The sequence below is a fragment of the Georgenia sp. SYP-B2076 genome (assembly GCF_003991205.1).
In the GTDB taxonomy this organism is placed as follows: Bacteria; Actinomycetota; Actinomycetes; order Actinomycetales; family Actinomycetaceae; genus Georgenia.
Genome location: NZ_RXOZ01000032.1, coordinates 222271 through 277212, shown reverse-complemented (window position 1 = coordinate 277212; position 54942 = coordinate 222271). Strand labels below are relative to the sequence as shown.

Here is a 54942-nt window from a genome sequence, read left to right as displayed (position 1 = left end):
ACTGATACAACTGTCTCCTCTGTGAAGCAGGGCACACAACGACGCGTCCACGCTTCCGCCGGTCCCACCCGCCCGACCGGCCCGCCCGCCTCCCGTCCCCTTCCGTCCCCCCTGCCAGTTCGGTCCCAATGGAGGTCCCGTGCGTTACCAGTCCTTCCGAGCACCGGGGCGCGCCGTCCGTGGCCGGCGTCCTGCCCTGGCGCCTCCGGGCGGTGCCCGATGACCACGCCCCGCCTCGAGGTGCGCGACCTGTCCAAGACGTTCGCGGGTGTGACGGTGCTGGACCGGGCGCACATGAGCATCCAGCCCGGCGAGATCCACGCGCTGGTCGGCCAGAACGGATCGGGCAAGTCCACGCTGATCAAGCTCATCAGCGGCGTGTACCGGGCCGACGCCGGCGGCGAGATCCTCGTGGACGGCACCCGGGTGGGACCGCCGGTCCACCCCGGTCGGCTCCACCAGGAGGGTCTCGCCTTCGTCCACCAGGACCTCGGCCTCGTGGCGGACCTCAGCGTCCGCGAGAACGTCCGGGTCGGCCGGCACGCGACGCGCCGGTTCATCCGGTGGATCGACAAGGCCCGGGACCGCGACGCCGTCCGGAAGACCTTCGAGTTCCTCGGCGTGCCGATCGACCCCGACGCCCGCGTCTCCTCGCTCACGCCGAGCGAACGCGTCGCGGTCGCCGTCGCGCGGGCGCTGCAGGACCGTGAGGCCGGCAGCGGCGTCGTCGTCTTCGACGAGTCCTCCCGGGCGATCCCGCGGGAGGCCCTGCCGGCCTTCTACGAGATGATCCGGTTCCTCGCGGACCAGGGCACCTCCGTCCTCCTCGTGAGCCACAACCTCAAGGAGGTTCTCGCCGTCACCGACCGCGTCACCGCGCTGCGCAACGGCACGGTGGTGGACACGGGTGTCCCGACCGACGCGCTCGACGAGGCCGGCCTCACCCGGCTCGTGCTCGGGCGCGACGGCGCGCTGGACAACCTCGTCGAGGTCTTCCCCGCCACGCTCGTGCCCGGCGAGATCGAGATCCGGGGTGTCGCGGGCGGCCGCGTCACGGACTTCACCGCCAGCATCTCCCGCGGCGAGGTCGTCGGCGTCACGGGCGCGGTGGACTCCGGCCTACTCGACCTCTCCGCGCTCCTCGGCGGGGCCCGGGCGGGCGCGGGCCACATCGCCGTCGACGGCGCCACGGTCGACCTCGCCCGGGCGCGCGTGGCGGACGTCCTGGACGCCGGCGTCGCCCTCATCCCCCAGGACCGGCCCGGCCAGGGCCTGGCCCTGTCGCTGACCGTGGAGGAGAACGTCACCGCCCCCCACCTCACCACCCGGGGGTCGGCCTGGTGGACGGGCCGCGGGTGGCGCCACGCGGAGACCGACCACGTCCTCGACACGTTCGAGGTCTCGCCGCGCAAGCGGGACGCCGTCGTCGCCACGCTCAGCGGCGGCAACCAGCAGAAGGTCCTCATGGGCAAGTGGCTCCTCGGCAAGCCGAAGCTCCTGATCCTGGACGACCCCACCCAGGCCGTGGACGTGGGCGCGCGCGCCGCGATCCTCCAGGCCACCCGGCAGGCCGCCCAGCAAGGCACGGCGATCCTGCTGTGCTCCGCCGAGGTGGAGGACCTGGCCGCCGTGTGCGACCGGGTGCTCGTCCTCGAGGACGGCGTCGTCGCACGCGAGCTGACCGGCCCGCTCACCCCCGAGGCAGTCCTCAACGCCATCTTCACCCCCGTCGCAGGAGGCGCGGCATGACCACGACATCGACTTCCCCCAGCAAGACGAAGGCCCGCGTCCCCCAGTCCGGCTCCCGTGCGGGCGGCGCGCCGGGGCTGCTGCGGCGGTCGGGGCGCCTGGTGCTCCAGCGCTACGGACTCGTCCTCATCTGGCTGCTCATGATCGGCCTCTTCACCGTGCTGCTGCCCGGCGACGTCAGCGGCCCGGACGCGCTCCGCGCCGTGTTCGGCTCGCAGACGCCCCTGGTGTTCCTCTCGCTCGCCCTGGTGTGCACGATGGCGGTCGGCGAGTTCGACCTGTCCTTCGCGTCGATCTTCGGGCTCGCGGCGACGGCGGTCCCGTCCCTCGTCGTGCTGTACGGCTGGTCCTTCCCCGCCGCCGCGGTGGCGGCGATCGTGCTCGCCGGGCTGATCGGGGCGATCAACGCGCTCCTCGTGGTGGTCGTGGGCATCAACTCCGTCATCGTCACGCTCGGCGTCGGCAGCGTGGCGGGCGGTGCCGCCTACTGGATCTCCCGCGAGACCTCCGTCAGCGGCATGGACTCCGCGCTCTCGGCCATCGCGCTGCACCGGTTCATCGGCCTGCCGATGATCTTCTGGTACGGGGCGATCCTCGTCGCGGCATTCGCCTACATGATGGGCGCGACCCCGCTCGGCCGGCACATCCTCTTCGTCGGCTCCAACCGTGAGGTCGCCCGCCTCGCCGGCATCCCGGTCACCAAGGTCCGCTTCGGCGCCTACATGACGTCGGCGCTGATCTGCGGCCTCGGTGGGGTCGTCATCGCGGCCGGGCTCGGCGGCTTCGACCCGGCGACGGCGGAGACCAACCTCATGCCGACGTTCGCCAGCGTGTTCCTCGGGACGGTCGCCGTCGTGCCCGGCCGGTTCAACCCGGTGGGCATGTTCATCGCCGTCTACTTCCTCCTGACGGGGGTCTTCGGTCTCCAGCTCCTCGGGCTGGCCGGCTGGGTCACCAACGTCTTCTACGGCATCGCCCTCGTCCTTGCCGTCACCGTGTCCTTCCTCCTCCAGCGCCGGGTACGTGGCTGACCGCCACGCGCGCGGCCCGTCAACACACTCCAACGAGATCGGAACCAGCATGAAGAGATCCGTCAACGTCGTCCTGAGCGGCATGGTGGCCGCCGCCGCGCTGGTCCTCGCCGGGTGCAGCAGCGGCGAGACCAGCGACGCCACGACCCCGAGCGCGGCCGAGACCAGCAGCGCCGCCGCCGACCCGGCCGCCGTGGCCGCCCAGGAGAAGGTCGACCAGGCCGCCAAGGCGGTGGAGGCGTTCACGCCCCCCGGCCCCGAGCTGGGTGACCTCTCCGGGCTCAAGGGCAAGACGGTCTACTACGTCCCGGCCAACTACAAGATCCCGCTGTTCCACGTCGTGGGCGACGCCATGACCGAGGCGCTCGCCACGGCCGGCGTCGACGTCCAGGTGTGCGACGGCCAGGCCAGCCCGTCCTCCATGGCGGGCTGCCTCACCCAGGCGATCGACGCCAAGGCCGATGCCGTGGTCTCCGGCTCGATCCCCGACGACCTCGCCTCCGTCGCCTTCCAGCAGGTCCGCGACGCGGGCATCCCGCTGCTCTACATGCAGGTCGCACCGGCCGGCCCGGGCGAGCCGACCAAGGTCGGCTACCTGACGCCGGACAACATCGCGATCCAGGCGGTCAACGCGGACTGGGTCATCGCCGACTCGAACGGCAAGGCCAACGTCCTCGTCGTCAAGGTCACCGACACCCCGGCCACGACCCTGTGGATGGACCAGGGCCCGATCGCCGAGTACGAGAAGAACTGCCCGGACTGCAAGGTCACCGTGATCGAGACCAACACGGGCCAGCTGCAGAAGCTCCCGAGCCTCGTCAGCTCCGCGATGGTCCGCGACCCGGACATCTCCTACGTCCAGACCGAGTTCGACGTCACCGTCCAGCCCACGCTCCAGGGCCTGCAGTCCGCCGGGAAGGCGGACAAGGTCAAGCTCATCAGCCAGGACGGCACCCTCGCCGTGCTGCAGATGCTCGCCGAGGGCCGCGTGGCCGGCAACTCCGGCATCAACCAGAACGCGGTCGGCTGGTACGGCGCGGACCAGGTGCTCCGGATGATGTCCGGGGCCCCGAGCAACCAGAACGTCGCCTTCCCCTACCAGCGGCTCTTCACGCCGGAGAACGTCAAGGACCTCGACCTCACCCCCGAGGGCGAGGCGTCCGGGTCCTGGTACGGCGCCACCGACTACCAGGACGGCTTCAAGAAGCTGTGGGGCGTCAGCTGAGCGGCCCGCTGGGCAGAGTCCGGTGAGTCACCGGACGCGCTGAACGCCCGGTGTCCGGGAGCGGCCTGACCGGCGGCTCCCGGACATCGTGCGTGTGGGTGGCGTCACACCGGGCGGGCGCGCGCCGTCGCACGCCCGCCCGGTGTGACGACATGTCACCGCGTGACGCGGATCACACCGAGGACATGTGTCGGCCGAATGGGACAATGGAGGGGCCGGCTCGCGGGGGTGGGCGCACCCATCCGAATGGGTGCGTATGCCTCCGCGCTCCCACCAGGGTGCCGCTGGGCGGTCTTCTTGCGAGAGGTCCGCCCGGGGTGGTGGGACGAGCGCCCGCGGCAGGCCGATCGGCCTGTCCGGGCGTCCGAGTGCGGCGAACGCGCACGCCGGAGGTTCACATCATGGAGTTCGTCAAGGGGCAGACCGTCGTCCACCCGCACCACGGTCCCGCGACCATCACGGATGTCACGACCCGATCGATCAGGAATGTCCCCAAGCGATACCTGACGCTCGACGTCCACCGCACCACGCTCACGATCAGTGTCCCGGTCGCCGGCGCCGAGGAGATCGGGCTGCGGCCGGTCCTCGACACCGCCGGGCTCAGGGAGCTCTTCGACGTCCTGCGCGCCCCCACCACCCACGAGGAGCAGGGCTGGTCACGCCGGCTCAAGGACAACCAGGAGCGGCTGCGGACCGGCGACCTGCTCGTCACCTCCGGCGTCGTCCGGGACATGACGCGCAGGCTCGACGAGCGGGGGCTCTCGTTCGGTGAGAAGGACCTGCTGAAGGAGGCCCGCCGGCACCTCGTCGCGGAGCTCGCGGTGTCCCTGGGTGTCACCGACGAGCGCGCCGGGGACATGGTGGACGCGGCGGTGCTGCGCGGCGAGGAGCCCGCGCTCGGCGTCGAGCTGGCCAGGGCCGGCTGACGCGGGCCGGCGCACGTCCGTGGGCGCGGAGGTCAGCCGAGAGTGGCCTTGAGCACGAGCTCGAAGACCGGGCGCGGGTCGGTGTCGTCGTGCCTGGCGATGCGGTGGAGGAGCAAGCCCTCGAAGCAGGCGCTGATCGCGGAGGCGGTCGTCACCGGGTCGCGCACGCCCAGCCTCGCAAGGGTGAGGACGACCGCCGCGATCATGGTGTCGTGGGCGCGCGAGAGCGTGTCCCGGAGCGCGGCGTCGTGGCTGGCCTCCATGAAGAGGACCAGGCGGGCGGTCGTCTGGGTCCGGTTGGCCTGCGTGAGGTGGTCGAGGAGCCCGCAGAGGCCGTCGAGGAGCTCCGCCGCCGACGCGGGCGGTGTGAACGTGGACCCCAGCTCGGGCCGCTCTAGCTCCGCCACGCGCTCGACGACGCCGGAGACCAGGGCCTGTCGGGTTCGGAAGTAGTTCGAGGCCGATCCCTTCGGCAGCCCGGCCCGCTCATCGACGCGGGCGTGAGTGAGCGCGCGGAGTCCCTTCGTCCCGAGGAGCTCGATGGCGGCGTCCAGGACACGCGCTTTCGTCGGCGTCATGTCCCCAACTATAACTGTAGTGACTCGTCACAATGAACGTAGTAGCGTGAGGGGATGGAGCGTAGCGAGCGCCCGACGGGCGCACATCCAGTCCCGGACGCAGACCCGGAGACGCAGGCCCTTCCCGACGTCGACGGGGTGACGCACCGCTTCGTCGCCCTGCCAGGGTTGCGGATGCACGTGGCGGAGGCGGGCAGCGGCGAGCCGGTCCTGCTGCTCCACGGCTCGCCGCAGCACTGGTGGGCGTGGCACGGGGTCATCCCACACCTGGTCGGGCACTACCGCGTGATCTGCCCGGACCTGCGCGGATCGGGCTGGACCGACGCCCCACCGGGGGGCTACACCCGGGACCAGATGCTCGCCGACGTCGTCGCCCTGCTGGATACACTCGGGCTCGGCCGCGTGCGGCTGGCCAGCCATGACATGGGGGCGATCACCGGGTACGTGCTGTGCCGCGACCATCCCGAACGCGTCGAGCGTCACGTCGTCATGGGCGTCCCGCCGCCGTTTGTCAAGGTCCGCGCACGCCTCCTCCCACGGTTCCGGCACCTGTGGCACCAGGAGGTGCTCGCGATCCCCGGCGTCGGTGCCGCGCTGGTCGGGCGAGGCCGGCAACGCGTCCCGCGCCACATGCTCGACGACTTCGTCGCCGACCCGGCCGCGTTGTCGCCGGCGGACATGGACATCTTCCTCGCCCGCCTCCGCGAACCCGACCGGGCTCGCGCCCAGTCCGCGATGTATCGCCACCTGGTCCTGCCCGAGGCGGTGTGCATCCTCCGCGGGCGCTACGGGGGCACCAGGCTCCGGACGCCCACCATGGTGATGGTCGGTACCGAGGACCAGGTCTTCCCGCCCGCGGTGGTGCGGGCACTCCTGCGGGGCGGCGGGGCGCATGCCGACCACGTGGAGCTCGCGGCAGTCAAGGGCGCCGCGCACTACCTCGCCACCGAGGCGCCCGAGCAGGTGGCCGACCTGATGCTGAGGTTCTTCGCCGAGGTGGCCTGAACAGCGACGGGGTACAGCTTCGCCGTCGGGCGGGCCGCGTTCCTGGGGATGTCAGACGGCGGCCGCTGTTCGACGGACGTCGGCCGAGAATCCGCAAGAACGGAACGGAACGGGCTACGCCGAGGGCGCCCGCGAGATCCGCACTGTGTTGCCGGACGGGTCACGGAACGCGCAGTCGCGGGGTCCCCAGGGCTGGTCCATGGGCTCCTGCAGCACCTCGGCGCCCGAGGCCCGCAGCGTCTCGAAGAGCGCGTCGAGGTCGTCGGTGCGGAACACGAGGATCGGCAACGATCCCTTGACCAGCAGCTCCTGGAGGGCGTCGCCGTCGTCCTGGGACCGGCCGGCGTGCGGCTCCGACAGGACGATCTCGAGGCCCGGCTGCGTGGCGCTGCCCAGGGTGACCCAGCGGAACCCGCCCGAGGCGACGTCGTTGCGCACCTCGAGGCCGAGGCCGTCGCGATAGAACGCGAGCGACTCGTCCAGGTCGTTGACGGTCACGTTGCAGTACTGCAGTGCGATGCTCATGCCGCCCACTCTAGGAAGCGGCCGCGCCGACGGCTTCTCCGTTCCTGCTCGATGAGAGGCGTCCCGGCCGTGTGCGCGCCTTCGCCACGCACGCCGGCATCGCCGCGACCGCGCCGTGCTCGCGGCGGCGGTAGGAGCTGGGTGTCTCTCCCACGAGCTCGGTGAAGCGGGAGCTGAACGAGCCCAGCGAGGTGCAGCCCACCGCCATGCACGCGTCGGTCACGCTCATGCCCCCACGCAGCAAGGCCATCGCCCGCTCGACCCGGCGGGTCATGAGATAGCCGTACGGGGTCTCGCCGTAGGCCGCGCGGAACTGACGCGAGAAGTGCGCCGGCGACATGAGCGCGCGGCGCGCCATCGTCGGCACGTCGAGCGGGCGCGCGTACTCCCGGTCGACCAGGTCCCGCGCCCGGCGCAGGTGCGCGAGGTTGGCGAGGCCCTCCGGGGTCATGGACCAAAGCGTAGCAATCAGGCGTCGCCCTCGTCCGTGGGCCCCGCCACCGGCGCTTGTGCGGTGACGGCGGGCATGGCGAGGGCCGCGACGGCGGTCAGTCCGGCCGCGACGAAGGCCGCGGTGAACACCGCGGTGGAGGCGGAGCCGATCGCCGCGGCGTCGTGGGCGCCGGCCGAGGAGTAGACGCCGTTCGCCACCGCGCCGAAGACGGCGACGCCGATCGCGCTGCCGATCGAGCGGGCGAACATGGTGGTGCCCGTGACGACGCCGCGCTCGTGCCACGGCACGCTGGACTGGGCGGCGATCAGGCTCGGCGCCGCGACCAGGCCGAGGCCGAGCCCGACGACGAAGCAGCTGGCGGCCACCAGGAGCACGGCCGGCCTGGGGGCCACCATGAAGGCGAGGAGCGCGGCCCCGGCGAGCACCAACAGCATGCCGATGAGGACGGTGCGGCGGAAGCCGATGCGGAGGTAGAGGCGCCCGGACTGCGAGGCGGAGATGGGCCACCCGAGCGTGAGCGCGGCGAGGGCGAGGCCGGCGAAGATCGGCGGGGTGCCGAGCACGCCCTCCAGGAAGGTGGGTACGTAGGAGGTGAGGCCGAGCATGACGGCGCCGACGCCGAAGGCGATCAGCGAGGTGGTCAGGACGAGCCGACGGGAGAAGAGCCAGCCCGGGAGGACGGGTTCGGCGGCACGGCGCTCGACCACGACGAAGATGAGCAGCAGCGCGGCCCCGGTCGCGAAGGCGCCGACGCTCACGGGGGAGTCCCACGCCCAGGCCTGGCCGCCCTCGAGGATGGCGAGCATGAGCAGGCTCAGTGCGCCGGTGAGCAGGCCCGCGCCGAGGTAGTCGACCTTGTGCGCGGTGCGTGCGACGTTCTCGTGGAAGGACCGCCCGAGCATCCACACGGCGAGCAGGCACAGCGGCACGTTGATGAAGAAGATGCCGCGCCAGAGACCGAGCGAGGAGAACACCCCGCCCAGCGTCGGCCCGACGACCGAGGAGACGGCCCACACGCTCGCCAGGTAGCCCTGGGCCTTCGCGCGTTCGCGGACGGTGTAGATGTCCCCCGCGATGGTCATCGCCATCGGCTGCACCGCGCCGGCGCCGAGGCCCTGCAGCAGCCGGAACGCGATGAGCGCGGGCATGCTCCACGCCAGGCCGCACAGCACCGAGCCCAGCAGGAACAGCCCGATGCCGATGAGGATGATGGGCTTGCGGCCCACCATGTCCGAGACCTTCGCGTAGACGGGGACCGAGACGGCCTGCGCGAGCAGATAGCTCGAGAACAGCCACGGGAAGGCGGAGAAGCCGCCGATGTCCCGCACGATCGAGGGGACCGCGGTCGCGACGATGGTCGCGTCGATCGCGATCAGGCCGGTGGTCAGCATGAGCGCGATGAGGATGGGGCCGCGTTCGGACCGGAAGCCGACCCCGGCCTGGGTTGCTGCAGTCATCGGTCGTCCAGCTCTCATGATGTCTCGGGTGCGCGAGGGGCGCGGGGCCCGGCGCCGCCCGGTGAACCGGGTCGCAGGACGGGTCGCGTCGTTCCACGGGCCGCGCGAAACGGTCCGGACCGATGGAAGAGTAGTCGGCGCCGGCGCCCCTCGCCCGCCGATCGCCGGGCGGCGCCGACGGGTGAGACGGGCCGTGCGCCGGTAGCCGGGATCTGAGAAGCCTCCGGCCGTGTCGGTGGGAGGTGAGAGTGTCCCCTCATGACGACGACGAACCCGACACGGGCGCCCCGCGTGCGTGCCTCCGAGCTCGCCGGCCGCGGCTGGCTCAACACCGGCGGCAAGGACCTCGGGCTGGCCGACCTGCGCGGCAAGATCGTGATCCTCGACTTCTGGACGTTCTGCTGCATCAACTGCCTGCACGTCCTGGACGAGCTGCGCGAGCTGGAGGAGCGTTACCGCGACGTCCTGGTCATCGTGGGCGTGCACTCGCCCAAGTTCGTGCATGAGGCCGACCCGGCGGCCCTCGCCGCGGCGGTCCAGCGCTACGGCGTCGCCCACCCGGTGCTCGACGACCCCGAGCTGGTCACCTGGTCCGCCTACACCGCGCGCGCCTGGCCGACCCTCGTCGTCCTCGACCCGCAGGGCTACATCGTCGCGACGATGGCCGGCGAGGGGCACGCCACCAACCTGGAGATCCTCGTCCGCGAGCTCGTCGCCGAGCACGAGGCGGCCGGCACGCTCCACCGCGGCGACGGCCCCTACGTGGCTCCCGAGCCGCCCGCCACGACGCTCCGGTTCCCCGCGAAGGCCACCCTCCTGCCAGGCGGCAACCTCCTCGTCGCCGACGCCGGCCACCACCGCCTCACCGAGCTCGCTCCCGACGGCGAGACGCTCGTGCGGACCATCGGTGACGGCGAGCGTGGCCGGGCCGACGGCGGGCCCGACGTCGCCCGGTTCAACGAGCCCAACGGCCTGTGCCTCGTGCCCGAGGACCTCCGCGGGACGCTCGGCTACGACGTCGTCGTCGCCGACACCGTCAACCACCTCCTGCGCGGGGTCCGCCTGGCCGACGGGCACGTCACCACCCTGGCGGGCACGGGCGCGCAGTACATGGTCGGCGGCGCCGAGAACGGCGCGGGGACCGACGCGCTCGGCCTGCGGCTGAGCTCGCCGTGGGACGTCCTCTGGTCGCCGGCCGCCGGCGCGTTCGTCGTGGCGATGGCCGGCAACCACACGCTCTGGGTGTTCGACCCGGTCGCGGGGACGGTGCGCCACCTCGCCGGCACCATGCACGAGGGCCTCGTCGACGGCGCGCTCGACCAGGCGTGGTTCGCGCAGCCGTCCGGCCTCGCCGTCGACGCCGACGAGGGGATCTGGCTCGCCGACGCCGAGACCTCCGCGCTGCGCCGCGTCGAGCTCGGCCCGTCGGGCGGGCGGGTGCGCACCGTCGTCGGCGAGGGCCTCTTCGAGTTCGGGCACCGCGACGGCCCGGCCGCCGAGGCGCTCCTCCAGCACCCGCTCGCGGTCTGCGCGCTGCCCGACGGCACGGTCGCCGTGGCGGACACCTACAACGGCGCCGTGCGCGTCTACGACCCGCGCGCCGGTGAGGTCTCCACCCTCGCCACCGGTCTGGCCGAGCCGTCCGGGCTCCTCGTCGTCGACGGCGGCACCCACCTGCTCGTGGTGGAGTCCGCCGCCCACCGGCTCACCCGGCTCGCCCTGGGCGAGAAGGGGCGCCACCACGACGGCGAGGCGCACCGCACCCGCCGCCCGGTCACCGAGGTCGCCCCCACCTTCACGCTGCGGGTGGTCTTCACCCCGGCCACGGGCCAGAAGTACGACGACCGTTTCGGCCCCTCCACCCAGCTGGATGTCGCCGTCTCCCGGCCGGGCGCCCTCGCGGCCGGCGCCGGCTCGGGCACCGAGCTGGAGCGGGTGATCACGCTGACGCCGTCGACGGCGGGGGCCGCGTCGGCTGACGGCGGCGCGGACACGGTCCTCTCGATCACCGCCAAGGCCGCCTCCTGCGACGCGGACCCCGCGGTGGAGTTCCCCGCCTGCCACCTCGCGTCCCAGGACTGGGGCATCCCGGTGCGGGTGGTCGAGGGCGGCCCCGCGGAGCTCGTGCTCCCGCTCCACGGCTGAGGAGCCGCCTCCCGCTGCACGCCTGAGGAGCACGAGCGGCCGAGGAGTCGCCGGCCGCGTAGCCGCAGCGCCGAGCGGCGGCTACGCGCTGGTGGTCGCGAAGCGGCGCCGGCTCCGCTCCTTCGCCTTCTCCGCCTCGACCTCACGGTTCTTGGGCGGCGCGGAGGTGACGAGGTGCGCGAGCAGGTGCTCGGTCTCGTGCGCGATCGCCTCGACGGCGGCGTCGAAAGCTGCCGCGTTCGCGGCGGACGGCTTCGTCATGCCGCTGATCTTGCGGACGTACTGCAGCGCGGCGTCGTGGGCCTCCGCGCTCGTCGCCGTGGGCTCGAAGTTGTGGAGCGTCCGGATGTTGCGGCACATGCGTCGAGCCTGGCACGGGCGGTCTGGCCTGCCAAGGCCCCCGGTCTGGGGCATCCCGGGCGAGGCGTGGGGCCCTAGTGTGGTCGGTGGCACCCCGATCTCATGACGTCAGCGAGGACCGCGATGAGAAGGATCGTCCTGTCCATCTCCATCTCCGTCGACGGCTTCATCGAGGGACCGGACCGCCAGATCGACTGGCACCGGATCGACGAGGAGCTGCACCGGCACTTCAACGAGCAGCTCCGGCCGATGGGCGCGTTCCTGGAGGGGCGCGTCACCTACGAGCTCATGGAAGGGTTCTGGCCGACCGCCGACGCGGACCCGTCGGTCCCGGGCCCGATGGCCGAGTTCGCCGCCATCTGGCGGGAGATGCCCAAGATCGTCTACTCCCGGACCCTGCAAGAGGCCGGCCCGAACGCCACCATCGTGCGGGACGTCGTCGTGGAGGACGTCCTGGCGCTCAAGGCCCAGCCGGGCGGGGACCTGGCGGTCGGTGGTGCCGACCTCGCGGCCACCTTCCGGGAGCACGACCTGATCGACGAGTACCGCCTCTACGTCCACCCCGTCCTGATCGGGCGTGGCAAGCCTCTCTTCGCGGCCTCGGACACCTGGAGCGACCTCCGCCTCGTCGAGACCCGGACCTTCGGCAACGGGGTCGTCCTCCTCCGGTACGAGAAGGCCGCCTCGCCGGCCTGACATCGGCGGCCTCCCGCCCGGGCGGCACCCAAAATCAGGCGCGACGGCGCCTCACCAGGGTCCTGATCCCCAGGTACGCGGCGCCGCCGGCCGCCACCCACGGGCCGGCGACGATGAGCGGGTCGATCCACTGGTGGCTCAGGTCGGCGCGCTTCTGCCCGAGGCGGGACGCGACGGGGTGGTGCGAGAGCTCGCTGAGCACCCCGGTCTCGGTGACGGGGTTGTCCAGGTGCAGCGTCACGAACGACCGGAGATGGCTCTCCCAGGCGTCCACCCGGTCGGCGGCCAGGAGGAGGAGCCAGTGCGCGGCGCGTGCCTCGCTGTACGCGCGGTAGGCGTGCTTGCGCATCGCCCCGGAGACGCCCCGTGGCGGGCTGGAGGTGCCGAAGACGGGCGTGAGGAACTTGTGCTCGATCGAGCGTTCCCGCGGCCACGTCTCGGGCTGGCGCTCGGGGAAGTCCCAGTGCGCGCCGGTGGGCAGGTTCTGCTCCCGGGGCACCGCGGGACGGTCCTTGGGGTCCAGGTCCACGCCCCAGCCCGGGATCCGCGCGCGCAGCTCGTCCGCGGAGGGCGCCTGCTGGGGCTTGTCGGCCGTGTACGCCATGGTGTTCCTCTCCCTCAGCCGGCGCTTGGGACGATGAGCGGCTTGATGATGCCGTCGAGCTTGGCCGAGAACAGGTGATAGCCCTCGGCGATGTGCTCGAGCGGGATCCGGTGCGTGACGATGTCGCTCGGCTTGAGGTAGCCGCTGCGAATGTGCTCGAACAGCCGCGGCCACTGGCGCTTGACGGGGCACTGGTTCATCCGCAGCGTCAGCCCCTTGTTCAGGGCGTCGCCGAACTTCACGGCGCTGAACATCGGGCCGTACGCGCCCATCACGGAGACGGTCCCACCCTTGCGCACCGAGTCGATGGCCCAGTTCAGCGCCACGGGGGAGCCGCCCTGCAGCTTGAGCTTGGCCGCGGTCACGTGCTGGAGGAAGTTGCCGTCGGCCTCGGCGCCCACGGCATCGATGGCGACGTCGGCCCCCAGGTGGTCGGTGATCCGCTTCATGTGCACGACGATGTCGTCGTACTCGGCGAAGTTGTACGTCTCCGCGTGGGCGAACGTGCGGGCCTTCTCGAGCCGGTACTCGAGGTGGTCGATGACGATGACCCGCCCGGCTCCCATGAGCCAGGACGACTTGGCGGCGAACAGCCCCACCGGACCCGCCCCGAACACCACCACCGTGTCACCCTCGACGATGTCACCGAGCTGGGCGCCGAAGTATCCCGTGGCCAGGGCGTCGGTGAGCAGCACCGAGTCCTCGTCGTCCATCCAGTCCGGGATGATGCTGGGCCCGACGTCGGCGAAGGGCACCCGAACGTACTCGGACTGTCCGCCGTCGTAGCCGCCACAGGTGTGCGAGTAGCCGTAGATGCCGCCGACGGCCGTGGCGTTGGGGTTGACGTTGTGGCAGTTGGAGTAGAGCCCTCGGGCGCAGAAGTAGCAGGAGCCGCAGTAGACGTTGAACGGCACCATGACCCGGTCGCCGACCTTGAGGTGCTGCACCGACGGGCCCACCTGGTCGACCACCCCGATGAACTCGTGGCCGAAGGTCATCCCCACCCGGGTGTCGGGCATCATGCCGTGGTACAGGTGGAGGTCCGAACCGCAGATCGCCGCGAGGCCCACGCGCACGATCGCGTCGTTCGGGTGCTCGATCCGTGGGACGTCCTTCTCCTCGACCCTGACCTTGTACGGCCCGCGGTACACCATCGCTCGCATCATCGCCGCCTCGGGGTAGCTCCTGCGTGAGGATCCCCAGCGTCACACGGCCCGGCGCGTCCCGCCGCCCGGGAGGTCCGGTGGCGCGGCCCGACGGCCGGCTCGACGTGCGGGCGGGGGGCTAGACCTCGGCGCGCACCTGCGCAGCGGCATCAAGTGCGGCGACCAGGCGGGCGGTCAGCTCTGGCTTGCTGCCCTCCGTCGACACCCCGACCTGCTGGGCGAGGGACACCAGCTCGCCCTTCCGCCAGGACCAGCACCGCAGCTCCGATCCGGTCAGTGCGGCGCTGAGCGGGGGGCGCGTCTCGGTCTCTTCGTCCACCTCCACATTCTCGCGTACGCACGCGCCTGCCCCGCACGCGGGCGATCTCCCGCGGAGTGCCGCGCAGGAACGGGGCCGGGCCGCCGTCGATGGCTAGGGTGCGCACATGACCTACGGGCTCATCGGGAAGCTCACCGCCCAGGCCGGCAGGCGCGAGGAGCTGGTCGACCTTCTCCTGCAGGCCGCCGAGGCCCTGACGCGGGACCCCGGCTGCCTCCACTACGTCGTGAGCACGTCGGACGAGCCTGAGGCGGTGTGGGTCTGGGAGGTCTGGGCCGACAAGGCCGCGCATGACGCCTCGCTGGAGCCGGCGGACGTCCGGGCGCTCATCCGGGCGGCGCGGCCGCTCATCGCGGGGATGTCCGACCAGGCCGGGCTGGCCGTCCTCGGCGGCAAGGGCCTGCCCCGCTGAGACGGCCGTCCTCCGCGGCCTGTCCCGCCGAGCCCGCGTGATGGACGTCGTGGAATGCCCGCGGGCCCCGCCCGGTTCTCTTTCGCGAGGGCCCGCCGCGGTGGCCCTCGGTGATGTCGGCCCCGGTGAGAGACTGGACGCCGCACCCTGACCCGGAGGAACGCTCAGATGGCTCTGCCCTACGACGACGACCCGAAGTTCGCCCCCTACGCCCACCCCGAGCGGCTCGTGAGCACCACGTGGCTGGCCGAGCACCTCGGCGAGCCCGGCCTCGCCGTCGTGGAGAGCGACGAGGACGTGCTCCTGTACGAGGTCGGGCACATCCCGGGCGCGCTGAAGGTCGACTGGCACCTGGACCTCAACGACCCCGTGACACGGGACTACGTCGACGGCGAGGCGTTCGCGGCCCTCATGTCCCGTAAGGGCATCGGGCGGGACACCACCGTGGTGATCTACGGCGACAAGAGCAACTGGTGGGCCTCCTACGCGATGTGGGTGTTCACGCTCTTCGGCCACCCCGACGTGCGCCTGCTCGACGGCGGCCGCGCCAAGTGGCAGGCCGAGGGGCGCGAGATGACCACGGTGGTGCCCGACGTCGCGCCCGCCGAGTACCCGGTCGTCGCCCGCGACGACGCCCCGGTCCGGGCGTACAAGGACGACGTCCTCGACTTCCTCGGCGGCCAGCTCGTCGACGTCCGCTCCCTGCCCGAGTACACCGGGGAGCGCACGCACATGGTGGACTACCCGCAGGAGGGCGCCATGCGCGGCGGCCACATCCCCGGCGCGCTGTCCGTGCCGTGGAGCCGCGCCGCCAACGAGGACGGCACGTTCAAGGCCCGCGACGACCTCGCGGTCATCTACGAGCAGGAGCAGGGCCTCGACCCGGCGCAGCCGGTGATCGCCTACTGCCGGATCGGCGAGCGGTCCAGCCACTCGTGGTTCGTGCTCGCGCACCTGCTGGGCTTCAGCGACGTCCGCAACTACGACGGGTCCTGGACGGAGTGGGGCAACGCCGTGCGCGTCCCGATCGCGCGCGGGGAGGAGCCGGGGGAGGTGCCCGCCCGATGAGCGAGCGCCTGCCGCAGGCCTTCGACGCCATCGCCCGGGACTTCAACGCCGTGACCGTGCCCGACCGGCTCCAGATGCTGCTGGAGTTCAGCCAGGCGCTGCCCGGCCTGCCCGAGCGCTACGCCGACCACCCCGAGCTGCTCGAGCCCGTCCCGGAGTGCCAGTCCCCGATCTTCCTCGTCACCGAGGTCGACGGCCCGGCCGACGACGCGACGGTGCACCTGTTCTTCTCGGCCCCGCCGGAGGCGCCCACCACGCGCGGCTTCGCGGGGATCCTCCACGAGGGCCTGGACGGGCTCAGCGCCCGCGAGGTGCTGGACGTGCCCGGTGACGTCTACAACCGCCTCGGTCTGGGGGAGGCCGTCAGCCCGCTGCGGCTGCGCGGCATGGCGGGGATGCTCGGGCGGATCAAGCGGCAGGTCCGGGAGAAGACGGGGGGCTGAGCCCGCTCGGCCCACGGACCGCTCGGCCCACGGCGGCGCCAACACCCGCTCAGTCCGCGCCGCCGCCCTGGACCGCCCCGGCACGCGCGTCGCGCGCCAGGCGTTCCCGCTGCGGCACGACCGTGTACTTCGGGTCCCGCGCCGACTCCTGACCCGCCTCGAAGATCGCGAACCTCGTGCACGCCGAGCCCGCGAGAAGCGCCACCCCGGAGACGGCGGCCACCGCGCGGCTGCGACCCGCGAGCAGCGAGCCCGCCGCCCCCGTGACGGTGAGCAGCTTGGCCGCCCGCAGGAGCGACCCGCCCCTGCCCTGGTGGAGCGGCTCGGCCGCGAGGCCCATGGAGTGTTCCATCCGCCGCTCGGCAAGCAGCTCCACCACCGCGCCGCCGAGCGCGAACCGCCGGGCCGGGCCCGCCTGGCTCACCGGGGCGGCGAGCATCCCGAGGCCACCCGACGCCGCGGCCGCCGAGGCCGTGAAGACGAACGGGAGCTCCCGGTACGCCTCGTGCCAGGAGGGGGTGGCGGTGTCGGCCAGCAGGACCGCGGTGTAGGCGGCCACCGGCGGGGCCGTGATCCCGGCGACGACGCCCGCAGCCCGGCCCAGCCGGGGCAGGACCGCCAGCGGCCCGCGCCTCAGCCCGGGCGGCAGCAGCAGGGCGCCCTCCGCGGCCGCGGCAAGCCCGGCGAACGGCCCGTACAGGGACAGGATCCAGGTCCCCACCGACATCGGGGACGTGAGCTTCGCGGTGCGCAGCATGTTCAGGAACCGCTCCGGCCTGCCCAGGTCGTGGACCAGCGCGGCGAAGCTGAACGTCAGCGCGCCGATCGCGCCGAGGCGGCCCGCCCGGCGCAGCGCCGGCCGGCCGGTGAGGTCCGCCCCCGCGGCCAGCAGCGACGACCCGGCCGCGAGGCCCCCGGCGAAGATGTACGCCGGGATGTCCGCCTCCCACGGGGACGGGCGGACCACCGGCCGGCCGTAGTAGGAGGTGAACTCCGCCTCGGGCACCATCGACCGGTCGCCACCGCCACGGCGACCGCCCCGCGGCCCGGTGCCGCGCCCCGGCCCGGTGCCGCGCCGGCCCGCCGGCCCGTGGTTGGGCCGATCGGGTCTCGCCGGTCCGTGGTCTGGGCCGCCGGGTGACCCGGGTGACCCGGCATCCCGTCGGCCCGCCGGCCCGTGGTCGTGCCGGCCGGGCCCCGCCGGCCCGCGGCCGCCGTCCGGCGCGGTCACTTCTTCCCCAGGAAGGCCAGGGCCGCGCCGGCCAGGAGCACCCCGGCGGCCGTCGTCGCGCGGTTGAACATCCGGGGCAGGTCCCTGGTGGTGACCACCGGGTCGGGCGGCAGGCCGTAGACCTCCGGCTCGTCGAGGAGCAGGAAGAACGCGCCGGCGCCGCCGACGCCGTCGGCCGGGTCGTCGCCGTAGAGCCGGGCGTCCGCCACGCCGTCCGCGCGGAGCGTCGCGGCCCGCGCGCGGGCCCGCTCACGGAGCTCGTCGAGGTCCCCGAACTGGATGGAGTCGGTGGGGCAGGCCTTCGCGCACGCGGGCTCCATGCCCGCGCCGAGGCGGTCGTAGCAGAGGGTGCACTTCTGGGCGATGCCGACGTTCTTGGCGCCCTCCGGGCCGTTGCGCCGCTCGATGACGCCGTACGGGCAGGCCGGCACGCAGTAGCCGCACCCGTTGCAGATGTCCGGCTGGACGACGACGGTGCCGAACTCCGTGCGGAACAGCGACCCGGTGGGGCAGACGTCCAGGCAGGCGGCATGGGTGCAGTGCTTGCAGACGTCGGAGGACATCAGCCAGCGGAAGTCCGGCTGCCCCTCGGTGTCGCCGGACGGGGCCGCCGCGGGCGCCGTCGGGCTCCCCGTGGCGCCAGCGACGGCGGGCAGCCCCACCGTCGGCATGCCCAGGTCCACCCTGGCGCGCCCGACGCCCGACTGCTGGCGGCCGAGCGGCTTCGGCTGCTCGATGAAGGCGACGTGCCGCCACGTGTTGGCGCTCAGCGCCCCGGTGTTGTCGAAGGACATCCCGAGCAGGTCGAACCCGTCACCCGGGACCTCGTTCCACTCCTTGCAGGCGACCTCGCACGCCTTGCAGCCGATGCAGACGCTGGTGTCCGTGAAGAACCCCTTGCGGGGCGGCGGGTCCCGGTAGCCGCTCTCCGCCGCCGGATCCACCGGCCCGAACAGGCTGTTCCTACCGACCATCGTCGGCTCCGTCCTCGTCGGTGGTCCGGTCTGCGTCGGCGCCCGGTTCCTGGCCGGCGTCCTGCGCCGTGACGTCCCGCCGGGCGGCCCCGCCACTGGCCGCGCCGCCCGCCCCGCCGCCGCCCGGCCCGCCACCGGCCGGCCCGGTCGGTGCGGCCGTGACCACGGGCCCCGGGCGGGCGCCGTCGATCCTGGCGCGGTGCCGGTAGCCGGCCACGTACTCGAGCAGCGCCGGCCCGCTGGGGCGGCGGCCGGGCCGGACGTCGCAGGTGCCGACCTTGCTCTCCTGGATCAGGACGTTGGGGTCCAGGGAGATGCCGAGCAGGTCGTTGGCGGAGTCGCCGCGCACCAGCCCGCCGCTGCCGAAGTGGTACGGCAGCCACACCTGGTGCACGGTGCGGCCCTCGACGCGCAGCGGGGCGAGCCGCTCGGTGACCAGGACCTGGCCCTCCACGGCCGCCCGGGCCGTGACCACGTGGCACCAGCCCATGTGCTCGAGGCCGCGCTCCTCGGCCAGCTCGGGGGAGACCTCGACGAACATCGCGGGCTGGAGCTCGGAGAGGTACTCCAGGTACCGGCTCATCCCGCCCGCCGTGTGGTGCTCGGTGAGCCGGCTCGTGGTGAACACGTACGGGAAGACGTCGCTGCGCTCCTCGGGCGGGCTCGGGTTCATCGGGTTGTCGTCGCGGCGGTACTCCACCCGCGTGGGGTTGGCCTGCTGGCCGTAGAGCGGGTTGCGGAACGGGGACTCCACCGGCTCGTAGTGGGTGGGCATCGGCCCGTCGATGAGCCCGCCGGGGACGTACAGGGCGCCCTTGCCGTCGCCCTGCATGATGAACGCGTCGTCGCCGGCGATGGCCTCGACCCCGCTGGCGCCCTCCGGCGGGGTGTACGAGGGCGGCTTGTTCAGCTCGAAGTCCGCGACGTCGTGCCCGGTCCACTGCCCGGCGTCCTCGTCCCACCACACGTAGGCCTTGCGCTCGCTCCACGGCCGCCCCTCACGGTCGGCCGAGGCCCGGTTGTAGAGCATCCGGCGGTTCGCCGGCCACGCCCAGCCCCACTCCGGGGCGACCCAGGACTGCTCCGACCCGGGCTTGCGGCGGGCCGCCTGGTTGACGCCGTCCTTGAACACGCCGGTGTAGATCCAGCAGCCGCCGAGCGTCGAGCCGTCGTCCTTCATCTCCGTGTAGGAGGACAGCGGGCGGCCGGTCGCGATCTCGTAGCCGTTGATCTCCATCAGCACGGCCCCGGCGCTGGGCTCGGTGTGCTCGCCGTGCGTGGGGTAGTCCCAGGCCAGGTCGAGGACGGGCCGGTCCCGCTCCGCCGTCGAGCCCGCCAGCCGCTCCCTGATGAGACGGCCGAGGTGGTAGAAGAACCACAGCTCCGAGCGGCAGTCGCCCGGCGGCTCCACGGCCTTCTCCCGCCACTGCAGCATCCGCTGGGTCTGGGTGAACGTGCCCTCCTTCTCCACGTAGGACGCGGCCGGGAGGAGGAAGACCTCCGTGCGGCACTCCTCGGGGACGATCTCGCCGGTCTCGACCTCGGGTGAGTTCTTCCAGAAGGTGGCGCTCTCGATCTCGAAGAGGTCGCGGACCACCAGCCAGTCGAGGTTGGCCATGCCGAGGCGCTGGGCGCGGCCGTGGGCCGAGCCGACGGCGGGGTTCTGCCCGAGCAGGAAGTAGCCCTTGACCTTGCCGTCGATCATGTCGAGCGTGGTGCGGTAGGTGCCGTGGTCGCCGGTCATCCGGGGCAGGTAGTCGTAGCAGTAGTCGTTCTCCGCCCTCGCGGCGTCGCCCCAGTACGCCTTGAGGAGGTTGACGCCGTACGCGCCGGCGTTCGCCCAGAAGCCCTTCGCGCCGGGGTGGCGGACGGTGTCGACCCAGGCCTGAAGCGAGGTGTGCTCCTCGGCGTTGGGCATCGGCAGGTAGCCCGGCAGCAGGTTGAACAGGGTCGGGATGTCGGTCGAGCCCTGGATGGATGCGTGCCCGCGCAGCGCCATGATGCCGCCGCCGGGCCGGCCCATGTTGCCAAGCAGCAGCTGGAGGATCGCGCCGGTGCGGATGTACTGGACGCCCACGCTGTGCTGGGTCCAGCCGACGCTGTAGACCAGCGCCGTGGTGCGCTCCCGCCCGGAGTTGGACACCCACGCGTCGCACACCTGCGCGAAGACCTCCCGGGAGACGCCGCACGCCTCCTCCACCATCTCGGGGGTGTAGCGCGCGAAGTGCCGCCTCAGGATCTGGTAGACGCACCGCGGGTGCTGCAGGGTCTCGTCGCGCTGCGGCTCTCCCTCCACCTGGATGCCGTGCGTCTCGTGCTGCAGCGGCCCGGCGGTCGCCCGCCTCATCGCCTGCGTCTCCTCCTCCTCGCCGCCCGCCTCCTGCCCGGCGTACTGCCAGCTGGAGACGTCGTAGGTCCGGTGGTCCCGGTCGAAGCCGGAGAACAGCCCGTCCAGGTCCTCGGTGTCGCGGTAGTCCTCGCTGACGATCGTCGCGGCGTTCGTGTAGGCCGTGACGTACTCGCGGAAGTCCAGGCCGTTGCTCAGCACGTGGTTGATGATCGCGCCGAGGAACACGATGTCGGTGCCCACGCGCAGCGGGACGAACATGTCGGCCACCGCGCTGGTGCGGGTGAAGCGGGGGTCGACGTGGATGACCTTGGCGCCGCGCGCCTTCGCCTCCATCACCCACTGGAACCCGACGGGATGGGCCTCCGCCATGTTCGAGCCCTGGATGATGATGCAGTCAGCGTTGGCGAGATCCTGCTGGAAGCCGGTGGCGCCGCCGCGACCGAAGCTGGTCCCCAGACCGGGGACCGTGGAGGAGTGTCAAATGCGCGCCTGGTTCTCGATCTGCAGCGCCCCGAGGGCGGTGAAGAGCTTCTTGATGAGGTAGTTCTCCTCGTTGTCCAGCGTCGCGCCGCCCAGGCTCGCGATGCCCATGGTGCGCCGGACGATGCGGCCCTTCTCGTCGAGGTCCTGCCAGGTGTCGTTGCGGGCGCGCACGACCCGGTCCGCGATCATGTCCATCGCGACGTCGAGGTCGAGGTCCTCCCAGTCGGTGCCGTAGGGCCGGCGGTAGCGGACCTTGGTCTGGCGCATGGAGCTGGTGACGAGGTTCTTGCTCGCCGAGCCCTTGGGGCACAGCCGCCCGCGGGAGATCGGGCTGTCCGGGTCGCCCTCGATCTGGATGACCTTCTCGTCCTTGACGTAGACCCGCTGCCCGCAGCCGACGGCGCAGTAGGGGCAGACGCTGCGGGCCACGCGGTCCGCCGTCTCCGTGCGCGCGGTGAGCTGCTCGGTGCGCTCGGACCGGACCGCCGGGCCGCGCCCGAGGGGGTCGGGGCCCGTGAGCTGGCGCACGACGGGCCAGGACAGGAACGTCTTCCGCGACACCATGGCGGCCTCCTCACCTACGCGAGCACCGTAGCGAACGCCCCGGCGGGGCGCACCCGGTCACGCCACCCGGATGGCGGCGTCGCCGGCGGGGACCAGCTCCCCGATCACGGGATACCCGGGGACCTCCCCGGCCACCAGCAGCCCGCCCGAGGTCTGGGCGTCCGCGAGCAGCACCAGCTCGTCCTCGCCGACGCCGGCGGCGACGTGGGGGCGCACCCAGTCGAGGTTGCGGCGGCTGCCGCCGGGGACGAAGCCGGCCGCCAGCGCCTCGCGGGCGCCGTCGAGATAGGGCACCGCCGCCGGGTCGAGGACGGCGGAGACGCCGCTGGCGCGGCACATCTTGAACAGGTGCCCGAGCAGCCCGAAGCCGGTGACGTCGGTGGCGCACACCGCGCCCGCCGCCAGCGCCGCCCGGGACGCGTCCCGGTTCAGGGTCGTCATCAGGGCGACGGCCTCCTCGAAGACCTCCCCGGTGGCCTTGTGCCGGTTGTTGAGCATCCCCAGGCCCAGGGGCTTCGTCAGGGTGAGGGGCACACCGGCGGCCCCGGCGTCGTTGCGCAGCAGCCGCGACGGGTCCGCCAGGCCCGTGACGGCCATCCCGTACTTCGGCTCGGGGTCGTCCACGCTGTGCCCGCCGGCGAGGAACGTCTCCGCCTGGGCGCACACGTCCGCGCCGCCGCGCAGCACCTCCGCGGCGACGTCGAACGGGATCTTCTGCCGCGGCCACGAGAGCAGGTTGACGGCGACGAGGGGCGTGCCGCCCATGGCGTAGACGTCGGAGAGCGCGTTGGCGGCCGCGATCCGGCCCCAGTCGTACGGGTCGTCGACGACGGGGGTGAAGAAGTCGGCGGTGACGACGACGGCGCGCGAGCCGTCGATCCGCACCGCGGCGGCGTCGTCGCCGTTCTCGAGGCCGACGAGCAGCTCCTCGCCGGCGCGACCGGCCGGCAGGCCGGCGAGCACCCGTTCCAGCTCCCCGGGGGGCACCTTGCACGCGCAGCCGCCACCGGCGGCGTACTGGGTCAGTCGCAGCTGCGTCGCCGGTGCGCTCATGCGCGTCACTGTACGAAGGCATCCGGCCACGGTCCAGGGCATCGGCGTCTAGGGTGGCGGCGGAGGCGTTCCTCGTCTGGTGACGGGCGCGGTCTTCAAAACCGTAGTGGCCGAGCATCTCGGCCAGGCGGGTTCGATTCCCGTCCGCCTCCGCCAGGTGCCTGGGAGGGCATGTGCAGGACCACCGCAGGTCCACGCCGCGGACCGACCACGTGCTCGCCGACCCGCGCCTGCGCGCGGCCGCGGCACGGCTGGGCGACCCGCTCGTCAAGGGCGTCGTGGTCGCCGTCCTCGACCGGTGCCGCGCGGGCGAGATCGCGCCCGCGGACGTCACCGCGGCGGCGCTGGCCGCCCTGCCCCCGGTGGCGACCGGGATGCGCCGGGTGGTCAACGCGACCGGCGTCGTCGTCCACACCAACCTCGGGCGCGCGCCGCTCTCCGACGCCGCGGTGGGCGCGCTCGCCGTCGCGGCCGGGGCCACCGACGTCGAGCTGGACCTGACCACCGGCCGGCGGGGCGCCCGCGGGCGGACGGCGCTGGCCGCGCTCGCGGCGGCCGTGCCGGACGCCGGCGGCGTGCACGTGGTCAATAACGGCGCCGCCGCCCTCGCCCTGGTCACCTGCGCGCTCGCGATGGGCCGGAACGTCGTCATCGCGCGCGGCGAGATGGTCGAGATCGGCGACGGCTTCCGCATCCCCGAGCTCATCGGGTCGCTCGGCGCCACGCTCCGCGAGGTCGGCACCACGAACCGGGTGCGCCTCGCCGACTACGAGCGGGCCGTCGACGCCGAGACGGCGTTCGTCCTCAAGGTGCACCCGTCCAACTTCGTCGTCTCCGGTTTCACCTCCACCGTCGAGGTCGCCGCCCTGGCGTCGCTGCCGGTGCCCGTGGTGGTCGACATCGGCTCCGGCCTCCTCGCGCCCCACCCGCGGCTGCCGGGCGAGCCGAGCGCCGCGGCGGCCCTGCGAGCGGGGGCCGACCTGGTGACGGCCTCCGGCGACAAGCTGCTCGGCGGACCCCAGTGCGGGCTCCTGCTGGGCCGGGCGGAGCTGGTCCACCGGCTGCGCCGGCACCCGTTCGCCCGGGCCCTGCGGGTGGACAAGCTCACCCTCGCCGCGCTCGAGGCCACCCTGACGGGACCCCCCACGCCGGTCGCGCGGGCGCTGGCGTCCACCCCGGAGGAGCTCATGGCCCGGGCGGTGCGCCTGGCCGCGAGCCTGTCCCCGGCCGTGGCGGCCACCGCCGTGGCGTCCACAGCCGCGGTCGGCGGGGGAGGGGCGCCCGGCGTCGAGCTCCCCAGCGCCGCCGTCGTGGTGCCGGCCGCACTGGCCGGGCCGCTGCGCCGCGGCGAGCCGCCCGTGGTCGGCCACACCCGCCGCGGCGGCCTCCTGCTCGACCTCATCGCCGTGCCACCCGGCGAGGACGACGCCCTGGCGGACGCGGTGCGCCGGGCCGCCGGGGGGAGCTGACATGCACGTCGTGGCCACCGCCGGCCACGTCGACCACGGCAAGTCCACCCTCGTGAAGGCCCTGACCGGCGCCGACCCCGACCGCCTGGCGGAGGAGCACCGGCGGGGCCTGTCGATCGAGCTCGGCTACTGCTGGACCGCGCTGCCGCCGGCCGGTGACGTCGCGTTCGTCGACGTCCCCGGTCACGAGCGCTTCCTGGCTACCATGCTGTCCGGGATCGGCCCGGTCCCGGCGGTCCTCTTCGTCGTCGCCGCCGACGACCCCTGGATGCCGCAGGCGGCCGAGCACCTGGCCGCGCTGGACGCCCTGGGCGTCACCCACGGCGTCCTCGCCGTGACCCGCTCCGACCTCGCGGACCCCGCCCCGGCGCGCGAGCGGGCGCTCGCGGAGCTGGGCCGGACGTCGCTGCGGGGCGCGGCCGCGGTCACGGTGAGCGGCCGGACCGGCCAGGGGCTGGACGAGCTGCGCTCCCGCCTGCTCGAGATGCTCGGGTCCCTGCCGGTGCCGGGTGCCGACGCGGACGTGCGCCTGTGGGTCGACCGGCGCTTCAGCGTCCGGGGGGCGGGGACCGTCGTCACCGGCACGCTGCCTGCCGGCCGGGTCGCGGTGGGCGACACGCTCGCCCTCGGCGACCGGGCGGTCCGGGTCCGCGGCGTCCAGTCGCTCGGGCGGCCCGTCGCGGAGGCCCGCGGCGTGGCGCGCGTGGCGCTGAACGTCGCGGGCGAGGACCTGGCGGGGCTGGACCGGGGGTCGGTGCTGGTCACCCCGGGCGCCTGGCACCTCACCGACGTCGTGGACGTGCGGGTCGGCGCGCCGGCTGACCTCGGACCCTGCCGCCGGCCCGTTCCGCCGGAGAGCCCGCTGCTGCACATCGGCGCGACCGCGGTGGCCACCCACCACCGCCCGCTCGGCGGCGACCTGGCCCGGCTGACCCTCGACGCGCGCCTGCCGCTGCGCGTGGGGGACCGCGCGGTCCTCCGCGACCCCGGGAGCCGCGCGCTCTGGGGCGTCACCGTCCTGGACCCCGCGCCGCCGCCCCTGCGGCGGCGCGGCGCCGCGGCCCAGCGCGCCGAGGTCCTCGCCGGTGAGGGCGGCGGGGACCGTGCCGGCGACGGCGGGGACCTGGCCGCGGAGGTGCGCCGGCGCGAGGTCGTCCCGCTGGCGCTGCTGCGGCGCATCGGCGTGCCGACGGGGGACGCCCAGGCGGCGGGCGTGGTGGCGGGGGGATGGGTGATGAGCCACGACCGGGCGCGCCGCGCCGGCGAGGAGGCCGCGCGCGTGGTCGACGCCCACGACCGCGGCGCGCCGCTCGACCGCGGGGTGCCGGTGGCGGTCCTGGCCGCCGCGCTGGGCCTGCCGTCCGCCGATCTCGTCCGGGCCGTCCTCCGCCCGCCGCTGCGCCTGAGCGAGGGCCGGGTCACGGCGGGTGTGCCGCACGCCGACCTGCCGCCCGGGGTGGAGCGGGCCGTCGCCACCCTCGAGCGCGACCTGCGCGCGAGCCCGTTCGCGGCGCCGACGGCCGACCGGCTGCGCGAGCTGGGGCTGGACGAGCGGGCGCTGGCGGCGGCGGCCAGGTCGGGGCGGCTGCTCCGGGTGGCGCCGGGCATCGTGCTGCGCGCCGGCGCGGACGCGGTCGCCGCGGCGTGGCTGGCCGAGCTGCCCCAGCCCTTCACGACCAGCGAGGCACGCCGGCGCCTCGGGACCACCCGGCGGGTCGTCCTGCCCCTCCTGGAACGCCTCGACCGCCTGGGGCTGACGCGCCGGCTGCCCGACGACCGCCGTCAGGTCGGGTCCGCGCCGGGCGGCGGGTGAGCGCCCAGGTCGCGCGTGCCGTCGCGGGTCTTCCGTAACGCGCGGGACTCGGTTAGCGTCAGGTGTGGATCAGATCCGCCCGCACAAGCGGGGCCGGAAGGTCGACACCCGGGGACATCGGCGTCCTCCGGGCATGGAGGAAGCCATGTGGTCCGACGAGGACGAGTCCTGGGCCCGATACGCGGCCTGCGCGGACGCGGAGCCCGACGCCCTGTTCGTGCGGGGGGCGGCGCAGCGCTCCGCGCGGGCGCTGTGCCTGGGCTGCGCGGTGCGGATGCAGTGCCTGGCTGAGGCCCTGGACTCCCAGATCTCCTTCGGCGTGTGGGGCGGCCTGACGGAGCGCGAGCGGCGCGCGCTGCTGCGCCGCTTCCCCGACGTCGACGACTGGCGGGTGCGCCTCGCCGGCGCGGACCCGGAGGGCAACGCGCTCATCGCCGAGCTGCGGAGCCAGCGCCCGCCCCGGGCCGCCGGCCGTCCGACCGGCAGGGGCGGGACGCTGGAGTCCGTGGCCGGCTGAGCGGCCCGCGCCCGGCAGGTCACGCCTTTCGCTGCGGGCTGCCCGCCGGTCGCCGGCCGGCCGGTCGCCGGCCCGCGGTCACCCGTCCGAGGTCACCCGCCCGCGGTGACCTCCAGGACCACCTGACGGGCCGGGGGCGCGGACGGTTCCGCGCCGCAGCTGGCCGGGCGCGGGGCGCCCTCGTCAGCCACGGTCTCGACGACCACCCGCCAGGCCGTCCGCCCCACGCGCCACCGCGTCAGCGTCCGGGCACCCTGCACCTCGGCGGAGAGCAGGGCGGCGCCGTCGGCGGCCTCTGCCCCGGCGGCGCGGCGCACCGCGATCTCCGCCGCCTGCACCGGCTGCGGCAGCGCCGCCCGGCCCCGCAACGCGCCCAGGAGCAGCCGCCCCTCGTCGTGGCAGCGCACGAGGGCAGGGGCGTCCGCCGCGCCCAGCCGCCCGTAGACGACGCCGTCGGGGACGACGAGGACGTTGGCCGCCAGCCGGTGGCCCCCGAGGTGGCTGACCTCCCACGTGCGCGCGGGCTCCACGTCGCCCAGCGCCCTCGCCACCGGACGGCCGAGCTCCCCGCAGCACGCGTCGCGCCGCGCGTGGGTGCATGCCAAGTACTGCGTGCCGAGCGGCCGCCAGCCGGCCGGCGTCCGGCCGGTGCGCAGCTCGCCGAGCAGCCCCGGCACGTCCCAGCCCAGGATCTCGGACACGCCCTCGACGCTGGTCCGCGCCCCCCGCCCGCCGGCCTGGTCCACGGCGACGAGCATGACGGTCGCGGGGGAGGGGATGCCGTGGCGGGCCCCCGGGCGCCGGACGAGCAGCGCGGTCACGCCGAGCGGCTCGAGGACCCGGCCGAGGTTCCCGCCCAGGTCGACGTGGGCGCCACCCGGGCCGCGGAACACGGCATCCCGGAGCGGCTTCTTGCCCCACGGGCCGCCGTGCTCGACGAGGAGGAACCCGCGTGCGGTGGAGGCCGTGCCGGCGAGCGGGTCGCCGTTCTCGACGCTGAGACGGCTGCAGGCCTGCGGTCGGGTGCTGATCATCGGGCGACGCTACCGCGCCGGCGCGGTCCCGCGGCCGCCGTCGCGCACCCGCGGTCCCGCGGCGGGTATGCGCGGTGCGGGGGTGCGACCTACGCTTCATTCCGCATGGTCCACAAGGTCAGCGCCCTTCGGGAGCGGTGCCACGGCCGCACCGGAGCGCGGGGCTTCTCGGCAGAGAAGGCGGGCGTCATGGGTGAGCACGGTTCTTTCACCGACGAGGAATCCATCTACGACGAGTCCCCCGGCGGCGGCGGGGGAGGCAAGATCAGCGTCGTCCGGATCTCGTCGGTCGCGGCGCTCGGCGGTTTCCTGTTCGGCTACGACAGCGCGGTCATCAACGGCGCGGTCGCCGCGGTGCAGGACCGGTACGACGTCAGCAGCGGGCCGTTGGGCTTCGCCGTGGCCTCCGCGCTCCTGGGCGCCGCCGTCGGCGCCCTCTCGGCCGGGCGCATCGCCGACCGCGTCGGCCGCCTCGCCGTCATGCGGATCGCCGCGGTGCTGTTCCTCGTCAGCGCGGTGGGCACCGGCCTCGCACCCAACCTGTGGGTCTTCATCGTCGGGCGCATCGTCGGCGGCCTGGGTGTCGGCGTCGCCTCCGTGATCGCCCCCGCCTACATCGCCGAGATCGCGCCGGCCCGCATCCGGGGGCGACTCGGCTCGCTCCAGCAGCTCGCGATCGTCACCGGCATCTTCCTGGCCCTCCTCGTCGACTTCGTGCTGGCCACCATCGCCGGGGGCTCGCGGCTGAGCCTGTGGCTCGGGCTCGAGGCCTGGCGCTGGATGTTCCTCGCGATGGTCGTGCCGGCGCTCGCCTACGGCATCCTGTCGCTCACGATCCCCGAGTCCCCGCGCTACCTCGTCGGGACGGGCCGGATGGCCGAGGCGCGCCGGGTCCTCGCGGGTGTGCTCGGCCCCAAGAACCTGGACTACACGATCGGCCGGATCCAGGAGACGCTGAAGGACAAGACCCGCCCGAAGTGGCGCGACCTCAGGGCCCCCGGCGGGGGCCTGTACCCCATCGTGTGGGTGGGCCTGTTCCTGTCGATCTTCCAGCAGTTCGTCGGCATCAACGTGATCTTCTACTACTCGAACATCCTGTGGGAGGCCGTCGGCTTCAGCGAGCAGAACTCCTTCATCATCACGGTCATCACCGCCGTGGTGAACGTCGGCACCACGCTGATCGCCATCGCGAGCGTCGACCGCTTCGGCCGCAAGCCGCTGCTGCTCATCGGCTCGGTCGGCATGGCGGTGACGCTGGCCACCATGGCCGTCATCTTCGGCACCGCCCCGATCAACGCGGAGGGCGCGCCGGTGCTCGCCGGCGCCACCGGCCCGATCGCGCTGGTGGCCGCCAACCTCTTCGTCGTCTCGTTCGGCATGTCGTGGGGCCCGATCGTGTGGGTGCTGCTCGGGGAGTCCTTCCCCAACCGCATCCGGGCGGCGGCCCTGTCCCTGGCCGCCGGCGCCCAGTGGGTGGCGAACTGGCTGATCACCGTGAGCTTCCCCGCCATGAAGGACCTCTCCCTCGGCATCGCCTACGGGTTCTACGCCCTGTGCGCGATCCTGTCGTTCATCTTCGTGTGGAAGTTCGTGCGCGAGACCAAGGGCATGGAGCTCGAGGACATGCAGCACCGCACCTAGGGCGCGCCGCGCAACCGCACGAGCACGCCCCGCAACCCCACATCCGCCGCACCATTCCCCGTTCCACGGGGCCGAACAGGAGGACACTGGGGGCAGGTCGTGACGGTGGGCAGCTGCGACGCTCCACCGGAACGGGTATCGGTCCTCGCGCCGACGGCGCGGGCCGCAGCCCAGGAGGTGCCCCGTGACCCAGCCGCTCCCGCTCGCCGACGAGCTCGCGGTGGTGTTCGCCCGCATGTCCGGCCTCCTGCTCTCGCAGGAGACCGTCGGCAGCGCCCTGCGCCTCGTGACGTCGCTCGCGGCGGACACCATCCCCGGCACGGTCGGCGCGGGCATCTCTCTCATGGACCAGCACGGGCGCCGCACCACGACGGCGGCCTCCGACGCCGTCGTCGAGCGCGCCGACGACCTCCAGTACGAGCTCGGGGAAGGTCCGTGCCTGCAGACCTGGGCCGACCGCGCCACGTGCCGGGTCGACGAGCTGGCCACCGAGAGCCGCTGGCCGCGGTGGTGCCGCGCCGCCGCCGCGCTCGGCCTCCACTCCGTGCTCAGCGCCCCCATGGTCGCCGGGGACGTCGCGCTCGGGGCGATCAAGGTCTACTCCTTCCATCCCGGGGCCTACGACCCGCGCAGCGAGCACCTGCTGGCGATGTTCGGCGCGCAGGCCGCCGTGCTCGTCGCGAACGTGCAGTCCTACGAGAACGCCCGGCGCCTCACCGACGACCTCAAGGACGCCTTGCGCAGCCGGGACACCATCTCGGTGGCCATGGGGATCGTGATGGCCCGCGACGGCATCGACGAGGACGCCGCGTTCGCGACCCTCATCGGGATGTCGCAGCGCGAGCGGAAGAGCGTGCGAGACGTCGCCCAGTCCCTGGCCCGCGGCACCGCCCGGCGCCGGCGGTAGGGCGATGGCCAGGGACGGCGGCGAGCTCGAGCAGCGGCGCCTGCTCGGCCTCGCCCGCGAGCGGGCGGACCTCAGCCTCGAGCAGCTGTGGCGCCGCTACTTCGCGCTCGGGGGCAGTGCCGGGCTCGTCGAGGTCGAGGCGTACCTGAGCGGCCTCCTCCCGCTGCCCGCCCAGGAGCGGGACCGCCTCGCGCTGGCCGTGAACGAGCGGATCGACGAGATGACCTGGCGGCGGGGCGTGCCCTACAGCCACACCATCCGCCTGCCGCAGCCGGAGGACGGCTTCACGGGCGCCGCCATCCGGGTCGTGGACGGCATGCACCTGGCACCCCCCGACCGGCTCGCGGCGGTGGCCGCCGCCGCCGGGGCGGCCCTGGGGGTCCGGATCGTCCTCTACCTCGTCGACTACGACCAGAAGCGTCTGTACCCGGTGCCCGGGCCGGGCGCCGAGGACCGCCCGCCGCTGGGCGTGGACACCTCGGTCGCCGGGCGCGCGTTCCGGCTCCTGGAGACGATCGGCGTCGAGACGGGCGGGCGGGCGCGCGTGTGGGTCCCGCTGGTCGACGGCGCCGAACGCCTCGGCGTGATGGAGGCGGTCCTGACCGAGCCGGGGGACCCGCACGATCTCGCGCTCAGGCGCCAGCTCGCCTGGCTGTCCATGCTCATCGGCCATCTCGTCGTCGCCACCACGCACTACGGCGACGCCCTGGACAACGTGCAGCGCCGGCGCCCGCGCGACGCGGCCGCGGAGCTGGTCTGGCAGCTGCTCCCCCCGATGACCGCGGGCACGGACAAGCTGGTCCTCGCCGGCGCCGTCGAGCCCTGCTACAACGTCGGCGGAGACGCCTTCGACTACGCCCTCTCCGAGACGACGGCGCAGCTGGCCATCTTCGACGCGACCGGGCACTCGCTGGACTCCGGCGTCGTCACGGCCATGGCGCTGTCCGCATACCGCAGCGCCCGCCGCAACGGCGGCACGCTCTTCGACCAGGCGATGGCCATCGACGAGATCATCACGGGCCAGGTGGACAGCACGGGCCGGTTCGTCACCGCGGTGCTCGCCGAGCTCGACCTGGGCTCCGGCCGGCTCCGCTACATCGCCGCCGGGCACCCCTACCCGCTGCTCATGCGCCGGAAGAAGGTCGTCAAGTCGCTGACCGGGGGGCGCCGGCCGGTGTTCGGGATGCCCGCGCGCGGGGTCAGCGTCGCCGAGGAGATCCTCGAGCCGGGCGATGTGCTGGTGCTCTACACGGACGGCATCACGGAGGCGCGCGACCGGGAGGGACGGTTCTTCGGCGTGGACCGGCTCGTCGACTTCCTCGAGCGGGAGATGTCGACGGCCCAGCCGCCGCCGGAGACGGTGCGCCGGCTCGTCCGCAACGTGCTGGGGTACCAGAACGACGTCCTGCAGGACGACGCGACCATCCTGGTCGCCCGGTGGGCGGACCTCAGCGACCAGTTCAGCCTGCAGCCGCGCCGGTGACCCTCAGCCGCGCAGCGCGATCCAGATCAGCAGCTGGGTGATCAGGAAGCCGCTGACGAGGTTCAGCCACAGGAACCGCCGCCACCCGCGGTTGGCCTCCTCGCTCCGCGCGTCGGTGAGCCGGCGGAAAGGCGCGACGCTGAGCACGTAGGCCAGCGGCACGAGCCCGGCGAGGGCCCCGGGCCAGCCCGCCCCGAGCATCACCGCCGCGGCGAGACCGTAGCCCGCCATGGCCAGGCGCACCGTGGTCCGCGCCCCGAGCCACGTGGCGACGGAGGCGATGCCCGCGGCGCGGTCGCTGAGGATGTCCTGCACGGCCCCGAAGGCCTGGGACGCCATGCCCCAGAGGAAGAACGCGACGAGGGTGGCCAGCACCGGCGCGCTGAGGCCGCCGCCCGCGAGGGCCAGCCCGAAGACGGCCGGGCTGACGAAGTGCGTGGCGGAGGTGACGGAGTCCAGCACCGGCCGTTCCTTGAACCGCAGGCCCGGCGCGGAGTACGCAATCACCGCGAAGACGCTGACGGCGAGCACGGCCGTGGAGGCGGCGCCCCCCAGCGCCACGAGGGCGACGAGGAACGGCACGTTCGCGGCCGCCGCCGCCCCCAGCGTCAGGCGGTGCCAGCGCCGCCCCAGCACGACGCCCTCGATGCCGCCCTTGCGCGGGTTGCGCAGGTCGGACTCGTAGTCGAAGACGTCGTTGATGCCGTACATCGCCAGGTTGTAGGGGACGAGGAAGTACACCGTCCCCAGCACGAAGGGCAGGTCGACCCGCCCCGCGGTGAGCAGGTAGGCCGCGGCGAACGGGTAGGCGGTGTTGATCCAGCTGACCGGCCGGGAGGCGCCGAGCAGCTGACGCAGCGCCGCCCGCACGCCACCCGCGCGGGTGACGTCAGTGCTCATCCCGGGCCCCCTCGCGGTCGGCGAGCCGTGCGGCGGGGTGCGGCTCGCCGGGGTGCGGCTCGCCGGCGTACGGCCGTCCGGGGTGCCGCGCCCCGGCCCGCGCGGCCCGGCGTTTCTCGCGCGCCCCCAGCAGCTCCCACAGCGCGGGCAGGGCCGCCGCGGCGGCGAGGGGCCACGCGAGGTCCTCGACCGGCGCCAGCCCCACCCGCAGGCCGGTGAGCGCGGCGGCCTCGTACCGGAACAGGTCCGCCGCGACCATGAGGCTGTCGAACACCACGGTCAGCACCAGCAGGCCCGCGGCGACGACGGCGCTCGCGACCCACCAGCGCCGCCCCGGCCGGGCCACGCGGCCCCCGGCCAGGGCCACGGCGCCGGCCCCCACCAGGAAGGCCAGGCTGAGCACCAGGTAGCTCATGCCGCCTCCTGGTCCGCGGGCCGCACCACGAACCGGCGCACCAGCGGGTGCGCCACCATCGTCAGGTAGCACAGGAACGTCACGAAGAAGACCTCCTCGAGCGGCAGGTGGGGGGCGAGCTCGATCCCTGTCATCGCCGCGCTGCCGCCGCGGCCGTAGATGCCGAGGCCGATCGCGCTGAGGTCCCAGACGAGGAAGAACACCACGCCCACCGCCAGCACGAGCGCCGCGCGGCGGGGCCGGTCCCACAGGAACAGCCGCAACCGCCGGTCCATCGCCGCCAGGCACGCGAGGGCGAGGAGCAGCACGCCGAGGTACTCCCACCCGGTCACAGCGGCTCCGCCAGGGGCGCCGTCGAGCGGTCCGAGCGCAGCCGCTTGAGCAGGATCTCCGCGCTGATCAGGCACATGGGCAGCCCGATCCCCGGGATGGTGCTGCTGCCCGCGTAGTAGAGCCCGTCGACCTTGCGCGAGGCGTTGCGCCCGCGCAGGAACGCGCTCTGCCGCCAGGTGTGCGCCGGCCCCAGCGCCCCGGCGGACCACGCGTGGAACTCGTCGGCGAAGTCGGCGGGCCCGACGGTGCGCCGCAGGACGATCCGTTCGCGCAGGTCTGGGACGCCCGCCCACGCGGCGAGCTGGTCGATGGCGGCGTCGGCAACCCGCTCCACCGCGGGGTCGCCGGCGCCGTCCCGGCCGCCGCGGCCCAGCGTGGCGTCGGGAGGCACCGGGACGAGGATGAAGAGGTTCTCCGACCCGGCCGGCGCCACGGCCACGTCGCTCCGGGACGGGGCGCACACGTAGATCGACGCCGGGTCCGGGACGCGCGCCCGGGGGCCGAAGATGTCCGCGAAGTTCTGCCGCCAGTCGGCGGTGAAGAACAGGGAGTGGTGCGCGAGCTGCGGCACGGCGCCCCGGACGCCGAGGTAGACCAGGACGGCGCCCGGCCCGGACTGGCGCCGGTCCCACCACGCCTGCGGGTATGTCTGGAGGTCGGGGGGCAGCAGGGTCGTCTCGACGTGGTGGAGGTCGGCCGCGCCGACGACGACGTCCGCGTCCAGCGTCCGCTCCGCCCCCGCGGCGTCGCGGTAGCGCACCCCGGTGACCCGGGCGCGCCGGCCCGAGCGTGCCGTCGTGATGGCGGTGGCGGCGGCCCCGGTGTGCAGGCGGGCGCCCTCGCGGCGGGCGAGGCCCGCGACGGCGCCCACGACCGCCGCGATCCCACCCTGCGGATAGAGCACGCCGTCAGCGAGGTCGAGGTGGCTCATGAGGTGGTACATGCTCGGCGCGCGGTCGGGGGAGGAGCCGAGGAACACGGCGGGGTACCCGAGGATCTGCGTGAGCCGGCGGTCGTGGAAGCGCCGGGCGACGAAGGACTCCAGGGACCGGGTGAGCAGGGAGAGCAGCCGCCCGCCGCGGACCAGGACCTCCGGGCGCGCGAGGGCCCAGAGGGACTGGAAGCTCGTGTAGAGGAACCGGCGCTTGGCGACGGCGTACGTGTCGCGCGCGGAGGCGAGGTAGCTCTCGAGGCGCGCCCCCGCGCCGGGCTCGATCTCCTCGAAGGTCGCCATGTTGGCGGCCAGGTCCGGGCGGATGTCCACCGGGGCGTCGTGGCCCTCGAAGAACACCCGGTAACCGGGGTCGAGGACGCCGAGGTCGAGCTGCTGGGCGGCGGAGGTGCCCAGCAGCCGGAAGAAGTGGTCGAAGACCTCGGGCATGAGGTACCAGGAGGGCCCGGTGTCGAAGCGGAACCCGCCGCTCTCCCACAGCCCGGCCCGGCCGCCCAGCTCGCCGCGCCGCTCGAGGACGTCGACGTCGTACCCGTCGCGCGCCAGCAGCGCGGCCGACGCGAGGCCCGCGATCCCGCCGCCGATGACGACGGCGCGCCGGCCCCCGCCGCCGGTCCCGGGCCGGCGGGGACGCGCCACGGCCGCCGACGTCGTCATGCCCGGCCCCCGGTCAGCACGGCCGCGGCGACGATCCCGGCCTTCACCGGTCCCGGCACGCGCACGCGCGTGCGCCGGATCTGCGCGGCCGGGGTGCGGCGCAGGCGGCGCGAGAGCGCGGCGAAGAGGTCGTGCGCGGCGCGCACGGCCGCCCGGCTGCTCGCCGGCAGCCGGGGGATCCCCGCGGCCGCGGCCGCGAGGTCGGCGTCGACGTCGTCCAGGAGCGCGTCCCGCTCCGCGTCGCGGAGCTCCTCGACGTCGATCCCGGGGAAGTACGTCCGCCCCAGCTCGTCGTGGTCCGCGGCGAGGTCGCGCAGGAAGTTGACCTTCTGGAACGCCGCGCCGAGGCGCCGGGCCGCGGGCGCGAGCGCGTCGTACGCCGCCGGGGCCGGCTCGTCGGCGAGGAAGGCGCGCAGGCACATCAGCCCGACGACCTCCGCGGAGCCGAAGACGTAGGTGCTCAGGCTGCCCGCGGTGTGCGTGGCCGTGGTGAGGTCGGTGGCCATGGAGGCGAAGAAGGGGGCGACGAGGTCGCGGCCGATCCCGCACTCCCGGGCGGTGCCGGCGAAGGCGTGCACGAGGAGGTTGGTGCTGTACCCGCCGTCCAGCGCCGCGTACGTCTCCTCCTCGAGGGCGGTGAGCAGGCGCCCGGCGCGGCGGGGGTCGGCCACGCCGGCGGGGCCGTCGACGATCTCGTCGGCCAGCCGGACCAGGGCGTAGATGGTGCGCACCCGGGTGCGCACGGGCTCGCGCAGGAGCCGGCAGGCCCAGGTGAAGGACGTGGAGTAGCCGCGGATGACGACGGCGGCGCTCGCGCGGGCGACGTCGTCGTAGAGGTCACCGGATCGTGGCTTGGCGAGGCGGTCGTCGACGCTCATGCGGCCCTCCGGGCAAGGTCGTCGGTCATCGAGGTCACCCAGTCCAGGAGGTCGGCGGGCAGCTCGAGTCGTTCGGCCACGCCGAGCGCCGCCGTCACGTAGCTGCCCGCCAGGTCCTCGATGAACCGGCGTGACCCGCAGCGGGTGAGCAGGTCCCGCGCCACCGCCGCGCCCGACGGCGTGAGCCCGCGGTCGCCGACGAACGGCGCGATCTCGGGCCAGGCGGCCGTGCTGCGCGCATGCGCGACGAGCGGGGTCACCTTGCCCTCGCGCAGGTCCGACAGGGCGCTCTTGCCGGTGACCGCCTCGTCGCCGAAGACCCCCTGGAGGTCGTCGAGCAGCTGGAACCCGATGCCCACCAGGCGCCCGAAGTCGCCCAGGCCGCGCACGAGCGGGGCGTCCGCGCCGGCCAGCACGGCGCCGGCCTGAAGGGGCAGCTCGAAGGAGTACACCGCGGTCTTGTGCTCCTCCATGGTGAGGATCTCGCCCAGCGAGACGGGCGCGAGGTCGAGGCTGAGGCGGACGTCGGCCAGCTCGCCGGCGGCGGTGACGTGCACGGCCCGGTCGACCAGCTCGAGGAGGCGCTCGGTGGTCCGCGGCGGCGCTCCGGCCAGCGCCGTCGCGCGGATCGCGGCGACGAGCGCGAGGTCGCCGGCGAGGATGCCGGCGGTGAGCCCGAAGGTGGCCGCGCGGTCCAGGGGGGCGCCCGAGGAGCGGGCGCGCTCGGTGAACGTGCCGGTGACGTTGGGCCGGCCGCGACGGGTCTCGTCGCCGTCGATGATGTCGTCGTGGATGACGAACGCGGTGTGCAGCAGCTCGATCGCGGCGCCGACGCGAGCGGCGAGGGGGAGGTCGCGGCCGCCCAGCGCGCCGTAGGTGGCGGTGACCAGGGCGGGCCGGAGTCGCTTGCCGCCCTCTCCGGCGCGGCCGAGGGCGAGCCAGAGCTGGTGGTAGTCGCCGTCGATGGCCTCCGCGTGCGCCGCGCCCTCGTCGAAGAGCTGCCTGAGCCGCGCGTCGACGGTGCTCATCCGGCCAGCTCCGTGACGCCCGCCGCGAGGCCCGCGGGGTCGACCTCGGCGAGCTCGCCGACCTGCGTGACCAGCCACGGGCTCAGCGCCCAGGGCGCCGCGGCCACCGCGCGGCCGAGCTCCTCCGGTTCGACCCAGCGCATCTCCATGACCTCCCGGGGGTGCGGGTGCGGTTCGGCCGTGGTCCACGCCAGGTAGACCGGGCAGAGCACATTCTCGACACGCCCCGACGGGTCTGTCGCGCGGTAGCGGAAGTGGGGCAGCGCGCAGACGAGGTCCGTCACGCCCACCCCGAGCTCGCGACGGGCCCGGCGGGCGATCGCCGCGGGGACGGGCTCCCCGGCGCGTGGGTGCCCGCCCAGGGCGTTCGTCCACACCCCGGGCCAGGTCGGCCTGGCCAGGGCGCGGCGGGCGAGCAGCACCTTCCCGTCCCCGCGGAAGAGGTAGCACGAGAAGGCGAGGTGGAGCGGGGCGTCCGGGCCGTGCACGGCAGAGCGTGGCGCGGCCCCGACCGGTGTGCCCCGCTCGTCGACCAGCACCACGTGGTCGGGGGGGCGACGGCGGGACGTGTGCATCTCGCTGCTCCTGGTAGGTGGGTGTGAGCGTGGCCGCCGCTGTCCGGACGGCGGGCGGCTATTTGCTAGCCGGGCTAGTAATAAGAGAAGGTAACATAGTCGTGTGGACAGGGACACCCCGGCGCCGGAGGCGCACTACTGGTACGACGGCGACGCGTCCGTCGTCGCCGTCCTGCACGCCGTGCGGCGGTTCCGGCGGGCCGACCAGGAGATGCGCCGCCGCATGAGCGAGGGCATGGACATGAACGTCACGGACCTTCAGGCGCTGCAGTTCGTCATCGCCGGCGAGGGGCGCGGCGAGGCCGTCACCCCCCGGCAGCTGAGCGCGCACCTGCGGATCTCGACCGCGTCGACGACCAAGCTCCTCGACCGGCTCACCGCGTCCGGGCACCTGGCGCGCTCCCCGCACCCGCGCGACCGCCGCTCGCTCGTCCTGACGGCCACCGCGCACGCCCACGACCAGATCCGTGAACGACTCGCGCACATGCACGAGCGGATGGCCGACGTCGCCCGCTCCGTGCCGCCGGAGGCGCGGGAGGCGGTGGTCGCGTTCCTCGCGGGCATGGCGGCGCTGCTGGACGAGGAGGGGGGCGCGGCGCCCCTCACGCCGCGGTGACGGCGGGCCCTGCGGGTGCGGGCCGCGCGCCGCGCGCCGGGACGGGCCGCTAGGCCAAGACGAGCACGGCCCGCCCCCTTGAGGGACGGGCCGCTATGCGGAGGCGAGAGAGGCCGCCGCCCGCAGGGGCGGGCCACTGTGCGGAGACGAGAGAGGCCCGCCACTCAAGGGACGGGCCTCTCTCGGCAGCGGGCGGTGCTCAGCCGATGCGGATGAACGTCGGGCTGGTGTGGGTGATCGGGCCCTCGGCCAGCGCGGTGCCGGGCTGGCGGGCCGCGATGTGGTTGCCGCCCCCGGTGTAGATGCCGACGTGGCCGGGCCACCAGACGAGGTCGCCGGGCCGGGCCTCGGCGGCCGAGACGGCGGTGCCGGCCGCCGCCTGCGCGCCCGAGCTGCGCGGGAGGTTGATGCCGAGCTCGGCGAAGACGAACTTGGTGAACCCGGAGCAGTCGAAGCCGCCCGGGGTGGAACCGCCGTAGACGTACGGGGTGCCCACGAACTGGCGGGCGAAGCTGATGAGGGCGCTGGCCGAGCCGAGCGGCGCGGGGGCGGCCACCTGGTCGGTGGCCGTCTCGGCGGCGGCGGAGCCGGTGGCTTCCGCGGTGACCGTGGCGAGGTCGGCGCGCTCGCCGGTGCGGGACGCGACCGGGGTGGCCCGCTCTGCCAGGATGGCGCGCTCGGGCGCCGGGGTGGCGCGGGCGGCGAGGGGCTCGACGCTCCAGACGACGCTCGCGGGCACGGTGACCGACGGCGTGGTCACCATGGCGGTCAGCGCCTCGGCGGTGACGGAGGAGATGTCAACCTTCGGCATCGCCGTCGTGGAGCCGGTGCTGGCGCCGGCCGACGTGGCGGCCATGGTCAGGACGAGGCCGGAGGAGGCGGCGGCGGCGAGGCCGCGCCGGGCGGCCGGGCCGGTGAGGCTCTGGCCGAGGGAGGACAGCGGGGTGGAGGGGCGACGCGCTGCCCGGTGGCGTGCGCCGCTGACGACGGTGGTGGTCACGAAGTGCCTCTCCTGCTGAGGGCCAGGTAGGCCCCACTCACTTCTGGAGGGGAATTTCCGGAAGCAAGGTGGACGTTATCGAACGTGGCGACAGATGTCACTTTTGGGTAACGCCGTCGCGCCGTCTGCCGCAGAACTGTGCGGCAAAGTCGCCCTCGGTACGGCGCGTCGTCGGCGGCCGGCACTCGGCGGTCCCGCCAGTTACCAGCATCAACGCTCCGTTACCCCGCAGGGACCTTCGCCCCCCTCTTGGGCGCGAGCGGTCAAGTACTAGCAGCCCACCTGAGCCGCCACCGGCGTCGACCGGTTGCTAACCAGCTCACCTGGGCCGGACCGGCGTCGACCGGTCGTACTCCGCCGGACGTGGTCGTAGATCGCGCGGAGTACGACTTCGTCCAGCCGGGCACGACCAGTGGTCAGGCGGCGCGAGTACTTGACCGGTCGGCGGGGGTGGGGCGCGAGTACTTGACCGGTCGGCGGGGGTGGGGCGCGTGTGCGTGCGCGGCGGGGCGGCGCGTGGGCGGGAGCGGGGGTAGTGGGCCGCTCAGGCCGACGGCGCGACGACCGCGTCGTAGAGGGCCTGGAAGCGGGCCTTGCGCCCGGCGTAGTGCTCCGCGTGAGCCGGGACGGGCTCGTACGACCCGCCGATCTCCACGGCCGCCCGAGGCACGTCCGGGGCGAGGACCTCCAGGGCGACGAGGGCGGTGCCGTGCAGCGTCGTGCGCTTCATGGTGACGTGGTCCACCGGTGCGCCGATGGCGTCGGCGAGCACCTGGAGCCACGTGGGCACGTCCTGGGTCACCCGGCCGCTGGCCACGATCCGCTGCGGCCGCCCGGCGGCCGACGCGAGCTGGTCGGCCACCCGGGCGTAGGCGAGCGCCACGCCCTCCATCGCGCCGCGCACCATCATGGCCGGCGTCGTCGCCACCGAGACGTCCGCCATGACCGCGCGGGCGTTCGCCGCCCACCCGGTGCTGCGCTCCCCGGTCAGGAACGGGAGCACCGCCGGCGTGGAGGGCTCGGGGGCCGCGGCCAGGACCGCGCCGAGGTCGGCGTCCTCGGGCACCTTCACCGTGGTCTCGAGCCAGGCGAGCACCCGCCCGACGTCGTTCAGGGCCCCGCCGAGCAGTGAGCGGGAGGAGTCCACGCGGTAGCACCACAGGCCGGCGGGGATCTCGTCGGGGATGCCGGGGGCGAGCACGCGCATCGCCCCGCTCGTGGCCGCGGCGGCCGCGATGGTGGACGCGTCGGCGGCGCCCGCGCCGACGTTGCTGGCGAAGCCGTCGGTGATGACCGGGAACCATGCCGCGCCGGCCAGCGCCGGCCAGCGCCGCCCGGCGGCGTCGCTCGCGGACAGCGGCCGGTCGGGGTCGCGGATCTCGGAGAGCTGCTCGGGACGCACGCCGCAGGCCGCGAGGAGCTCGGCGTCCCAGGCGCCGGTGCGCCGGTCGAGCATCCCGGTCCATGCCGCCGTCGACGTGCCCACCGCCGTCCGGCCGAGGATCTGCAGGTGGACGTACTCACCGAGCGAGAGCCACCGGTCCACGCGGGCGAAGGTCTCCGGCGCGCTCTCGCGCAGCCAGCGCAGCCGCGCGGGCAGGTAGCTGGTGTGCAGGCGGGTGCCGGTGCGCTGCTGGACTTCGCGCTCGTCGAGCTCCCGGCGCAGCGCGCCCACCTGGGGGGCGCACCGGGAGTCGGCATAGGTGAAGCAGGGGGTCAGCGGCCGGCCCTCGGCGTCCACGCCGACGAGCGAGGAGGCGAAGGTGTCCATCGCGACGCCGGCGATGCGTCCCGTCAGCGGTTCGACGGCGAGGGCGGTGAGGATCTCCTCGATCTCACGGACCACCTGGTCCGGGTCGATCTCGGACCTGCCGTCGGTCGCGGTGGTGAACTGGTGCGCCACCTTGTGCCTGCGGCCGCGCACCGGCCGGCCGGCGGCGTCGTACAGGCCGCCGCGGCTCGCGGTGGAGCCGACGTCGAGGGCAAGGACCAGCGGGTCGAGGGCGTCACCGAGGTCAACACGGATATCGGTCGTCGGCATGAGGCTCCTCGCGGGCGGACGGGACAGGGCGGCCTCATCCTAGGGCCGCCGAGGCCGGCACCCGGATCCTAGGGCCGCCGAGGCCGTGCCCGGCTCGGTGCCCGGCTCGGTGCCCGGCTCGGTGCCCGGCTCGGTGCCCGGCCCGGCGCCGTCAGACGGCGGCGGCGATCCTCTCGACGAAGTCGACCATCGCCTCCGCGACGGCGCCGAGGGTGCCGATGGAGCGCTGGGGGTCGCCGGCGAACTCGAGGCTGTGGTTCGCGCCGTCGATCTCGAGCACCTGGTGCCCGGTCGCGCGCGCGGCGTCGCCGTCCCACAGCTCGTCGTCCGTGCCGCCGATCAGCAGGGTGGGGGCCTCCATGCGGGCGAGGCCGTCGAGCACCTTGGGGTTGTGGAGCAGGGGCGTGAGCCAGATGCCGGGCAGCGCCATCTCCGCGGCGACGGGGATCGCGAGGCTGCCGAGGGACTTGCCGATGACCAGCCGCTTGGTCGCGACCTCCGCGTGGAGCTCGCGCCAGGCGATGTCGCTGACCATCGTGTTCAGGGAGTCGCCGTCGTCGGGCAGCTCGGGCCACCAGACGTTGCGCACGGCCCATCCGCTGTCGCGCAGGATCGTCCCGGCGTAGTGCAGCAGCGGCCGGTCGGGCGTGTAGCCGATGCCCGGGAAGAGCGTGGCCACCCGGCGCGCATCACCATCGAAGATCCTCACTGTGCTGACGATATCCGCCCGCGGGTCACCGCTTCGCCCCGACGCGCTCGGCGCGGCGATGCGGTTGGATGTCACACCGGACGCCCGGGGGACGTCTCAGTCGTGCATGTGGCCCTCGTGGGGGCGGTGCCCCGCCTGCTCGAGCTGGAACGTGGAGTGCGCGACGCTGATGGCGAAGTGCTCGGCCACGCAGCTCTGCAGCTCGTGGAGGAGCTCGGGTGCGTGGCCGTCGTGGAAGCAGTCGTCGTCGATGACCACGTGTGCGGAGAGGACGGGGAGCCCGGACGCGATCTGGGAGGCGTGCAGGTCGTGGACCCCACGCACGTGGGGCACGCCGAGGAGGTGGCGGCGGACCTCGTCGAGGTCGAGGCCGCGGGGGGTGGACTCCAGCAGCACGTTGCCGGTCTCGCGCAGCAGCATCACGGTGCGCGGCACGATGAGGGTGCTGATGAGGATGGCCGCGACGGCGTCCGCGCGGGTCCACCCGGTGGTGGCGATGACGATCGCGCCGACGATCACGGCCACGGAGCCGAGGGCGTCGTTGATGACCTCCAGGAACGCGGCGCGGAGGTTGAGGTTGGCGTGCCGTCCCCCCGCCAGCACCACGATCGACGCAAGGTTCGCCAGGAGGCCGATGACGCCGAAGACGAGCAGCCCGCCCGCGGACACCTCCGGCGGGTTCATGAGGCGGCGGACGCCCTCGACGAGCGCGTAGAGCCCGACGGCGAGCAGGATCGCCGCCTGGGCGGCGGCGGCCAGCACCTCCGCGCGGCGGAACCCCCAGGTGCGCTGGGACGTGGCCGGGCGCAGCGTCAGCGAGGCGGCCACCAGCGCGAGCAGGAGCCCGGCGGAGTCGGTCAGCATGTGGGCGGCGTCGACGAGAAGCGCGAGGCTCCCGGTCCAGATCGCGCCGACGACCTCCGCGACGAGCACCGCCGCGGTGATCGCGAAGGCGACCGCCAGGCGTGTGCGGTTCGCCTCGTGGTGGTCGTGCTCGTGGACCATGCCGCCCCCTTCTCCGGCAGCCATCATCTCGCGGGGTCGGGGGGCCGTGTCACGCGCCGGTGCTCGCGAACCCCAGGGCGCGTCCTCGTGTCGGGGGGGACGGCACGATTCGCTGGTCGGCATCTGGCCGGCGGTCGAGGCGACTGCGACGACGGACCCGTCCCCGCGCGCGAGCATTCCGGGCACCTTCGCGTCTCTAGGCTTCGTGGCTCCTCAGGCCCGGTGGGCGCAGCTGGCACCTTTCCAAGAGCCTCTCGAGCTCGCTGCCCGTCAGGTGGTGCTCTCGGGTCAGTTGGAGGTACACGGGGTCGAGCGTCTCGCCCTGCATGGCGCGGGCGTACTCCTCACGCGACGGCGTGGAGAGCCCGGCGTACCCGTGCTCGGCTGCACAGGGAAGGAAGACGTCCTCCAGGTGCGCGTAGACGGCGTCTAGCTCCTCATCGCTCAACGGGCGATCGATGTCCAGCCTCACGGGGTACCGCGCGTTACACACATAGCTCGCGAGGAAATAGGCGTCTTGCTGATCCTCTTCGTTGGATCCGTAGGAGTAACCATCGGCCTCCTGCTTCACGGGGAACCCTGCGTCTCTGAGACATTCGACCGCGATGTCGCTCGCGTCCTCCGGGTTGACCCATCTCACGACGTCCACGTCCGGGGGGTCGGTCAGCCCGGTTGCTGCGGCAGTCTCTGCGAGCAGCTCCTGCCGCCGTTCGAGATCCCAGTCCGAGGGAACGTACTCGTGGATGGGAGGGAGTGGAGTCAGGCCGGCGGGCGGAACCAAGCTGCAGCTGGAAACCCCGGAGAGCGTCGCTACCGACACCAGAGCCATCGCCAGCACGCGAGGTGGCACCCTTGCCATTGCCCCTCCCAAGGTCAGCAACCCGTGAAGACCCACATTAGTGGCCCCATTCTTGGTTGGTGGGCGTTAGACCGTTGATCGGCGCTCCGGGTGGGTCCGTCTCCAATGACGCGGGTGATTCTTGGTGACGCGGATCTTCTGGGGAATTCGTGATCCCGGAGAATGCACTGTGTCCCCAAGGCGTCGAGTGCTGTCATGCGACGACTTGACGACCTCACGAATGGCGGTTGCCCTCCGCCCGTACCACTGCATGCGCGGATGGATTACGCGGAGCTGCGACGGATCACGGACCCGGTCGAGGCTCACGGCCGAGCGCGGTGCGGCTTTGGGACCGACCGCGTGGCGGTGGTGCGTAGAGTGATGTCAACTCGGAGTCCACTCGGAGGTCGCAACGATGCCACGGGTCCGCGTCCATAACTTCAGCGTCTCTCTCGACGGCTTCGGTACCGGCGAAGGCCAGTCCCTGGACGCGCCCTTCGGGCACGCGCAGATGCGCCTGCACGAATGGGCCCTCGAGACGCTGACCTTCCGCGCGATGCAAGGCAAGCCCGGCGGCGGCGCCGGCGTCGACGAGGCCTTCGCCCGCAGCTGGAACCAGGGCATCGGCGCAGAGATCATGGGGCGCGGCAAGTTCGGCCCCCAGCACGGGGCGTGGACCGATGAGAAGTGGAAGGGTTGGTGGGGCGATAACCCGGTCTTTCACACACCGGTGTTCGTGCTCACCCACCACCCTCGTCCCGCCGTCCAGATGGAGGGCGGGACCACGTTCCATTTCCTCGACGCCAGCCCCGCCGAAGCCCTTGCGACCGCCCGCGACGCCGCCGGCGGACTCGATGTCCGCATTGGTGGAGGCCCCACCACGGTGCGCGAGTTCCTCGCCGCCGACCTCATCGACCACATGCACGTCGCTCTGGTGCCGATCGTCCTCGGCCGTGGCGTCCGGCTCTGGGACGGACTCGAAGGCCTGGAGCGCCGCTTCGACATCGAGTCCGTCACATCCCCGAGCGGCACGACCCACCTGACCTTCACCCGCCGCTAGGTGCCGCGGCCGCGAGGTCCTCGTGTCGGTGCCGTGCGGCAGGATTACCTCGGGACCACCTCACGAGACCGGCGGCCGGTGCGTCTACCTGGCGAGAGGAGCGGTTGATGACGACCTACACGAAGATCGACTCGCCGGTCGGCGAGCTCACGCTCGTCGGTGACGAGGGCGTGCTCACGGGCCTGTACATGGACGGTGGCCGCCACGTCCCTCCCGAGGCGTCCTTCGGGGAGCGGGACGACGCCGGGTTCGCCGAGGCTGCGGAGCAGCTGGGGGAGTACTTCGCCGGCGAGCGGCGCGAGTTCACCCTGCGCACCCGGACGGCGGGCAGCGAGTTCCAGCGGCGGGTGTGGGACGCCCTCACCCGGGTCCCGTACGGGCAGACCCGTTCGTACGGCGCGCTCGCCGCCGAGATGGGCCTCGTCCCCCAGGCGGTGCGGGCGGTGGGCGCCGCCAACGGGCGCAACCCGATCTCCATCGTGGTGCCCTGCCACCGGGTGATCGGCGCCGACGGCTCCCTGACCGGCTACGCCGGGGGGATCGAGCACAAGCGCTTCCTGCTCGACCTCGAGCGCCCGGCCGCGATGCGGGCGGCGACCTTGTTCTGAGCGCCGGCACCCTCTCCTTGACCGCCGGAGAGGACGCCGTGGCCGGGCGCTGCACCAGCTCACCCACAGCTACGGCTGCGCGGCCGTCACTTACGTCCTCGGCGAAGCGTTCGGCGCGTCGGTGGTCTGACCGCGCCCGTCGAGCACCCGGGCGGCGATCATCTGACCGATCGGCAGGGAAGAGGTGGCGGCAGGGGAGGGGGCGTTGGCCACGTGGAGCTGGCGTGCGGTCTGGCGCAGCAGGAAGTCCTCCACCACAGAGCCGTCCCGCAGGAGGGCCTGCGCACGGATCCCGGCTACGTGTGGGCGTAGGTCCGCCGCGGTGAGGTCGGGGCAGTACTTGCGGGCCTGCGCCAGATAGCCCGCCTTGACCACGGAGTTGAAGGCCTCGACGACGCCGGTGCGCAGGTTGGCCCGGGCAAACTTCCACATGCCGGGGAAGCGGGCATAGTCGGCGACGTCCCTGAGATTCACGGCGGCCTTGGGATAGCCCTCGCGGGCCAGGCCCAAGACAGCGTTTGGACCGACGGTGATTCGCCCGTCGATGGTGGGGCTGAGGTGCACGCCGAGGAAGGGAAGCTCAGGGTCGGGCACCGGGTAGATGAGGTGGGTGACCAGGCCCGCGCGCTCGGGCGGGAGCTCGTAGTACTCCCCGCGGAAGGGGATGATGCGGAAGTCCGGCTCCACCCCGCCCAGGCGCAGCACCCGGTCCGCCTGCAGGCCGGCGCATGCGATGAGGCGACGTGCGCGGAAGCCGCGGCCGGGGGTGTCGACCTCGACGGCGTCGGCGCCCTCACGGATGGCGGTGACGGGGGTGGCGGTGTGCACCTCCCCGCCGGCGGCACGCACGTCGTCGGCCATGGCCCGCGTGACGGCGCGGTAGTCCACGACGCCCGTGCTGCGCACCAGTAGTGCTTCACGGCCGGTGACGTTGGGCTCTAGCTCCCGCAGCCGGGCGCCGTCGACCTCTTCGACGTCGATGCCGTTGACACCCGCCCGGTCTCGTAGGTGATGCAGCCGGGCGACCTCGACGTCATCGGTGGCGACCACCAGCTTGCCGATGGTGGAGTACGCGATGCCGTGCGAGTCGCAGAAGTCCTTGGTGGCTTTCTCCCCCGCGCGGCACAGCGTGGCTTTGAGGGAGCCGGGCGCGTAGTAGATGCCGGCGTGGATGACGCCGGAGTTGTGGCCGGTCTGGTGCGCCGCGAGCTCGGCCTCCTTCTCCAGCACCGCCACCTTCGCACCGGGCTGGGCGCGCAGCAGACTCAGGGCGGTGGACAGGCCGACGATGCCGCCGCCGATCACGACGAAGTCGTACGTCATTTATGCCCCCTCGAGGAGGAAGTCGGCGCCCGCGGCGGTGCAGATACCGGCGAGCAGGTCCAGGAGAGCGTCGCTGATGGGAATGCCGTGCTCGGACCGCTCGGCGCGGGCGAGGCGCTCGGGGTCGCCCGCTACCAGCACCGGCCGGTCGGGCGAGGTGCTGGGGTGCACGTGGAGGGTGTCCACGATCTCCGACACCGCTGGCCGGAAGGTCTCGGCGCCACCGAACGCGGCCGGGTCGATGGCCAGGCAGAAGTGGCCGATGTCGTCGGGGCCCGGCCGGCCCTTCTCGGGCGCGAACAGCGCGCCGCTGAGCGCGCCGGCGAGGATCTGGACCATCACTCCCAGGCCGTAGCCCTTGTGGCTCGACAGCGCCTCCGTGCCGCCGAGGGGCGTGAGGCCGCCTTCCTCCTGTGCGCGCAGCCGCGCGTGCGCGGCGTGCGGGTCCGTGACCGGCAGGCCCTGCCCGTCAAGCACCCATCCCGCCGGCAGGGGCTTGTCGAGGAAGTCGTAGACCTTGACCTTGTTCACCGCGACCGAGCTGGTCGACATGTCCAGCAGGAACGGGCGCTCGGGGTCGGTGGTGGGCGCCGCGAAGGCGATCGGGTTGGTGCCGAGCAGCGGGGTGGATCCACGTGTGGGCACCACGGCGCGGGCACGGGTAGTCGTGGTGACCAGCCCGACCATGCCGGCGTCTGCGGCGATCCGGGCGTAGTACCCGGCGGCGCCGAAGTGATGTGAACGGTGGACCGCCACGGCGCCCATACCGGCCGTCCGGGCCTTCGCGACCGCCAAAGCCATGGCCTCGGCGGTCGTGGGGTGCCCCAGGCCGTCCTGGGCGTCGAGCAGCGCGGTGGTGGCGGTCTCGTGGACCACGAGTGGGCGGGCGGCGATGTCCATCCGGCCCTCGTCGACCAGGCCCTGGTAGCTCGGCAGCATCGAGATGCCGTGCGAGTCGATCCCGGCGAGGTCGGTGTCCACCATGACATCGGCCGACACCGCCGCGAGGTCTTCGGGCATGCCCCACGCGTCGAGTACGGCGAGGATCTGCGCGCGGACGACCTCGGGGTGGAACCGGCGCAGGGCGGCCTTGGTCGCCGCCTGCCCGGGCGGCGCTGCCTCGCCCGTCGGTGTCGGGATGTCGTCGGTCTGAGCAGTCACCGGATTACCTCCGTGGTGTCGAGGGTCGAGTTCGAGCCCGGCACGGGCGGCATCTTCGACGGGCGAGCGGCTGTGGTAGCCGATCGTGCGCCCGACGCGCTCCAGACGGCGGGCGACGGCGCGGGCGATGCGACGCGGCCGGCCGGGGACCCGACGGGCGTGGTCACGTGCGGGGGCTGGGCAAACGTCATTGGTGAGCTCCTTCGGCAGTGTCCGCACGCTAACTGTCGGTGCCATACCCGTCCAATACTGGAGCGACATCGCGCGATGCCGTCCGGGCATCGCCCGGGCGGCCCGCGAGTCCGCCGTCCGCCGTATCCGGACGGGCGTCGGTGCCATACCTGGACGGCATCGTGCGATACCGAGGTTGTGTTGGACAGGTATCGGTCGGGATGGAAGCCTTACCCCAGCAATGACGCCAGGAGAACCAATGACGTGCTTCTGACAGATGGAGGCGCAGACGACGATCGGCTCCGGGCCGGGAGATCCGATCTCGATACGGTTTCGCGTCGTCCGGTGACGGTTACATCGTGACGGCACCGTTCGAGCAGTCGTCATCGCCGCCACCATCTACATCAGCAGCAGCACCGGCACCACAGACCTTCCGTCCACCGCCGTACAGGGAGAAACACATGTTGAGCACCTCCACCCGCCGCAAGCGCGCCGCCGCTGCCGCCCTCGCCGGGCTGACCGCCCTCGTCCTCGCCGCGTGCGGCGGCGTCCAGGGTGGCACCGGAGCCGAGGAAGCGGCGCCCGACTACCCGACCGGGCCCGTCGAACTGACCGTGCCGTTCAGCCCTGGCGGTGCGACCGATCTCATCGGCCGGGCCTTCGCCAAGGCCGTGGAGAAGCCGCTGGGCGAGTCCATGCCCGTGGTCAACCGCGAGGGCGCCAACGGCGCTGTCGGCGGCAAGGAGGTCCTCGGGCGCAAGGCCGACGGCTACAGTCTCGTGTTCCTCCCGCAGAGCCTCATGGCGATCACGCCCCTCGCGGTCGACGACGCAGACCCCATCGCGCTCGAGGACATGGACATCGTCACGGGCGTGACGCAGGAGGACTACGTCCTCGTCGTGAACGCCGAGACCTCTCCCTACCAGACCGTCAAGGACCTGCTGAGCACCCCGGGCCTGAGCTACGGCAACACCGGGGTGGGTAGCGGCAGCCACCTGTCGGCCGCCGCGCTCACCACGCGGTCGGGTGTGGAGCACAACACCGTGCCGTTCGAAGGCGGTGGCCCGACGGTGACGGCGCTGCTGGGCTCCCAGGTCGACGCCGTCTCGATCCAGCTGCTCGAGGCCATGCCGCACATCGACTCGGGTAAGTTCCGCCCGCTCGTGGTCTTCGCGGCCGAGCGCAGCGAGTACCTCCCCGACGTCCCGACCGCCACCGAGGCCGGCTTCGACGTCGTCGTCGAGCAGCGCCGCTTCGTCGCGGCCCCGGCCGGGTTGCCGGACAACGTGCGCAGCCACCTGGCGGAGTCCTTCGCGACGGCGTTCGAGGACCCGGCTTACGGCGACTTCATCAAGAACAACTACGCCTCGCGCTGGGAGGTGGGCCCGGAGGAGGCCAAGAAGGCGCTGGCGGAGGCGAAGGAGCAGTACGCCACCCTCGTCGACGACCTCGGCATCGACCTGAAGAGCGGGTCGTGACGACGACACCTTCCACGGCCGGCGGCGCGGGGATCGCGTCGCCGGCCGAGCCGGACGCGGTTCCTGTTGCTGACGAGCCCGAGCAGCTCAGGCCCGGGGGCACCGTGCTTGCCACGGTCGCGGCCGGCGCCGTCACCGCGCTCGGGGCCGCAGGTGCCGTGCTGGCCTGGCGGCTCGGTCTCGGTCGGCTCGGCAACCCGGGATCGGGCATGTGGCCGTTCGCGCTCGGCGTTGTGATGACGCTCATCGGGCTGGCGCTGCTGCTGCGGGTCCGCACGACCGCCGACACCGAGCAGTTCACCCGGGGCACCGTGGGTGTCGTGCTGGGCACGGCCAGCCTCGTCGCTTTCGGGCTGCTCTTCGAGGTCGTGGGCTTCGAGATCCCCACCGCGCTCCTGCTGGTCGTGTGGCTGAAGGTGATCGGCACCGAGACCTGGCGGTCGACGGCCGCGATCACGGTCGGGGCGGTTGCCGCCCTGCACCTGGGTTTCGTCGGCTTGCTGAGCGTCAACCTGCCGCACCTCATCGCCTGGTAAACCCCGCGATCGCCCGGTCAACCCCGCGCCCGGTCGCCCGGCGCACCGCGGTCAAGAAGAGGAACCTATGGACATCATTCAGACAGCGGTGGAGGGGTTCGCGGTCGTCTTCGAGCCGCAGAACCTGCTCTTCTGCCTTCTCGGCGTCACGGTCGGCATGCTCATCGGCGTGCTGCCCGGGCTCGGCTCCGCCGCAACCATCTCCATCCTGCTGCCGATCACCTACAGCGTGGACCCCACCACTGCGGTGATCATGCTCGCCGGCATCTTCTATGGCGCGCAGTACGGCGGGACCATCACATCGGTGCTGCTCCAGCTGCCGGGTGAGGCCTCCAGCGTCGTCACGGCGATCGACGGGTACAAGATGGCCCGTCAGGGGCGGGCGGGCTCGGCGCTCGGCATCGCCGCGATCGGCTCCTTCGCCGGCGGAACGGTGGCGATCCTGGGCCTGACAGTGGTTGCGCCGCTCGTCGCCGGCTTCGCACTGAAGTTCGGGCCACCGGAGTACACGGTGCTGGCGCTCCTGGGCATCCTGCTCGTCGCCAGTCTGGGCAACGGCTCGGCCCTGAAGAATGCCGCCGCCGCAGCGCTCGGGCTCCTGCTGGCCACAGTGGGCCGCGACCCGTTGCTCGGAGCCAACCGGTTCACGTTCGGCAGCGACCAGCTCGCCGACGGGTTCGACTTCGTCATCATCGCCATGGGCCTGTTCGGCGTCGGGGAGCTCCTGTACAACCTCGAGCACCGGGCCCGTCCCCAACCGGCGATCCCGTCCTTCGGCAGGGCGCTGCCCACGCGCGCCGACGTGAAGGAGTCGCGCGGCGCCATCGCCCGCGGCTCAGCGATCGGCTTCTTCCTCGGCGTGCTGCCCGGGGGCGGCGCGGCGATGTCCTCGCTGGTCTCGTACGCCGTGGAGAAGCGCACGTCGAAGACGCCGGAGCGTTTCGGCCGTGGTGCCATCGAGGGCGTCGCGGGTCCCGAGACCGCGAACAATGCTGCGGCGACGTCGTCCTTCATCCCGCTGCTGACCCTCGGCGTGCCCGCCAACGCCACGATGGCGGTGCTGTTCGGCGCACTGCTCCTGCAGGGCATCACGCCCGGACCGCTGCTGATGTCCGAACACCCCGACGTCTTCTGGGGTGTCGTGAACTCGATGTACATCGGCAACATCTTCCTGCTGATCCTGAGCATCCCGCTGATCGGCGTCTTCGTGAAGATCCTCAAGGTTCGGACCGATGTCCTGGCGGGACTCACCGTCCTGATCGCGATGGTGGGCGTCTACACAGTCCGCAACAACGCCTTCGACATGCTCGTTGTCGTCGGCTTCGGTGTGCTCGGCTACCTGATGAAGAAGCTCGGCTTTGAACCCGGCCCGCTGGTCCTCGCATTCGTGCTGGGCGGCTTGCTAGAGACCTCCTTCCGCCAGTCCATGCGGATGTTCGGCGGGGATGCCACGACCTTCTTCACCCGGCCGATCTCCGGCGTGCTGCTTGCGCTGGTCTTCCTGCTCGTCGTGGTGCTGCCCGTGGTTCGCGCCCTGCGCGCCCGCCGGGCCGGCGCCCCCGCAGACACCGCAGACACCGTCACCGTCGGCCGCTGACCAGCCGTCACACCCCACAAGGAGATGTCATGACCATTGTCGTCGGGCTCGTTCCCACCCCCGCCGCCCGTGCCGCGCTCGACGAGGCAGTCCGGGAGGCGGGGTGGCGTGGCTCGCGCCTCATCGTCGTCAACGCCGCCCGCGCAGGCGCCTACGTCGACGACGACCTGCTCGGCGAGGAGGAGTGCAACGCGATCGCCGACCGGCTCACGGCCGGCGGGGTGCCGCACGAGATCCGCCGCGGTGACGGCGACGGAGACCCCGTCGACCAGATCCTCGCCGTCACCGAGGAGGTGGAGGCGGATCTGCTCGTCATCGGTATGCGGCGCCGCAGTCCCGTCGGCAAGTTCCTCCTCGGCAGCTCCGCCCAGCGCCTCATGCTCGACGCACGCTGCCCGGTGCTCGCCGTCAAGCACGGCTGAGCCGCGACGCTGGGTGGTGCAACGACCAGGCACCGCCCCGTGCCGCTGAGCGGTGGCCCGCGCGGGTCTGGCACAGGGTGTCGGCTCGCTCAGCAGCCCTGGCTCGTCCACGAGCTCGGCGAGCGCCGGCCGTACTCCCGTTCAGGTGGTGCGCCCCGCTCGCTGCGCAAGGAGCGCGCAGGCGCCGCCGGTGGCTGGACGACAAGGTGGGCGCGGCCGGGTCAACGCACGGCGGTCTTCGAGTCGCGGGCCCGGTTCATCACCGACCGGCTGGAGGGGCTGACCGACCAGGAACGCCCGGGCCGGCGACTCCTGGTCGGCAAGGGGCAGGCTGAGGGGTACACGTTCTCCGTCCGGCCCGGTCGTCGTGGAGAAGAAGTCAGACGTGGCGGTCTGTACCCGGAGCCGCCCGAGACCGCGTGGTGCGGCGCACGCCTCAGACGCACGCCTCAGACGCACGCCTCAGACGCACGCCTCAGACGCACGCCTCAGGCGCGGGCCTCGACGGGCGGCTTGACGGAGAGGACGGCGCAGCCGGCGTCGAGCAGCACCTGCTGGGCGGTGCTGCCCATGAGGAGCTTCCCCACCGGCGACCGCCGTCGCAGCCCGATGACGAGCAGCTCGACGTCGTCCTCGTAGCTCAGGTCGACGAGCTGGTCCGCGGCGGAGCGCCCGTCCGCGGCGCCGCGGAGCTCGACGGGCACGTCCCGGGCCGCCGCGGCGCGCCGCACCTCGGCGATGGTGTCGGGGTCGGCGGCGCCGCCCGCCCCGTGGTCGCTGCGCTGCTCGGAGACCACGACCAGCGTCGTCGCCGCCTTGGCCGCCTCGTGGACGGCCCGGTCCAGGGCCGCCCGGCCCGCCGCGGTCGGCACGAAGCCCAGCACCACGCTCATGCGTGCACCTCTCTCGTCGGTCCGCCGGGCAGCGCGGCGGGCGCGGCCGCCGTCATGCACGGTCCAGCGCGGGGCGCTTGGGGTCGAATGTCCATCCCGGCAGCAGGTACTGCATCGCGACGGCGTCGTCGCGGGCGCCGAGGCCCTCGGCGAGGTAGAGCTCGTGCGCGGCCTCGAGGCGGTCGAGGTCGACCTCGACGCCCAGGCCGGGCGTGGTGGGCACGTCGATGCCGCCGCCCGAGATCACCAGGGGCTCGCGGGTGAGCCGCTGGCCGTCCTGCCAGATCCAGTGGGTGTCGATGGCGGTGATCTCCCCGGGCGCGGCCGCGGCCGCGTGGGTGAACATCGCCAGGGAGATGTCGAAGTGGTTGTTCGAGTGCGAGCCCCAGGTCAGGCCCCACGCCTCGCACAGCTGCGCCACACGGACGGCGCCCTGCATCGTCCAGAAGTGCGGGTCGGCCAGCGGGATGTCGACGCTGCCCAGGGCGACGGCGTGCCCGAGCTGGCGCCAGTCGGTGGCGATCATGTTGGTCGCCGTGCGCAGCCCCGTCGCGCGCCGGAACTCGGCCATCGTCTCGCGGCCCGAGTAGCCGTCCTCCGCCCCGCAGGGGTCCTCCGCGTAGGCGAGCACGTCCCGCAGCCGGTGGCCGAGGGCGATGGCGTCCTTCAGGAGCCACCCGCCGTTGGGGTCCAGGGTGATCCGGGCGTCCGGGAAGCGCTCGGCCAGCGCGGTGACGGCCGCGGCCTCCTCGTCGCCCGGCAGCACCCCGCCCTTGAGCTTGAAGTCCTGGAACCCGTAGCGCGCCTGGGCGGCCTCGGCGAGGGCGACGACGGCCTCCGGGGTCATGGCCTCCTCGTGCCGCAGCCGGGACCAGTCGTCGGCGGCGTCCGGCTCGGAGCGGTAGGCCAGGTCCGTGCGGCGCCGGTCGCCCACATAGAAGAGGTAGCCGAGCACCGGCACCCGGTCCCGCTGCAGCCCCTCGCCCAGCAGCGCCGCGACCGGCACCTCGAGGAACTGGCCGAGGAGGTCCAGCAGCGCCGCCTCCACCGCGGTGACCGCGTGGACGGTGGTGCGCAGGTCAAAGGTCTGCAGGCCCCGCCCGCCGGCGTCGCGGTCCGCGAAGCGGCGGCGGATCTCGCCGAGCACGCCCTGGTACTGGCCCACGGGCCGGCCGATCACGAGGTCGGCGGCCTCCTCGAGCGTGCGGGTGATCGCGGCGCCGCCCGGCACCTCGCCCACCCCGGTGCGCCCGGAGGAGTCGGTCACCACCACGACGTTGCGCGTGAAGTAGGGGCCGTGCGCGCCGGAGAGGTTGAGCAGCATGGAGTCGTGCCCCGCGACCGGGACCACGCGCATCGCGGTCACCACCGGGGTGCCGGTCGCGGCGGACGTCGTCCGCGTGGGGCTGGGTGTCGTCGTCGTCATCTCGCCTCGTTCTTTCCGTTCGGAGGGTCCGTGCGGGCGGTCAGCGGCGCCCGAGCTCGCCGTCGACGCGGCGCCACAGCCCCAGCGGGTTGCCGTCGCGCAGCTCTGCGGGCAGGAGGTCCGCGGGGACGTCCTGGTAGCTGACCGGGCGCAGGAACCGCTCGATCGCCCGCGTCCCCACCGAGGTGGTCGCCGGGGCGGACGTGGCGGGGAACGGCCCGCCGTGAACGACGGCGTGCCCCACCTCGACGCCCGTGGGCCAGCCGTTGAACAGCACGCGGCCCGCCACGAGCTCGAGCTCGGGCAGCAGGGCGGCGGCCAGCTCGTGGTCGCCAGGCTCGGCGTGGACGGTGGCCGTGAGCTGGCCCTCCGTGCGCCGTGCGATCTCGAGGAGCTGCTCCGCGTCGCGGACCCGCACCACGAGCGAGGCGGCGCCGAACACCTCTTCCTGGAGGTCCGGGTCGGCGAGGAAGGAGTCGCCGTCGGTCTCGAACAGCCAGGTCCGGCCGGGCGCCGTGATCTGCGCGTCCTCGCCGCCGCAGGCCACGGTGGCGACGGCGGCGGCGGAGCGCAGCCGCTCGACCCCCTGCGTGAAGGCGGACTGGATGCCGGCGCTCAGCATCGGGGCCGCAGGCTGC

General features: G+C 73.5%; 53 protein-coding genes and 1 tRNA gene (1 of these 54 only partly in view). 24 read left to right on the top strand and 30 right to left on the bottom strand.

The window, feature by feature from the left end:
- The first annotated feature begins 219 nt into the window (after positions 1 to 219).
- The 4 genes from EJK16_RS14035 (at position 220) to EJK16_RS14020 (ending at position 4931) form a co-directional block, all read left to right on the top strand.
- On the top strand, positions 220 to 1749 hold the full coding sequence (locus EJK16_RS14035) for a sugar ABC transporter ATP-binding protein (RefSeq protein WP_127130343.1): 1530 nt from the start codon (positions 220 to 222) through the stop codon (positions 1747 to 1749).
- A complete protein-coding gene (locus EJK16_RS14030) occupies positions 1746 to 2780 on the top strand; it encodes an ABC transporter permease (protein ID WP_127130341.1) in 1035 nt (344 codons plus the stop codon). Before EJK16_RS14035 ends, EJK16_RS14030 begins: the two co-directional genes overlap by 4 nt.
- 49 nt (positions 2781 to 2829) lie before the next feature.
- On the top strand, positions 2830 to 4005 hold the full coding sequence (locus EJK16_RS14025) for a substrate-binding domain-containing protein (protein WP_127130339.1): 1176 nt from the start codon (positions 2830 to 2832) through the stop codon (positions 4003 to 4005).
- 401 nt (positions 4006 to 4406) lie between these two features.
- The gene (locus tag EJK16_RS14020) at positions 4407 to 4931 is read left to right on the top strand and encodes a CarD family transcriptional regulator (protein ID WP_127130337.1); all 525 of its coding nucleotides are present in this window, start codon (positions 4407 to 4409) and stop codon (positions 4929 to 4931) included.
- A 32-nt stretch (positions 4932 to 4963) separates the two neighbouring features.
- Here EJK16_RS14020 and EJK16_RS14015 read toward each other — a convergent pair whose 3' ends face one another.
- A complete protein-coding gene (locus EJK16_RS14015; protein ID WP_127130335.1) occupies positions 4964 to 5509 on the bottom strand; it encodes a TetR/AcrR family transcriptional regulator in 546 nt (181 codons plus the stop codon).
- A gap of 54 nt (positions 5510 to 5563) precedes the next feature.
- On the opposite strand from EJK16_RS14015, the gene EJK16_RS14010 reads away from it, so the two are divergent.
- The gene (locus EJK16_RS14010) at positions 5564 to 6514 is read left to right on the top strand and encodes an alpha/beta fold hydrolase (RefSeq protein ID WP_127130333.1); all 951 of its coding nucleotides are present in this window, start codon (positions 5564 to 5566) and stop codon (positions 6512 to 6514) included.
- 114 nt (positions 6515 to 6628) lie between these two features.
- Here the strand turns inward: EJK16_RS14010 and EJK16_RS14005 are convergent, their stop codons facing one another.
- From EJK16_RS14005 to EJK16_RS13995, 3 genes are read right to left on the bottom strand one after another with little or no spacing between them, the layout of a single operon-like run.
- Positions 6629 to 7039, bottom strand: coding sequence for a VOC family protein (locus EJK16_RS14005; protein ID WP_127130331.1), 411 nt, complete (start codon positions 7037 to 7039; stop codon positions 6629 to 6631).
- 10 nt (positions 7040 to 7049) lie between these two features.
- A complete protein-coding gene (locus EJK16_RS14000; protein WP_127130329.1) occupies positions 7050 to 7490 on the bottom strand; it encodes a helix-turn-helix transcriptional regulator in 441 nt (146 codons plus the stop codon).
- Positions 7491 to 7507: 17 nt separating this feature from the next.
- Positions 7508 to 8968 (bottom strand): MFS transporter, encoded by a 1461-nt coding sequence (locus EJK16_RS13995; RefSeq protein WP_127130327.1) that lies wholly within the window; start codon positions 8966 to 8968, stop codon positions 7508 to 7510.
- 240 nt (positions 8969 to 9208) lie between these two features.
- Between EJK16_RS13995 and EJK16_RS13990 the strand changes: the two genes are divergently transcribed.
- Positions 9209 to 11095 (top strand): NHL domain-containing thioredoxin family protein, encoded by a 1887-nt coding sequence (locus tag EJK16_RS13990; protein WP_127130325.1) that lies wholly within the window; start codon positions 9209 to 9211, stop codon positions 11093 to 11095.
- A gap of 81 nt (positions 11096 to 11176) precedes the next feature.
- Here the strand turns inward: EJK16_RS13990 and EJK16_RS13985 are convergent, their stop codons facing one another.
- Positions 11177 to 11455 carry a DUF2277 domain-containing protein gene (locus EJK16_RS13985; RefSeq protein ID WP_127130323.1) on the bottom strand — a complete coding sequence of 93 codons (279 nt, stop codon included), beginning with the start codon at positions 11453 to 11455 and terminating at the stop codon, positions 11177 to 11179.
- 123 nt (positions 11456 to 11578) lie between these two features.
- On the opposite strand from EJK16_RS13985, the gene EJK16_RS13980 reads away from it, so the two are divergent.
- Entirely contained in the window at positions 11579 to 12151 is a 573-nt protein-coding gene (locus tag EJK16_RS13980) for a dihydrofolate reductase family protein (RefSeq protein ID WP_127130321.1), read from the top strand.
- A 34-nt stretch (positions 12152 to 12185) separates the two neighbouring features.
- Here the strand turns inward: EJK16_RS13980 and EJK16_RS13975 are convergent, their stop codons facing one another.
- From EJK16_RS13975 to EJK16_RS13965, 3 genes are all read right to left on the bottom strand, one after another.
- Complete coding sequence (locus EJK16_RS13975; protein WP_127130319.1) at positions 12186 to 12755, bottom strand: hypothetical protein; 570 nt, start codon at positions 12753 to 12755, stop codon at positions 12186 to 12188.
- A 14-nt stretch (positions 12756 to 12769) separates the two neighbouring features.
- Positions 12770 to 13918: a zinc-dependent alcohol dehydrogenase gene (locus tag EJK16_RS13970; RefSeq protein ID WP_127130317.1), complete on the bottom strand. Its 1149-nt coding sequence runs from the start codon at positions 13916 to 13918 to the stop codon at positions 12770 to 12772.
- A gap of 121 nt (positions 13919 to 14039) precedes the next feature.
- The gene (locus EJK16_RS13965) at positions 14040 to 14240 is read right to left on the bottom strand and encodes an SAP domain-containing protein (RefSeq protein WP_127130315.1); all 201 of its coding nucleotides are present in this window, start codon (positions 14238 to 14240) and stop codon (positions 14040 to 14042) included.
- A gap of 106 nt (positions 14241 to 14346) precedes the next feature.
- Here EJK16_RS13965 and EJK16_RS13960 point away from each other — a divergent pair, with 106 nt between their 5' ends.
- The 3 genes from EJK16_RS13960 to EJK16_RS13950 all read left to right on the top strand — a co-directional run bounded on the left by EJK16_RS13960 (position 14347) and on the right by EJK16_RS13950 (position 16163).
- The gene (locus tag EJK16_RS13960; RefSeq protein ID WP_127130313.1) at positions 14347 to 14652 is read left to right on the top strand and encodes a putative quinol monooxygenase; all 306 of its coding nucleotides are present in this window, start codon (positions 14347 to 14349) and stop codon (positions 14650 to 14652) included.
- A gap of 168 nt (positions 14653 to 14820) precedes the next feature.
- A complete protein-coding gene (locus EJK16_RS13955; protein WP_127130311.1) occupies positions 14821 to 15720 on the top strand; it encodes a sulfurtransferase in 900 nt (299 codons plus the stop codon).
- The gene (locus tag EJK16_RS13950) at positions 15717 to 16163 is read left to right on the top strand and encodes a SufE family protein (RefSeq protein WP_127130309.1); all 447 of its coding nucleotides are present in this window, start codon (positions 15717 to 15719) and stop codon (positions 16161 to 16163) included. Before EJK16_RS13955 ends, EJK16_RS13950 begins: the two co-directional genes overlap by 4 nt.
- A 49-nt stretch (positions 16164 to 16212) precedes the next feature.
- Here the strand turns inward: EJK16_RS13950 and nrfD are convergent, their stop codons facing one another.
- From nrfD to selD, 4 genes are all read right to left on the bottom strand, one after another.
- Positions 16213 to 17172: an NrfD/PsrC family molybdoenzyme membrane anchor subunit gene (gene nrfD, locus EJK16_RS13945; RefSeq protein ID WP_127130307.1), complete on the bottom strand. Its 960-nt coding sequence runs from the start codon at positions 17170 to 17172 to the stop codon at positions 16213 to 16215.
- 218 nt (positions 17173 to 17390) lie between these two features.
- Positions 17391 to 18368 (bottom strand): 4Fe-4S dicluster domain-containing protein, encoded by a 978-nt coding sequence (locus EJK16_RS13940; RefSeq protein WP_127130305.1) that lies wholly within the window; start codon positions 18366 to 18368, stop codon positions 17391 to 17393.
- Positions 18358 to 21765 (bottom strand): formate dehydrogenase, encoded by a 3408-nt coding sequence (fdh, locus tag EJK16_RS13935; RefSeq protein WP_240646067.1) that lies wholly within the window; start codon positions 21763 to 21765, stop codon positions 18358 to 18360. The genes EJK16_RS13940 and fdh overlap by 11 nt, the downstream gene beginning before the upstream one ends.
- 57 nt (positions 21766 to 21822) lie before the next feature.
- Positions 21823 to 22818, bottom strand: coding sequence for a selenide, water dikinase SelD (gene selD, locus EJK16_RS13925; protein ID WP_127130299.1), 996 nt, complete (start codon positions 22816 to 22818; stop codon positions 21823 to 21825).
- 61 nt (positions 22819 to 22879) lie between these two features.
- On the opposite strand from selD, the gene EJK16_RS13920 reads away from it, so the two are divergent.
- The 4 genes from EJK16_RS13920 to EJK16_RS13905 all read left to right on the top strand — a co-directional run bounded on the left by EJK16_RS13920 (position 22880) and on the right by EJK16_RS13905 (position 26617).
- A tRNA-Sec gene (locus EJK16_RS13920) sits at positions 22880 to 22974 on the top strand.
- 17 nt (positions 22975 to 22991) lie between these two features.
- A complete protein-coding gene (selA, locus tag EJK16_RS13915) occupies positions 22992 to 24287 on the top strand; it encodes an L-seryl-tRNA(Sec) selenium transferase (RefSeq protein ID WP_127130297.1) in 1296 nt (431 codons plus the stop codon).
- Between the two features lies 1 nt (position 24288).
- A complete protein-coding gene (selB, locus tag EJK16_RS13910) occupies positions 24289 to 26100 on the top strand; it encodes a selenocysteine-specific translation elongation factor (protein ID WP_127130295.1) in 1812 nt (603 codons plus the stop codon).
- A 145-nt stretch (positions 26101 to 26245) separates the two neighbouring features.
- Complete coding sequence (locus tag EJK16_RS13905) at positions 26246 to 26617, top strand: WhiB family transcriptional regulator (protein ID WP_127130293.1); 372 nt, start codon at positions 26246 to 26248, stop codon at positions 26615 to 26617.
- A 92-nt stretch (positions 26618 to 26709) separates the two neighbouring features.
- Here the strand turns inward: EJK16_RS13905 and EJK16_RS13900 are convergent, their stop codons facing one another.
- Positions 26710 to 27651, bottom strand: a complete 942-nt coding sequence (locus tag EJK16_RS13900) for a sucrase ferredoxin (RefSeq protein ID WP_127130291.1) — start codon at positions 27649 to 27651, stop codon at positions 26710 to 26712.
- A 105-nt stretch (positions 27652 to 27756) separates the two neighbouring features.
- Here EJK16_RS13900 and EJK16_RS13895 point away from each other — a divergent pair, with 105 nt between their 5' ends.
- The 3 genes from EJK16_RS13895 (at position 27757) to EJK16_RS13885 (ending at position 31682) form a co-directional block, all read left to right on the top strand.
- A complete protein-coding gene (locus EJK16_RS13895) occupies positions 27757 to 29292 on the top strand; it encodes a sugar porter family MFS transporter (RefSeq protein ID WP_240646066.1) in 1536 nt (511 codons plus the stop codon).
- A gap of 184 nt (positions 29293 to 29476) precedes the next feature.
- Positions 29477 to 30199 (top strand): GAF and ANTAR domain-containing protein, encoded by a 723-nt coding sequence (locus EJK16_RS13890; protein WP_127130287.1) that lies wholly within the window; start codon positions 29477 to 29479, stop codon positions 30197 to 30199.
- A gap of 4 nt (positions 30200 to 30203) precedes the next feature.
- Positions 30204 to 31682, top strand: a complete 1479-nt coding sequence (locus EJK16_RS13885) for a PP2C family protein-serine/threonine phosphatase (protein ID WP_127130285.1) — start codon at positions 30204 to 30206, stop codon at positions 31680 to 31682.
- Positions 31683 to 31685: 3 nt separating this feature from the next.
- Here the strand turns inward: EJK16_RS13885 and EJK16_RS13880 are convergent, their stop codons facing one another.
- The 7 genes from EJK16_RS13880 to idi are packed head-to-tail and all read right to left on the bottom strand — an operon-like array spanning position 31686 to position 37420.
- Positions 31686 to 32582 (bottom strand): prenyltransferase, encoded by an 897-nt coding sequence (locus EJK16_RS13880; RefSeq protein ID WP_127130283.1) that lies wholly within the window; start codon positions 32580 to 32582, stop codon positions 31686 to 31688.
- A complete protein-coding gene (locus EJK16_RS13875) occupies positions 32572 to 32997 on the bottom strand; it encodes a lycopene cyclase domain-containing protein (RefSeq protein WP_127130281.1) in 426 nt (141 codons plus the stop codon). The genes EJK16_RS13880 and EJK16_RS13875 overlap by 11 nt, the downstream gene beginning before the upstream one ends.
- Positions 32994 to 33329 carry a lycopene cyclase domain-containing protein gene (locus tag EJK16_RS13870; protein WP_127130279.1) on the bottom strand — a complete coding sequence of 112 codons (336 nt, stop codon included), beginning with the start codon at positions 33327 to 33329 and terminating at the stop codon, positions 32994 to 32996. Before EJK16_RS13870 ends, EJK16_RS13875 begins: the two co-directional genes overlap by 4 nt.
- Positions 33326 to 34939, bottom strand: a complete 1614-nt coding sequence (crtI, locus tag EJK16_RS13865) for a phytoene desaturase family protein (protein WP_127130277.1) — start codon at positions 34937 to 34939, stop codon at positions 33326 to 33328. Before crtI ends, EJK16_RS13870 begins: the two co-directional genes overlap by 4 nt.
- Positions 34936 to 35817, bottom strand: coding sequence for a squalene/phytoene synthase family protein (locus EJK16_RS13860; RefSeq protein WP_127130275.1), 882 nt, complete (start codon positions 35815 to 35817; stop codon positions 34936 to 34938). The genes crtI and EJK16_RS13860 overlap by 4 nt, the downstream gene beginning before the upstream one ends.
- Positions 35814 to 36845: a polyprenyl synthetase family protein gene (locus tag EJK16_RS13855; RefSeq protein WP_127130273.1), complete on the bottom strand. Its 1032-nt coding sequence runs from the start codon at positions 36843 to 36845 to the stop codon at positions 35814 to 35816. The genes EJK16_RS13860 and EJK16_RS13855 overlap by 4 nt, the downstream gene beginning before the upstream one ends.
- Complete coding sequence (gene idi, locus EJK16_RS13850; protein ID WP_127130271.1) at positions 36842 to 37420, bottom strand: isopentenyl-diphosphate Delta-isomerase; 579 nt, start codon at positions 37418 to 37420, stop codon at positions 36842 to 36844. The genes EJK16_RS13855 and idi overlap by 4 nt, the downstream gene beginning before the upstream one ends.
- 103 nt (positions 37421 to 37523) lie before the next feature.
- Here idi and EJK16_RS13845 point away from each other — a divergent pair, with 103 nt between their 5' ends.
- Positions 37524 to 38036, top strand: a complete 513-nt coding sequence (locus EJK16_RS13845) for a MarR family winged helix-turn-helix transcriptional regulator (RefSeq protein ID WP_240646065.1) — start codon at positions 37524 to 37526, stop codon at positions 38034 to 38036.
- A 199-nt stretch (positions 38037 to 38235) separates the two neighbouring features.
- On the opposite strand, the gene EJK16_RS13840 is transcribed toward EJK16_RS13845, so the two are convergent.
- The 5 genes from EJK16_RS13840 to EJK16_RS13820 form a co-directional block, all read right to left on the bottom strand.
- A complete protein-coding gene (locus EJK16_RS13840; protein ID WP_240646064.1) occupies positions 38236 to 39036 on the bottom strand; it encodes a C40 family peptidase in 801 nt (266 codons plus the stop codon).
- Between the two features lie 544 nt (positions 39037 to 39580).
- On the bottom strand, positions 39581 to 41077 hold the full coding sequence (locus EJK16_RS13835) for a gluconokinase (protein WP_127130269.1): 1497 nt from the start codon (positions 41075 to 41077) through the stop codon (positions 39581 to 39583).
- A gap of 151 nt (positions 41078 to 41228) precedes the next feature.
- Positions 41229 to 41786: an alpha/beta hydrolase gene (locus tag EJK16_RS13830; protein WP_205739767.1), complete on the bottom strand. Its 558-nt coding sequence runs from the start codon at positions 41784 to 41786 to the stop codon at positions 41229 to 41231.
- 96 nt (positions 41787 to 41882) lie between these two features.
- On the bottom strand, positions 41883 to 42791 hold the full coding sequence (locus EJK16_RS13825; protein WP_240646063.1) for a cation diffusion facilitator family transporter: 909 nt from the start codon (positions 42789 to 42791) through the stop codon (positions 41883 to 41885).
- 196 nt (positions 42792 to 42987) lie between these two features.
- Positions 42988 to 43629 carry a hypothetical protein gene (locus EJK16_RS13820; RefSeq protein ID WP_127130265.1) on the bottom strand — a complete coding sequence of 214 codons (642 nt, stop codon included), beginning with the start codon at positions 43627 to 43629 and terminating at the stop codon, positions 42988 to 42990.
- Positions 43630 to 44044: 415 nt separating this feature from the next.
- Here EJK16_RS13820 and EJK16_RS13815 point away from each other — a divergent pair, with 415 nt between their 5' ends.
- On the top strand, positions 44045 to 44689 hold the full coding sequence (locus EJK16_RS13815; protein WP_127130263.1) for a dihydrofolate reductase family protein: 645 nt from the start codon (positions 44045 to 44047) through the stop codon (positions 44687 to 44689).
- 107 nt (positions 44690 to 44796) lie between these two features.
- Positions 44797 to 45297, top strand: a complete 501-nt coding sequence (locus EJK16_RS13810; RefSeq protein WP_127130261.1) for a methylated-DNA--[protein]-cysteine S-methyltransferase — start codon at positions 44797 to 44799, stop codon at positions 45295 to 45297.
- Between the two features lie 90 nt (positions 45298 to 45387).
- Here EJK16_RS13810 and lhgO read toward each other — a convergent pair whose 3' ends face one another.
- On the bottom strand, positions 45388 to 46620 hold the full coding sequence (lhgO, locus tag EJK16_RS13805; RefSeq protein ID WP_127130259.1) for an L-2-hydroxyglutarate oxidase: 1233 nt from the start codon (positions 46618 to 46620) through the stop codon (positions 45388 to 45390).
- Entirely contained in the window at positions 46621 to 47781 is a 1161-nt protein-coding gene (locus EJK16_RS13800) for an Ldh family oxidoreductase (RefSeq protein WP_205739766.1), read from the bottom strand. It abuts the gene before it with no gap.
- A 632-nt stretch (positions 47782 to 48413) separates the two neighbouring features.
- Between EJK16_RS13800 and EJK16_RS13795 the strand changes: the two genes are divergently transcribed.
- From EJK16_RS13795 to EJK16_RS13780, 4 genes are all read left to right on the top strand, one after another.
- Positions 48414 to 49430, top strand: coding sequence for a tripartite tricarboxylate transporter substrate binding protein (locus EJK16_RS13795; RefSeq protein ID WP_127130255.1), 1017 nt, complete (start codon positions 48414 to 48416; stop codon positions 49428 to 49430).
- On the top strand, positions 49427 to 49966 hold the full coding sequence (locus EJK16_RS13790; RefSeq protein ID WP_164737350.1) for a tripartite tricarboxylate transporter TctB family protein: 540 nt from the start codon (positions 49427 to 49429) through the stop codon (positions 49964 to 49966). Before EJK16_RS13795 ends, EJK16_RS13790 begins: the two co-directional genes overlap by 4 nt.
- Before the next feature lie 67 nt (positions 49967 to 50033).
- Positions 50034 to 51563, top strand: coding sequence for a tripartite tricarboxylate transporter permease (locus EJK16_RS13785; protein WP_127130251.1), 1530 nt, complete (start codon positions 50034 to 50036; stop codon positions 51561 to 51563).
- Between the two features lie 29 nt (positions 51564 to 51592).
- Complete coding sequence (locus EJK16_RS13780; RefSeq protein WP_127130249.1) at positions 51593 to 51985, top strand: universal stress protein; 393 nt, start codon at positions 51593 to 51595, stop codon at positions 51983 to 51985.
- Positions 51986 to 52473: 488 nt separating this feature from the next.
- Here EJK16_RS13780 and EJK16_RS13775 read toward each other — a convergent pair whose 3' ends face one another.
- The 3 genes in view from EJK16_RS13775 to EJK16_RS13765 are tightly spaced (at most 52 nt apart) and all read right to left on the bottom strand, a layout consistent with a single transcriptional unit that may run on beyond the window.
- On the bottom strand, positions 52474 to 52878 hold the full coding sequence (locus EJK16_RS13775; RefSeq protein ID WP_127130247.1) for a universal stress protein: 405 nt from the start codon (positions 52876 to 52878) through the stop codon (positions 52474 to 52476).
- Positions 52879 to 52930: 52 nt separating this feature from the next.
- Positions 52931 to 54304, bottom strand: coding sequence for a glucarate dehydratase (gene gudD / locus EJK16_RS13770; protein ID WP_127130245.1), 1374 nt, complete (start codon positions 54302 to 54304; stop codon positions 52931 to 52933).
- Between the two features lie 40 nt (positions 54305 to 54344).
- Positions 54345 to 54942: the final stretch of an aldehyde dehydrogenase (NADP(+)) gene (locus EJK16_RS13765; RefSeq protein WP_127130243.1), read on the bottom strand. It continues 1007 nt past the right edge of the window; the window shows 598 of its 1605 coding nt (coding positions 1008-1605); the start codon falls outside the window, past its right edge — the gene reads right to left on this strand; it ends in the stop codon at positions 54345 to 54347.

What these genes read in the sequence shown, in the direction of transcription:
- EJK16_RS14035 (WP_127130343.1), top strand. Translation starts at nt 220, where the DNA reads ATGACCACGCCCCGCCTCGAGGTGCGCGACCTGTCCAAGACGTTCGCG.
- EJK16_RS14030 (WP_127130341.1), top strand. Translation starts at nt 1,746, where the DNA reads ATGACCACGACATCGACTTCCCCCAGCAAGACGAAGGCCCGCGTCCCC.
- EJK16_RS14025 (WP_127130339.1), top strand. Translation starts at nt 2,830, where the DNA reads ATGAAGAGATCCGTCAACGTCGTCCTGAGCGGCATGGTGGCCGCCGCC.
- EJK16_RS14020 (WP_127130337.1), top strand. Translation starts at nt 4,407, where the DNA reads ATGGAGTTCGTCAAGGGGCAGACCGTCGTCCACCCGCACCACGGTCCC.
- EJK16_RS14015 (WP_127130335.1), bottom strand. Translation starts at nt 5,509, where the DNA reads ATGACGCCGACGAAAGCGCGTGTCCTGGACGCCGCCATCGAGCTCCTC.
- EJK16_RS14010 (WP_127130333.1), top strand. Translation starts at nt 5,564, where the DNA reads ATGGAGCGTAGCGAGCGCCCGACGGGCGCACATCCAGTCCCGGACGCA.
- EJK16_RS14005 (WP_127130331.1), bottom strand. Translation starts at nt 7,039, where the DNA reads ATGAGCATCGCACTGCAGTACTGCAACGTGACCGTCAACGACCTGGAC.
- EJK16_RS14000 (WP_127130329.1), bottom strand. Translation starts at nt 7,490, where the DNA reads ATGACCCCGGAGGGCCTCGCCAACCTCGCGCACCTGCGCCGGGCGCGG.
- EJK16_RS13995 (WP_127130327.1), bottom strand. Translation starts at nt 8,968, where the DNA reads ATGAGAGCTGGACGACCGATGACTGCAGCAACCCAGGCCGGGGTCGGC.
- EJK16_RS13990 (WP_127130325.1), top strand. Translation starts at nt 9,209, where the DNA reads ATGACGACGACGAACCCGACACGGGCGCCCCGCGTGCGTGCCTCCGAG.
- EJK16_RS13985 (WP_127130323.1), bottom strand. Translation starts at nt 11,455, where the DNA reads ATGTGCCGCAACATCCGGACGCTCCACAACTTCGAGCCCACGGCGACG.
- EJK16_RS13980 (WP_127130321.1), top strand. Translation starts at nt 11,579, where the DNA reads ATGAGAAGGATCGTCCTGTCCATCTCCATCTCCGTCGACGGCTTCATC.
- EJK16_RS13975 (WP_127130319.1), bottom strand. Translation starts at nt 12,755, where the DNA reads ATGGCGTACACGGCCGACAAGCCCCAGCAGGCGCCCTCCGCGGACGAG.
- EJK16_RS13970 (WP_127130317.1), bottom strand. Translation starts at nt 13,918, where the DNA reads ATGCGAGCGATGGTGTACCGCGGGCCGTACAAGGTCAGGGTCGAGGAG.
- EJK16_RS13960 (WP_127130313.1), top strand. Translation starts at nt 14,347, where the DNA reads ATGACCTACGGGCTCATCGGGAAGCTCACCGCCCAGGCCGGCAGGCGC.
- EJK16_RS13955 (WP_127130311.1), top strand. Translation starts at nt 14,821, where the DNA reads ATGGCTCTGCCCTACGACGACGACCCGAAGTTCGCCCCCTACGCCCAC.
- EJK16_RS13950 (WP_127130309.1), top strand. Translation starts at nt 15,717, where the DNA reads ATGAGCGAGCGCCTGCCGCAGGCCTTCGACGCCATCGCCCGGGACTTC.
- nrfD (WP_127130307.1), bottom strand. Translation starts at nt 17,172, where the DNA reads ATGGTGCCCGAGGCGGAGTTCACCTCCTACTACGGCCGGCCGGTGGTC.
- EJK16_RS13940 (WP_127130305.1), bottom strand. Translation starts at nt 18,368, where the DNA reads ATGGTCGGTAGGAACAGCCTGTTCGGGCCGGTGGATCCGGCGGCGGAG.
- selD (WP_127130299.1), bottom strand. Translation starts at nt 22,818, where the DNA reads ATGAGCGCACCGGCGACGCAGCTGCGACTGACCCAGTACGCCGCCGGT.
- selB (WP_127130295.1), top strand. Translation starts at nt 24,289, where the DNA reads ATGCACGTCGTGGCCACCGCCGGCCACGTCGACCACGGCAAGTCCACC.
- EJK16_RS13905 (WP_127130293.1), top strand. Translation starts at nt 26,246, where the DNA reads ATGTGGTCCGACGAGGACGAGTCCTGGGCCCGATACGCGGCCTGCGCG.
- EJK16_RS13900 (WP_127130291.1), bottom strand. Translation starts at nt 27,651, where the DNA reads ATGATCAGCACCCGACCGCAGGCCTGCAGCCGTCTCAGCGTCGAGAAC.
- EJK16_RS13895 (WP_240646066.1), top strand. Translation starts at nt 27,757, where the DNA reads ATGGTCCACAAGGTCAGCGCCCTTCGGGAGCGGTGCCACGGCCGCACC.
- EJK16_RS13885 (WP_127130285.1), top strand. Translation starts at nt 30,204, where the DNA reads ATGGCCAGGGACGGCGGCGAGCTCGAGCAGCGGCGCCTGCTCGGCCTC.
- EJK16_RS13880 (WP_127130283.1), bottom strand. Translation starts at nt 32,582, where the DNA reads ATGAGCACTGACGTCACCCGCGCGGGTGGCGTGCGGGCGGCGCTGCGT.
- EJK16_RS13875 (WP_127130281.1), bottom strand. Translation starts at nt 32,997, where the DNA reads ATGAGCTACCTGGTGCTCAGCCTGGCCTTCCTGGTGGGGGCCGGCGCC.
- crtI (WP_127130277.1), bottom strand. Translation starts at nt 34,939, where the DNA reads ATGACGACGTCGGCGGCCGTGGCGCGTCCCCGCCGGCCCGGGACCGGC.
- EJK16_RS13860 (WP_127130275.1), bottom strand. Translation starts at nt 35,817, where the DNA reads ATGAGCGTCGACGACCGCCTCGCCAAGCCACGATCCGGTGACCTCTAC.
- EJK16_RS13855 (WP_127130273.1), bottom strand. Translation starts at nt 36,845, where the DNA reads ATGAGCACCGTCGACGCGCGGCTCAGGCAGCTCTTCGACGAGGGCGCG.
- idi (WP_127130271.1), bottom strand. Translation starts at nt 37,420, where the DNA reads ATGCACACGTCCCGCCGTCGCCCCCCCGACCACGTGGTGCTGGTCGAC.
- EJK16_RS13835 (WP_127130269.1), bottom strand. Translation starts at nt 41,077, where the DNA reads ATGCCGACGACCGATATCCGTGTTGACCTCGGTGACGCCCTCGACCCG.
- EJK16_RS13825 (WP_240646063.1), bottom strand. Translation starts at nt 42,791, where the DNA reads ATGGTCCACGAGCACGACCACCACGAGGCGAACCGCACACGCCTGGCG.
- EJK16_RS13815 (WP_127130263.1), top strand. Translation starts at nt 44,045, where the DNA reads ATGCCACGGGTCCGCGTCCATAACTTCAGCGTCTCTCTCGACGGCTTC.
- EJK16_RS13810 (WP_127130261.1), top strand. Translation starts at nt 44,797, where the DNA reads ATGACGACCTACACGAAGATCGACTCGCCGGTCGGCGAGCTCACGCTC.
- lhgO (WP_127130259.1), bottom strand. Translation starts at nt 46,620, where the DNA reads ATGACGTACGACTTCGTCGTGATCGGCGGCGGCATCGTCGGCCTGTCC.
- EJK16_RS13795 (WP_127130255.1), top strand. Translation starts at nt 48,414, where the DNA reads ATGTTGAGCACCTCCACCCGCCGCAAGCGCGCCGCCGCTGCCGCCCTC.
- EJK16_RS13785 (WP_127130251.1), top strand. Translation starts at nt 50,034, where the DNA reads ATGGACATCATTCAGACAGCGGTGGAGGGGTTCGCGGTCGTCTTCGAG.
- EJK16_RS13780 (WP_127130249.1), top strand. Translation starts at nt 51,593, where the DNA reads ATGACCATTGTCGTCGGGCTCGTTCCCACCCCCGCCGCCCGTGCCGCG.
- EJK16_RS13775 (WP_127130247.1), bottom strand. Translation starts at nt 52,878, where the DNA reads ATGAGCGTGGTGCTGGGCTTCGTGCCGACCGCGGCGGGCCGGGCGGCC.
- gudD (WP_127130245.1), bottom strand. Translation starts at nt 54,304, where the DNA reads ATGACGACGACGACACCCAGCCCCACGCGGACGACGTCCGCCGCGACC.